This window comes from Candidatus Tumulicola sp. (assembly GCA_035601835.1).
Classification (GTDB): Bacteria; Vulcanimicrobiota; Vulcanimicrobiia; order Eremiobacterales; family Eremiobacteraceae; genus DATNNM01.
The window spans coordinates 1-56,868 of the sequence record DATNNM010000003.1; the positions used below are offsets into that span (position 1 = coordinate 1).

General features: G+C 64.3%; 61 protein-coding genes (1 of these 61 only partly in view). 20 read left to right on the forward strand and 41 right to left on the reverse strand.

The genetic code is table 11. The features are described 5' to 3' along the window. Positions 1 to 79: 79 nt before the first annotated feature. Genes VN934_00380 through VN934_00390 form a run of 3 tightly spaced genes read right to left on the reverse strand, consistent with a single transcriptional unit; the run spans position 80 to position 2,611 of the window. Positions 80 to 769 (reverse strand): hypothetical protein, encoded by a 690-nt coding sequence (locus tag VN934_00380; protein ID HXM17246.1) that lies wholly within the window; start codon positions 767 to 769, stop codon positions 80 to 82. 10 nt (positions 770 to 779) lie between these two features. Next, positions 780 to 1,823 (reverse strand): P-loop NTPase, encoded by a 1,044-nt coding sequence (locus VN934_00385; GenBank protein ID HXM17247.1) that lies wholly within the window; start codon positions 1,821 to 1,823, stop codon positions 780 to 782. A 38-nt stretch (positions 1,824 to 1,861) separates the two neighbouring features. Next, positions 1,862 to 2,611 (reverse strand): NRDE family protein, encoded by a 750-nt coding sequence (locus VN934_00390; protein ID HXM17248.1) that lies wholly within the window; start codon positions 2,609 to 2,611, stop codon positions 1,862 to 1,864. A gap of 98 nt (positions 2,612 to 2,709) precedes the next feature. Here VN934_00390 and VN934_00395 point away from each other — a divergent pair, with 98 nt between their 5' ends. From VN934_00395 to VN934_00420, 6 genes are all read left to right on the forward strand, one after another. Continuing rightward, complete coding sequence (locus tag VN934_00395) at positions 2,710 to 3,957, forward strand: branched-chain amino acid ABC transporter substrate-binding protein (protein ID HXM17249.1); 1,248 nt, start codon at positions 2,710 to 2,712, stop codon at positions 3,955 to 3,957. A 27-nt stretch (positions 3,958 to 3,984) separates the two neighbouring features. Further along, positions 3,985 to 4,905 carry a branched-chain amino acid ABC transporter permease gene (locus tag VN934_00400; GenBank protein HXM17250.1) on the forward strand — a complete coding sequence of 307 codons (921 nt, stop codon included), beginning with the start codon at positions 3,985 to 3,987 and terminating at the stop codon, positions 4,903 to 4,905. 7 nt (positions 4,906 to 4,912) lie between these two features. Next, positions 4,913 to 5,968, forward strand: a complete 1,056-nt coding sequence (locus VN934_00405) for a hypothetical protein (protein ID HXM17251.1) — start codon at positions 4,913 to 4,915, stop codon at positions 5,966 to 5,968. Next, positions 5,965 to 6,729, forward strand: coding sequence for an ABC transporter ATP-binding protein (locus VN934_00410; protein HXM17252.1), 765 nt, complete (start codon positions 5,965 to 5,967; stop codon positions 6,727 to 6,729). Before VN934_00405 ends, VN934_00410 begins: the two co-directional genes overlap by 4 nt. Next, positions 6,726 to 7,445: an ABC transporter ATP-binding protein gene (locus VN934_00415; GenBank protein ID HXM17253.1), complete on the forward strand. Its 720-nt coding sequence runs from the start codon at positions 6,726 to 6,728 to the stop codon at positions 7,443 to 7,445. The genes VN934_00410 and VN934_00415 overlap by 4 nt, the downstream gene beginning before the upstream one ends. Positions 7,446 to 7,507: 62 nt before the next feature. Beyond that, the gene (locus VN934_00420) at positions 7,508 to 8,071 is read left to right on the forward strand and encodes a hypothetical protein (GenBank protein ID HXM17254.1); all 564 of its coding nucleotides are present in this window, start codon (positions 7,508 to 7,510) and stop codon (positions 8,069 to 8,071) included. A gap of 27 nt (positions 8,072 to 8,098) precedes the next feature. On the opposite strand, the gene VN934_00425 is transcribed toward VN934_00420, so the two are convergent. The 7 genes from VN934_00425 to VN934_00455 all read right to left on the reverse strand — a co-directional run bounded on the left by VN934_00425 (position 8,099) and on the right by VN934_00455 (position 16,127). Further along, the gene (locus VN934_00425) at positions 8,099 to 9,154 is read right to left on the reverse strand and encodes a YncE family protein (protein ID HXM17255.1); all 1,056 of its coding nucleotides are present in this window, start codon (positions 9,152 to 9,154) and stop codon (positions 8,099 to 8,101) included. Between the two features lie 69 nt (positions 9,155 to 9,223). Beyond that, entirely contained in the window at positions 9,224 to 9,868 is a 645-nt protein-coding gene (locus VN934_00430; protein ID HXM17256.1) for an O-methyltransferase, read from the reverse strand. Then, positions 9,865 to 10,941, reverse strand: coding sequence for a Gfo/Idh/MocA family oxidoreductase (locus VN934_00435; protein ID HXM17257.1), 1,077 nt, complete (start codon positions 10,939 to 10,941; stop codon positions 9,865 to 9,867). The genes VN934_00430 and VN934_00435 overlap by 4 nt, the downstream gene beginning before the upstream one ends. Before the next feature lie 55 nt (positions 10,942 to 10,996). Then, entirely contained in the window at positions 10,997 to 13,117 is a 2,121-nt protein-coding gene (locus tag VN934_00440) for a 3'-5' exonuclease (GenBank protein HXM17258.1), read from the reverse strand. A gap of 18 nt (positions 13,118 to 13,135) precedes the next feature. Beyond that, the gene (locus tag VN934_00445; GenBank protein HXM17259.1) at positions 13,136 to 14,113 is read right to left on the reverse strand and encodes an NHL repeat-containing protein; all 978 of its coding nucleotides are present in this window, start codon (positions 14,111 to 14,113) and stop codon (positions 13,136 to 13,138) included. After that, entirely contained in the window at positions 14,110 to 15,237 is a 1,128-nt protein-coding gene (locus VN934_00450) for a hypothetical protein (GenBank protein ID HXM17260.1), read from the reverse strand. Before VN934_00450 ends, VN934_00445 begins: the two co-directional genes overlap by 4 nt. After that, entirely contained in the window at positions 15,234 to 16,127 is an 894-nt protein-coding gene (locus tag VN934_00455) for a hypothetical protein (protein HXM17261.1), read from the reverse strand. Before VN934_00455 ends, VN934_00450 begins: the two co-directional genes overlap by 4 nt. 122 nt (positions 16,128 to 16,249) lie before the next feature. Between VN934_00455 and VN934_00460 the strand changes: the two genes are divergently transcribed. After that, the gene (locus VN934_00460; GenBank protein HXM17262.1) at positions 16,250 to 17,200 is read left to right on the forward strand and encodes an SGNH/GDSL hydrolase family protein; all 951 of its coding nucleotides are present in this window, start codon (positions 16,250 to 16,252) and stop codon (positions 17,198 to 17,200) included. Positions 17,201 to 17,252: 52 nt separating this feature from the next. Next, complete coding sequence (locus tag VN934_00465) at positions 17,253 to 17,843, forward strand: hypothetical protein (GenBank protein HXM17263.1); 591 nt, start codon at positions 17,253 to 17,255, stop codon at positions 17,841 to 17,843. A gap of 2 nt (positions 17,844 to 17,845) precedes the next feature. Here the strand turns inward: VN934_00465 and VN934_00470 are convergent, their stop codons facing one another. After that, positions 17,846 to 18,961, reverse strand: coding sequence for a hypothetical protein (locus VN934_00470; protein HXM17264.1), 1,116 nt, complete (start codon positions 18,959 to 18,961; stop codon positions 17,846 to 17,848). On the opposite strand from VN934_00470, the gene polX reads away from it, so the two are divergent. Further along, positions 18,961 to 20,748, forward strand: a complete 1,788-nt coding sequence (polX, locus tag VN934_00475; GenBank protein ID HXM17265.1) for a DNA polymerase/3'-5' exonuclease PolX — start codon at positions 18,961 to 18,963, stop codon at positions 20,746 to 20,748. The two genes, VN934_00470 and polX, sit on opposite strands and share 1 nt — an antisense overlap. 1 nt (position 20,749) lies before the next feature. On the opposite strand, the gene VN934_00480 is transcribed toward polX, so the two are convergent. The 5 genes from VN934_00480 to VN934_00500 form a co-directional block, all read right to left on the reverse strand. Further along, positions 20,750 to 21,550, reverse strand: coding sequence for a PHP domain-containing protein (locus VN934_00480; GenBank protein ID HXM17266.1), 801 nt, complete (start codon positions 21,548 to 21,550; stop codon positions 20,750 to 20,752). Positions 21,551 to 21,647: 97 nt separating this feature from the next. Beyond that, positions 21,648 to 22,388: a polyprenyl diphosphate synthase gene (gene uppS, locus VN934_00485; protein ID HXM17267.1), complete on the reverse strand. Its 741-nt coding sequence runs from the start codon at positions 22,386 to 22,388 to the stop codon at positions 21,648 to 21,650. An 18-nt stretch (positions 22,389 to 22,406) separates the two neighbouring features. Continuing rightward, positions 22,407 to 22,832: a transcriptional regulator gene (locus tag VN934_00490; protein HXM17268.1), complete on the reverse strand. Its 426-nt coding sequence runs from the start codon at positions 22,830 to 22,832 to the stop codon at positions 22,407 to 22,409. Beyond that, on the reverse strand, positions 22,829 to 23,443 hold the full coding sequence (locus VN934_00495) for a hypothetical protein (protein ID HXM17269.1): 615 nt from the start codon (positions 23,441 to 23,443) through the stop codon (positions 22,829 to 22,831). Before VN934_00495 ends, VN934_00490 begins: the two co-directional genes overlap by 4 nt. Before the next feature lie 23 nt (positions 23,444 to 23,466). Further along, entirely contained in the window at positions 23,467 to 24,582 is a 1,116-nt protein-coding gene (locus VN934_00500; protein ID HXM17270.1) for a permease, read from the reverse strand. Between the two features lie 145 nt (positions 24,583 to 24,727). Here VN934_00500 and VN934_00505 point away from each other — a divergent pair, with 145 nt between their 5' ends. From VN934_00505 to VN934_00525, 5 genes are all read left to right on the forward strand, one after another. After that, positions 24,728 to 25,012, forward strand: coding sequence for a metal-sensitive transcriptional regulator (locus VN934_00505; protein HXM17271.1), 285 nt, complete (start codon positions 24,728 to 24,730; stop codon positions 25,010 to 25,012). A gap of 20 nt (positions 25,013 to 25,032) precedes the next feature. Continuing rightward, positions 25,033 to 25,992, forward strand: a complete 960-nt coding sequence (locus tag VN934_00510) for a branched-chain amino acid transaminase (GenBank protein HXM17272.1) — start codon at positions 25,033 to 25,035, stop codon at positions 25,990 to 25,992. A gap of 133 nt (positions 25,993 to 26,125) precedes the next feature. Next, the gene (locus tag VN934_00515) at positions 26,126 to 26,494 is read left to right on the forward strand and encodes a hypothetical protein (protein HXM17273.1); all 369 of its coding nucleotides are present in this window, start codon (positions 26,126 to 26,128) and stop codon (positions 26,492 to 26,494) included. Positions 26,495 to 26,504: 10 nt separating this feature from the next. After that, a complete protein-coding gene (locus VN934_00520; GenBank protein HXM17274.1) occupies positions 26,505 to 26,885 on the forward strand; it encodes a hypothetical protein in 381 nt (126 codons plus the stop codon). A 62-nt stretch (positions 26,886 to 26,947) separates the two neighbouring features. Beyond that, positions 26,948 to 27,898 (forward strand): glutathione S-transferase family protein, encoded by a 951-nt coding sequence (locus VN934_00525; GenBank protein ID HXM17275.1) that lies wholly within the window; start codon positions 26,948 to 26,950, stop codon positions 27,896 to 27,898. On the opposite strand, the gene VN934_00530 is transcribed toward VN934_00525, so the two are convergent. The 5 genes from VN934_00530 to VN934_00550 are packed head-to-tail and all read right to left on the reverse strand — an operon-like array spanning position 27,895 to position 33,439. Beyond that, on the reverse strand, positions 27,895 to 28,848 hold the full coding sequence (locus VN934_00530) for a serine hydrolase (GenBank protein ID HXM17276.1): 954 nt from the start codon (positions 28,846 to 28,848) through the stop codon (positions 27,895 to 27,897). The genes VN934_00525 and VN934_00530 overlap by 4 nt on opposite strands. A 35-nt stretch (positions 28,849 to 28,883) precedes the next feature. Continuing rightward, positions 28,884 to 29,807 carry an ABC transporter permease gene (locus tag VN934_00535; GenBank protein HXM17277.1) on the reverse strand — a complete coding sequence of 308 codons (924 nt, stop codon included), beginning with the start codon at positions 29,805 to 29,807 and terminating at the stop codon, positions 28,884 to 28,886. After that, complete coding sequence (locus VN934_00540; protein HXM17278.1) at positions 29,804 to 30,874, reverse strand: ABC transporter permease; 1,071 nt, start codon at positions 30,872 to 30,874, stop codon at positions 29,804 to 29,806. Before VN934_00540 ends, VN934_00535 begins: the two co-directional genes overlap by 4 nt. Then, a complete protein-coding gene (locus tag VN934_00545; protein ID HXM17279.1) occupies positions 30,867 to 32,402 on the reverse strand; it encodes an ABC transporter ATP-binding protein in 1,536 nt (511 codons plus the stop codon). The genes VN934_00540 and VN934_00545 overlap by 8 nt, the downstream gene beginning before the upstream one ends. After that, positions 32,399 to 33,439: a BMP family ABC transporter substrate-binding protein gene (locus VN934_00550; GenBank protein HXM17280.1), complete on the reverse strand. Its 1,041-nt coding sequence runs from the start codon at positions 33,437 to 33,439 to the stop codon at positions 32,399 to 32,401. Before VN934_00550 ends, VN934_00545 begins: the two co-directional genes overlap by 4 nt. A 95-nt stretch (positions 33,440 to 33,534) precedes the next feature. On the opposite strand from VN934_00550, the gene rocF reads away from it, so the two are divergent. Further along, a complete protein-coding gene (gene rocF, locus VN934_00555; GenBank protein HXM17281.1) occupies positions 33,535 to 34,443 on the forward strand; it encodes an arginase in 909 nt (302 codons plus the stop codon). Positions 34,444 to 34,490: 47 nt separating this feature from the next. Continuing rightward, positions 34,491 to 34,829, forward strand: coding sequence for a hypothetical protein (locus VN934_00560; GenBank protein ID HXM17282.1), 339 nt, complete (start codon positions 34,491 to 34,493; stop codon positions 34,827 to 34,829). Here VN934_00560 and VN934_00565 read toward each other — a convergent pair. The 8 genes from VN934_00565 to VN934_00600 form a co-directional block, all read right to left on the reverse strand. Continuing rightward, on the reverse strand, positions 34,826 to 35,563 hold the full coding sequence (locus tag VN934_00565) for a metal-dependent hydrolase (GenBank protein HXM17283.1): 738 nt from the start codon (positions 35,561 to 35,563) through the stop codon (positions 34,826 to 34,828). The two genes, VN934_00560 and VN934_00565, sit on opposite strands and share 4 nt — an antisense overlap. A gap of 2 nt (positions 35,564 to 35,565) precedes the next feature. Continuing rightward, positions 35,566 to 36,303, reverse strand: a complete 738-nt coding sequence (locus VN934_00570; GenBank protein ID HXM17284.1) for an NAD-dependent deacylase — start codon at positions 36,301 to 36,303, stop codon at positions 35,566 to 35,568. Continuing rightward, positions 36,300 to 37,457, reverse strand: a complete 1,158-nt coding sequence (gene queG / locus VN934_00575) for a tRNA epoxyqueuosine(34) reductase QueG (GenBank protein HXM17285.1) — start codon at positions 37,455 to 37,457, stop codon at positions 36,300 to 36,302. Before queG ends, VN934_00570 begins: the two co-directional genes overlap by 4 nt. Beyond that, positions 37,454 to 38,200, reverse strand: a complete 747-nt coding sequence (locus VN934_00580; protein ID HXM17286.1) for a TonB family protein — start codon at positions 38,198 to 38,200, stop codon at positions 37,454 to 37,456. The genes queG and VN934_00580 overlap by 4 nt, the downstream gene beginning before the upstream one ends. A gap of 160 nt (positions 38,201 to 38,360) precedes the next feature. Continuing rightward, positions 38,361 to 39,605, reverse strand: a complete 1,245-nt coding sequence (locus VN934_00585; protein HXM17287.1) for a hypothetical protein — start codon at positions 39,603 to 39,605, stop codon at positions 38,361 to 38,363. Positions 39,606 to 39,743: 138 nt separating this feature from the next. Beyond that, a complete protein-coding gene (locus VN934_00590) occupies positions 39,744 to 41,054 on the reverse strand; it encodes a Glu/Leu/Phe/Val dehydrogenase (protein HXM17288.1) in 1,311 nt (436 codons plus the stop codon). Between the two features lie 22 nt (positions 41,055 to 41,076). Further along, positions 41,077 to 42,168 carry a redox-regulated ATPase YchF gene (gene ychF, locus VN934_00595; GenBank protein HXM17289.1) on the reverse strand — a complete coding sequence of 364 codons (1,092 nt, stop codon included), beginning with the start codon at positions 42,166 to 42,168 and terminating at the stop codon, positions 41,077 to 41,079. Beyond that, entirely contained in the window at positions 42,168 to 42,986 is an 819-nt protein-coding gene (locus VN934_00600) for a mechanosensitive ion channel domain-containing protein (GenBank protein HXM17290.1), read from the reverse strand. The genes ychF and VN934_00600 overlap by 1 nt, the downstream gene beginning before the upstream one ends. Positions 42,987 to 43,094: 108 nt before the next feature. Between VN934_00600 and VN934_00605 the strand changes: the two genes are divergently transcribed. Then, positions 43,095 to 43,565 carry a bifunctional nuclease family protein gene (locus tag VN934_00605; protein ID HXM17291.1) on the forward strand — a complete coding sequence of 157 codons (471 nt, stop codon included), beginning with the start codon at positions 43,095 to 43,097 and terminating at the stop codon, positions 43,563 to 43,565. A 15-nt stretch (positions 43,566 to 43,580) separates the two neighbouring features. Continuing rightward, a complete protein-coding gene (locus VN934_00610) occupies positions 43,581 to 44,384 on the forward strand; it encodes an S-methyl-5'-thioadenosine phosphorylase (GenBank protein ID HXM17292.1) in 804 nt (267 codons plus the stop codon). On the opposite strand, the gene VN934_00615 is transcribed toward VN934_00610, so the two are convergent. The 4 genes from VN934_00615 to VN934_00630 all read right to left on the reverse strand — a co-directional run bounded on the left by VN934_00615 (position 44,381) and on the right by VN934_00630 (position 49,306). Continuing rightward, the gene (locus VN934_00615; protein HXM17293.1) at positions 44,381 to 45,493 is read right to left on the reverse strand and encodes a hypothetical protein; all 1,113 of its coding nucleotides are present in this window, start codon (positions 45,491 to 45,493) and stop codon (positions 44,381 to 44,383) included. The genes VN934_00610 and VN934_00615 overlap by 4 nt on opposite strands. Before the next feature lie 76 nt (positions 45,494 to 45,569). After that, a complete protein-coding gene (tmk, locus tag VN934_00620) occupies positions 45,570 to 46,259 on the reverse strand; it encodes a dTMP kinase (protein HXM17294.1) in 690 nt (229 codons plus the stop codon). After that, positions 46,196 to 47,794: a R3H domain-containing nucleic acid-binding protein gene (locus VN934_00625; protein HXM17295.1), complete on the reverse strand. Its 1,599-nt coding sequence runs from the start codon at positions 47,792 to 47,794 to the stop codon at positions 46,196 to 46,198. The genes tmk and VN934_00625 overlap by 64 nt, the downstream gene beginning before the upstream one ends. Next, positions 47,795 to 49,306: an aminotransferase class I/II-fold pyridoxal phosphate-dependent enzyme gene (locus VN934_00630; GenBank protein ID HXM17296.1), complete on the reverse strand. Its 1,512-nt coding sequence runs from the start codon at positions 49,304 to 49,306 to the stop codon at positions 47,795 to 47,797. It lies immediately after the preceding gene. 240 nt (positions 49,307 to 49,546) lie between these two features. Here VN934_00630 and VN934_00635 point away from each other — a divergent pair, with 240 nt between their 5' ends. Further along, positions 49,547 to 50,527: an NAD(P)H-quinone oxidoreductase gene (locus VN934_00635; GenBank protein HXM17297.1), complete on the forward strand. Its 981-nt coding sequence runs from the start codon at positions 49,547 to 49,549 to the stop codon at positions 50,525 to 50,527. A 131-nt stretch (positions 50,528 to 50,658) separates the two neighbouring features. Further along, on the forward strand, positions 50,659 to 51,240 hold the full coding sequence (locus tag VN934_00640) for a hypothetical protein (protein HXM17298.1): 582 nt from the start codon (positions 50,659 to 50,661) through the stop codon (positions 51,238 to 51,240). A gap of 64 nt (positions 51,241 to 51,304) precedes the next feature. On the opposite strand, the gene VN934_00645 is transcribed toward VN934_00640, so the two are convergent. From VN934_00645 to VN934_00680, 8 genes are all read right to left on the reverse strand, one after another. Continuing rightward, positions 51,305 to 51,934: an MOSC N-terminal beta barrel domain-containing protein gene (locus tag VN934_00645; GenBank protein HXM17299.1), complete on the reverse strand. Its 630-nt coding sequence runs from the start codon at positions 51,932 to 51,934 to the stop codon at positions 51,305 to 51,307. Between the two features lie 2 nt (positions 51,935 to 51,936). Further along, positions 51,937 to 52,689: a dienelactone hydrolase family protein gene (locus VN934_00650; protein ID HXM17300.1), complete on the reverse strand. Its 753-nt coding sequence runs from the start codon at positions 52,687 to 52,689 to the stop codon at positions 51,937 to 51,939. 5 nt (positions 52,690 to 52,694) lie between these two features. Beyond that, positions 52,695 to 53,225: an HNH endonuclease gene (locus VN934_00655; GenBank protein HXM17301.1), complete on the reverse strand. Its 531-nt coding sequence runs from the start codon at positions 53,223 to 53,225 to the stop codon at positions 52,695 to 52,697. 8 nt (positions 53,226 to 53,233) lie between these two features. Continuing rightward, positions 53,234 to 53,584, reverse strand: a complete 351-nt coding sequence (locus VN934_00660) for a hypothetical protein (GenBank protein HXM17302.1) — start codon at positions 53,582 to 53,584, stop codon at positions 53,234 to 53,236. Positions 53,585 to 53,674: 90 nt separating this feature from the next. After that, the gene (gene pdxT / locus VN934_00665) at positions 53,675 to 54,262 is read right to left on the reverse strand and encodes a pyridoxal 5'-phosphate synthase glutaminase subunit PdxT (protein HXM17303.1); all 588 of its coding nucleotides are present in this window, start codon (positions 54,260 to 54,262) and stop codon (positions 53,675 to 53,677) included. Positions 54,263 to 54,273: 11 nt separating this feature from the next. Further along, entirely contained in the window at positions 54,274 to 55,179 is a 906-nt protein-coding gene (gene pdxS / locus VN934_00670) for a pyridoxal 5'-phosphate synthase lyase subunit PdxS (protein ID HXM17304.1), read from the reverse strand. A 102-nt stretch (positions 55,180 to 55,281) separates the two neighbouring features. Further along, positions 55,282 to 55,836 (reverse strand): hypothetical protein, encoded by a 555-nt coding sequence (locus tag VN934_00675; protein HXM17305.1) that lies wholly within the window; start codon positions 55,834 to 55,836, stop codon positions 55,282 to 55,284. 72 nt (positions 55,837 to 55,908) lie between these two features. After that, on the reverse strand, positions 55,909 to 56,868 hold the 3' portion of the coding sequence (locus VN934_00680) for a type IV pilus twitching motility protein PilT (GenBank protein HXM17306.1). The gene runs 174 nt beyond the window's last position; only the last 960 of its 1,134 coding nucleotides appear in the window; its start codon lies off the right edge, out of view; the stop codon is at positions 55,909 to 55,911.

Consider the following 56,868-nt stretch of genomic DNA (forward strand, 5'->3'; position numbering starts at 1 on the left):
TATAAACCGCCCGCCGCTCCCGGCATGTTCGTGTTCGGCGACCGGAACTTTTACGGCAGCTCGAACATGCGCACGGTTGTTATCGCGATGTAGTGGAGATCAGCGCGATCGTCGTACCCAAAGCATCGGCGGAGAGCGTGACTTGTTTGCGCGCTCCGCCGGCTTTCGTCTCGAAATTGGCTACGCCACCTTCACCTGACGGGATGAACGCCTTGAGGCTCCCCTTCGGCAAGCGTGACGCATAGAATTCTTTCACCTGCTGGAGCGAAGCCGGCGTGTGGTAGTACGCGGCGGTCACCTCGTACAAACCGATCTTCTTCGATACGCCGCCGCCTTGGGCGGGCTCGGCGCCGGGATAGACCGGCAGCGCGATGACCTTCGAGATGCCCGGGCTCACGGAATCGGCGGAGGGCGCAAGCGTGCCGGTCAGATAGATCGTCACGCTGTCGTTGCGCCCCTCCAGATGGACGGTGCGCTTGCGATCGTCGAAGAGCGCGAAGGTGGCTTGTCGTCGCGCGGCGCTCTCAACGGCCTGCGTCTGGCGCGGCAGGTGCTGTTCGTACCATGAATACACGTCGTCGAAAGGCGCGCTCGCGCTGAACACCTCGACGACGTGCGTGCCGGATGCGTCGGTGGGAGCCGGCGGTGGGCTTTGCGCGATCGCCCGCGGATACACCGGCAGGTGCAGCGTGGAACGTTCCGCATTGTCGCCGCCCGCACAGGCGAACAGCGCTAATACAAGAGGCCAGACTAGAGTCCGGCATGCCACAGGCCAAAGCCTAGATGGCAGCGGGTACGCCTCGCTTGAGGGCCGGCAGCACCTTGAGGAAATTCGTGGCGAGGTGCTCGTAGTCGGCGGACTGATACTCTTCGACGCGGCCCTCGTCGCACAACTGGGTGAGGGCGGGATCGATCGGCAGCTGGGCGAGCAACGGCGCACCGCTCTCCACCACCAGCTGAACGCCCTTGCTTTTTCCGAACAGCTCGAAGCGCTTGCCGGTTTCGAGGTCATCGAAATACGCCATGTTCTCAACCAGCCCGATGATCGGGGTCTCCAATTGCTGCACGAGCTTGATCGCCTTGCTCACGATCATCGTCGCCAGCCCTTGGGGCGTGCTCACCAAAACGGTGCCCGAGACCGGAAGCGCTTGCAGCACGGTCAACGGCGCGTCGGACGTGCCGGGCGGCAGATCGATGAGCAAGTAGTCGATCGTACCCCATTCGAGATCGGTATAGAACTGCTTGATCGCGGCAGAGACCATGGGCCCGCGCCAAATCACCGCTTGGTTCTCGTTCTCGAGTATCAGGTTCATGGACATGATGGCGATGCCGGTGCGCGAGACCGGCGGGTGGGGCTTGGAGTCGGCACCCTGATATGGCCGCGCGGTGACTCCGAACAGTTTCGCTTGGCTTGGTCCGGTGATGTCCGCGTCCAAGATGCCGACCGAGTAGCCGCGTCGCTGCAGCGCGATCGCGAGCAGCGCGGTGACGAGCGATTTTCCGACGCCGCCCTTGCCCGACATCACGGCCACGACGTGCTCGATGCCGGGTTTTCGCTGCCGTTCCATCGGCGGCGTCTTGCCGGCCGCGCCCGACTTGCGGCGCGGCGGCGGCACGGTGCCGTCCTTGACGAACTGCTCGAGATCGGCCATGAGGGCCGCGAGATCCAGACTATGCACGGCGGCACCACCGCGGATGCTCTCCCGGGTGGAGACGTGGCAGCCGGCGCACGGCAACCCGTGCGCGCCGAAGACGGCCTCCGAGCCCTTGTACGTGTCGACGACCTCGCGGATCAAGGTATCGGGAGAGAGAGACAGCGGCATAGGCGTAAAGTCTTCGGCGCGGTGCGAATGCGACCTTGTTATGCCGTGAGCAAGGACGTCACGTCCTCAAGCGCGCCTTCGCACGGATGGCCTTCCCCATAATAGTACCTCGTCGCCGCAGGCGACGAGCCGAGCAGCACGATGGCGCTGGAACGCGTGCCGTAGTGCGACGCCGGCAGGTGAACGCACAACCCTCCGTCGCGGCCGCCCGGACCATCCTCGTGATATTGAAGCAGCTCGTAGAGCGCGGGCGCGAGCGCACCGATGCCGATCGTCGCCAGCGGAAATGCGCGCGCCAATTCCAGCGCGCGGCGCGCCTTTTCGTCGCGTTGCGAGTCGAGATCCCAATTCGTGACGGCGTGCACGCCGTCGCTCAGCGGAGCGATCTCGAGTCCCCGCTCGCCACCGTGCGCGGCGAAGCCGCTGCGGCTATCGAGGGCGAGCAGAACGAAGGGATTGTATTCGTGCGCATCGATCTCGCGCAGCCGCGCCAGCGCGTCAGTCACGCCGGCTCGGGCGGCCAAGTCCGTCACGAGTCGTCCGCGGGAGCGCTTTGATGGATCGTGCTTGCCGGCGCCTCGGCGGTTGGTCAAGGCGACCACATAGCCGAGTGAGGAGATCGCAAGCCACGTGCCGCCGGCTTGCTGGTCGAGTCCGCCGACGACGCGCGGATCGCGAGAGAGCAGCTGCGGGCGGGTGGACGGGCGCCGTTCGTCTTCATCGCGGTTGGTGGCCACCACGACCGGATACTCCGGATGAACGTTTTTCCAGACGAGCAGCGTGCACATAGCGCACGCGTTCGCTGCGCTAAAAGGAGCGCCTTGCGCGCTCTCGAACCCGACCTGACTTTCGTTTTCCCGCGTCACCGACAGGAGCACGTATCACGATGCATGGACCATCGCTGACCTCTCGTTTCGCTTCACTTGCCGCAGCCGCGGCAGTAGTTGCGTCGATCGCAGGTTGCTCCGGCGGAGGCGGCGCGGGCGCCGGCGGGAACGTCATCAAGCTCGGCGTCGATCTGCCGCTCTCCGGTGCGGACGCCTCGATCGGCGTGCCTACCCAATACGGCGCCCAGCTTGCGGTCAAGCAAGCCAATGCCAGAAACGCGATCCCGGGATTCACCATTGAGGCAGACGTGCTCGATGACGCCGTGAACGGCGTGCACGATCCTGCGCAGGGCGCGAAGAACATCCAGTCGTTTGCGGCCGATCCGGCGGTCGTCGGTGTCGTGGGACCGTTCAACAGCAACGTGGCGCGGGCGGAGATCCCGCTCTCGAACAGCCTTGGTCTGCCGCTGGTGAGCCCTTCGAACACGAATCCGACGCTCACCAAGGGGCCTGATGCGCTGGGCATGCGCAAAGATCACCCTGATACCATCACCTACTTCCGAGTTTGCACGACTGACGACATCCAAGGTCCGGCGGGAGCGACCTACGAGTACAACGTGCTCAAGGCGCGCAAAGCCTACATCATCGACGACAACGAGACGTATGGCAAGGGCGTCGCCGACCAGTGGGAAGCGCAGTTCCGCAAGCTCGGCGGCGAGGTGCTCGGTCACGATCACATCACGAAGGGTCAGCATGACTTCCACGCGCTGCTGACGCGAGTGGCCGGCACCCATCCTGACATGGTCTTCTTCGGCGGCAATTCATCCACCGGCGGCGGCGAGATCCGCAAGCAGATGCCCGACTCAGGTATGGGCACTTTGTTGTATGCCGGCGCCGACGGCATCAGCGATGATCAATTCCTCAAAGATGCCGGCGTCACGGCGGACAACGTCTACGTCACGGTGGCTTCGGTGAATGCGGCGAAGCTGCCGGCGGCGGCGCAATTCCTCAAGGACTACCAAGCCGAATACAAGCAAGCGGTCGGACCATACTCGGCCAACGCGTACGCGGCGGCCTCTGCGATCATCCACGCCGCAGCCGAGGCGGTCAAGGCCAACGGCGGCACCGCGCCGACACGCGAGCAGGTACGCGCGCAGCTCGCCAAGACGAAGAACTTCCCGAGCGTCATCGGACCGTTCTCGTTCGACGCCAACGGCGACACGACCAATCGCATCATCTCGTTCTACGAAGCGGTCAAAGACAAGTGGGTGTTCGTCACGCAGCAGAACTTCGCGGTCGTGAAGTAGCGGCGCGGCGGACCGTTCGAGGCCCGCGTGGCGATCTTTCTCCAACAACTCATCAACGGAATAGCCCAAGGCGGGATGTACGCGCTCATCGCCTTGGGCTATACGATGGTCTACGGCATCGTCGAGCTGATCAATTTCGCGCACGGCGACGTGTTCACGCTCGGCACGTTCATCTCCATCGCACTCTTGGCGCTCATCGGCGTGGGCTCGCAGGCCGGCATCATCAGCGGCTGGCAGGGCGCCGGCATCGCGCTGCTCGTCATCGTCTTGGCGGCGCTGCTGTGCGGCATCATCGGCGTGCTCATCGAGCGCTTGGCATATCGCCGTTTGCGCAACGCCCCGCGGCTGGCGCCGCTCATCACGGCCATCGGCGTCTCGTTCATCCTTGAAAACGTGATGCAGATCTGGATGGGACCGGCGGAGGTGTCGTTTCCGCAGTTCCTACCGAACACCGCATGGACGTTCGGCCAGGTGCGCATCGACGCACGCGAGCTGCTGGTCGTCGGCGTGAGCGTCGTCATGATGATCCTGCTGCAGCTCTTCATCTATAACACCAAGCTCGGCAAAGCGATGCGCGCCACCGCGCAGGATCGCGACGCCGCGCAGCTCATGGGCATCAACGTCAACTCGACCATCGCCTGGACGTTTTTCATCGGGTCGGCGCTGGCGGGCGTGGCCGGCTTCATCGCGGGGATGTACTTCGGCACCACGGTCTTCACAAACGGTTACCAGGCGGGGTTGAAGGCGTTCACCGCAGCGGTGCTCGGGGGCATCGGCAACATCGGCGGGGCGATGCTGGGCGGTTTCCTCATCGGCATCGTGGAGGCCATGACCGCGCAATACATCTCAGACCAATGGACCAACGTCGCGGTGTTCTCCATCTTGGTCTTGATCTTGGTCTTCAGACCAAGCGGCTTGCTCGGCGAGAACTTGCCGGAGAAGGTGTGACAAGCTGGTGAAGCGCGTCGAGCTGCCGCTCGGGTTCGGCACAGCCTCGCCGATGCAGCTCGCTGCGGCGCTGGCGGGGCTGATCTTGCTCGCGCTTTTCCCGCTGCTGGATCGCAACGCATCGCACGTGTCAGCCGTTGCGGATGCCGGCTACTTCGTGCTCCTGGTGTTCGGACTCAACATCGTGGTCGGCTTCGCGGGCTTGCTGGACCTCGGCTATGCGGCCTTCTTCGCCATCGGCGCCTACACGTACGCGATGGCGGCGTCGACGCAATTCAACCTGCATCTGAATTTCTGGCCGATGATCGTCGTGAGCGCCTGCGTCGCGGCGCTGTTCGGGGTGATCCTCGGCTTCCCGACGCTGCGGCTGCGCGGCGACTACCTCGCCATCGTGACGTTAGGCTTCGGCGAGATCGTGCCGCAAGTGTTCTTGAATCTCGACAAGTACACCAACGGGCCTAACGGCATCTCGAACGTCGATCAGCCCACGATCGGCGCGTTTCATTTCGGTTTCAACCCGACGCCGTACTACTATGTCTACTTCGTCGCGATCCTGGTGTGCGTCGTGCTGCTCAACAACCTGCGGCGCTCTCGCATCGGGCGAGCCTGGATGGCTATCCGTGAGGACGAATTGGCCGCGCGCCACATGGGCATCAACACGACGACGACCAAACTGCTCGCCTTCGCGATGGGCGCGTCGTTCGCGGGGCTGGCCGGCGTGATCTATGCGGCGAAACTGACGTTGATCAGCCCGGACGAATTCAACTTCTCGGTCTCGGTCACCATTCTGGCGGCGATCGTGCTGGGCGGCATGGGCAGCTTGCTCGGCGTTTTTGTGGGCGGCGTGCTGCTCGCACTGCTCAATTTCTTGATCCTGCCGCAGGCGACGAATTGGACGCACGCGCTCGGCGCGCATCTGCATCTGCCGGCGCTGATGAGCCTCGATTTCACGAACTACCGCTACATGATCTACGGCGCGATCTTGGTGCTGGTCATGTTGTTCAGGCCGGAAGGGCTGATCCCGACGGCCTCGCATCGCGCCGAACTGCGTGTCAAGAGATGACGCCCCTCTTGCAGCTCGACAACGTGACGAAGCGGTTTGGCGGTTTGATCGCCGTACACGATCTCAGCCTGCAGGTCGAGCAGGGCGCCATCGTCAGCTTGATCGGGCCGAACGGCGCGGGCAAATCGACCGTGTTCAATCTCATCACCGGGATCTACGCGCCGACTTCCGGGTCGATCGAATTCAATGGCCGGCAGCTCAATGGTCTGCGGCCCGATTTGGTCGCCGCGGCCGGCGCCATGCGCACGTTTCAAAACATCCGCCTCTTCGCATTCATGAGCGTGCTCGAGAACGTGATGGTCGGGCGGCACGTCCGGATGCATGCGACCGCATTCGACGGAGCGCTGAGAACGCCGCGAGCGGTGCGCGAGGAGCAGGCGGTCACCGATCGCGCGATGGAGCTCTTGGAATATGTCGGACTGACTCAGTACGCGTCTGAATGGGCGCGAAACTTGCCGCACGGCATGCAGCGACGCCTGGAGATCGCGCGCGCGTTGGCCGCCGATCCTACACTGCTGCTGTTGGATGAACCCGCAGCGGGGACGAATCCGGCTGAAAAGCAGCAGTTGATGAGCCTGGTGGAGTCGATCCGCGCGCGTGGTGTCACCGTGCTGCTGATCGAGCACGACATGAAACTGGTCATGGGCATCTCCGACTATATCCACGTGCTCGATCATGGGGATAAGATCAGCGAAGGGCGGCCCGAGCAGGTGCGCCACGACCCGCGCGTCATCGAAGCGTACTTGGGGAAGGGCGCATGAGCGCGCAGGTACTGGCGCTGTCGGGCGTCGAGGCGTTTTACGGGCGTATCCCGGCACTGCGCGGCATCAGCTTGACGGTCGGTGAGGGTGAAGTGGTCGCGCTCATCGGCGGCAACGGGGCCGGCAAGACGACGACTCTGCGCACGATCTCCGGCCTGGTGCGAGCGGCGAAGGGGAGCATCCATCTTCGCGACCGCGTCATCACGCACGTCTTGCCGGATCGCATCGTGCGCATGGGAGTCGTGCAGGTACCCGAAGGGCGGCGCATCTTCCCGCGCATGACGGTGCTGGAGAACTTGGAGCTCGGCGCGTTCGTCCGCACCGACAAGGCCGGCGTGCGCAAGGATCTGGACGACGTGTTCGCGCTGTTCCCTCGGCTGGCGGAGCGGCGCGCGCAGAAAGCGGGCACGCTGTCTGGCGGTGAACAGCAAATGCTGGCCATCGGGCGGGCGATGATGGCGAAGCCGAAGCTGCTCCTCTTGGACGAGCCGTCGCTCGGCCTTTCGCCGATCCTCGTCGACACGATCTTCTCGGTGATCGTCGACATCAACAAGGGCGGCGTGCCGATCCTGTTGATCGAGCAGAATGCTCGCAAAGCGCTGCAGGTCGCCTCGCGCGGTTACGTGATGGAAACGGGTACTATCGTCAAGGAAGGCACGGCGTCCGCCCTGCTCGCCGATGACGACGTGCGCAAGGCGTACTTGGGCGAGGATTAAATCTCCGGGGCTAAAGCCCCGGCACTACAACAGTCAGGAATATGGGCTATACTGCAATGTCTATGCTTTTCAGACAGGTTCTCGTAGCGGTCTTGCTGGCCGTGTCCGTGGCAGGCTGTGCCCCCGCTGCTCGAGCGCCTGCGACGCCCGCGCCGGCCGAGAGCCTCGTGGTCGGGGACATTCCGGACACGCAGGCCTTCGTCACGTATAGCTCGCCGAGCGGCTATCAAGTCGACGTCCCCGAGGGTTGGAGCCGCTCTGCGCGTGGCAGCGCGGTCGCTTTCAGCGACAAGTACAACGGCGAGAGGATCGAAGTGCGCGCCGATGCCGCCGCCTCCTCTCCTGCGAGCCAGGCGCGCGCGCTTGACTGGATCCGCAGCATCGCGCAGGCGGTGCGAAATCTGCACGCCCTGCCGCAGACGCTTTCCGGACACCAGGTAGTGCGCGTCGACTTCACGTCCGATTCGAAGCTGAACACCGTCACCGGGCGGAGCATCCGGCTTGACGACCGCGCCTACTTCTTCGTCCGTGGCGACAAACAAGCGATGCTCTTGTTGTGGGCGCCCGTAGGCTCGGATAACGTGGACCAGTGGAAGCGGATCGCCACGAGTTTCGGCTGGCGATAGATGGCGCTGCTGCCTTCGCTCGGAACACTACATTTTGGTTGAACTTGGGGTCGGCGCAGGCGGCGGCAGCGATGGGTTTGGCGAGGGCGACGGCGGCATGAACTTCATCACGTAATCAGCGTTATCGCCGCCGTACGCGACCCACACGTTGTGCGTCTTGGGATCCACGGCGAGGGTGTGCGCGCCGCGCGGAATGGTCACGTCGCCGAGACGGCCGAAACCCACGCTCGTAGTGCCGATGACCGCCAACAGACCAAGGCCGCTGGCGCAATAGAGGCGCTGCAAGCCTGCATCCCAAGCGATTTGATCGACGCGCGGCGGGATGTCGATCGCCTGCAAGACGCTGCCGGTGTTCATGTCGATGACGGCCAGCTTCCCGTTGCTGCCCGCGCTGAACAAGCGGTGCCCGGCTCCGTCGATGGCCAAGCCGCGCGGATCGCTAGCCGGAGCGATCGGCCACATGCCGGAGACCGCGTTGGTCTGAGGATCGATCACCACGACCGAGTTGACCGACGTGACGTTTTGGTACACGCGGTCGGTGACCGGATCGTACTCCAGATACTCCGGCCCTTTTGGGATCTCGATGGCGCCGCGGAGTTTATTGGTGCGTGAATCGATCACCCACACCTCGCCGCTGTCGCTGTGGTCCGCGTACAGCATGTCGTTCTTGGGATCGAAAGTCACTGCGCCGGCGGCGCCGGGCACGCTGATGCGGTCGTTCTCGACGAGATATCTGCGGTGCACCACATCGACGATGCCGTCTTCTGTGCCGACGAAGATCTTGCCGTGCTTGACGTCGAGCGCGACGCCGTGGCCCGCTCCGGTTCGCACGCGTCGCTCGATCTCGCCGGTATCCATGTTCACGACGAGGAGATCGTTGCTGCTGGTGTGAGCGGCGAGCAACCGCCGATACTGGCCGTCCACCGTCATGTAGTCGAAACGGCCGGCCTCGCGGGGAACCGCGATGGCCGGCTGAGCAGAGAGCAATTGGACGTCGGCGACGGCGCGCGGCGCGCCAAGGCCTGCGACGAGCGACGCGACTGTGAGTGCACCCAGCGCGACCAGATGCGAAAGGCGCTGCATGGTGTGGAGACTCCATTCTCCGAGCTCGCTGTCGCTCGCTCGGAACACTACACCCGGTTCTTGTGCGCCCTAGCGTATTTTTGCAGCGACCCCGACGCCGTCGCCCAAGGGCAGGATCGTCGCATTGAAACTCTGATGGCCGAGCAGCAGCTCGTTGAAGCGGCGGATGGCCCGCGTGGCCTCTGCGTCATCGCCGCCCGGTGCTTGCGACGCGCGATGCGACCACAGCAAGTTGTCGACGATGACCAGACCCGAATGCTTCACCAGCGGCACGACTTGTTCCAGGTAATCCGCATACTCTTCCTTGAGAGCGTCGATGAGAATGATGTCGTATAACCTCTTCGGCAGGCGCCCGAGCACGGCCAACGCGGGCTGATTGATGATCTCGATGCGCTCGGCCACGCCTGCTCGCTCGAAAAACGAGCGCGCGACGTCGGTGCGGCGCACATCCGGGTCGATCGTCCAAATGCGCCCGGCCTCCGGCTGCGCGCGCGCCATCCATAGCGTCGAGCAGCCATAAGCGGTGCCGATCTCCAGGATGTTCGAGGCCAGCATGCAGCTGGTCATCACCGACAGGAAGCGTCCGACTTCGCGGTGGATGATCGGCACCTCGTCCCGTTTGCCGAGCGCCTCCAATTCGAGCATGAGCGCATCCGGCTCGCCGTGCAGGCGGCTCAGATACGCGAGGTCGCGGTCGTTCGGATTCTCGCTCATGCCGCTCGCCGTCGCGAGCCGAGCCGCACGACTCGCCCCGATCGCGATGAGGCGCGCGCCGCGTCGAGAACCTCTTGCACGCGAACGCCGTCCTCAAACGTCGGCACTGAAGATGGCCGGCCTTCAAGGCTCTCGAGCATCTCGCTGACGAGGACGTAGAACGGACCCATCAGCCGGTGCTTGTCTGCGAACTCACGCGGATAGCGCGAAGGAGCCGTCACACGCACAGGATCGCGCCCGGCGCGCAAGCCGAATAGCTCCTCGTCGTTGCGGATCGTCAGCGCACCTTTGGAACCGAAGATGCTGATCGAGGAGAACGACGCGCCGGCGGTCGCGCTCACGTCGATCGACGCCAGCGCACCGCCGGACAAAACCAGGCGGAGCGAAAAATTATCATCGGCGTCAACGCTGCCGCGCGGACCCTCGACCCGTTCGCGCTGTCGCACTTTGGTCTGCAGCGTGGCGCTCACTTCGCTGATCTCGCCTCCGAGCCAGCGGCAATAGTCGATGAGGTGCGAGCCGAGCGCACCCAGCACGCCGCCGCCGCTCTTGCTGCGCGACTGCCAGCCGAAGCGCAATATGCTGCTCGCCGCCATCCATGGGGATGCCTCGACGATCGCGATGCGTTGCAGTTGCCCTAGCCAGCCGTCATCCACGAGGTCTTTGGCGCGCCGCCGCACCGGGAGATAGCGGAATTCGTGGTCGAGGAATCCGGAACGCTTCGCGCGGCGGGCGGCCGCGAGCATGTGGCGCGCGTCTCGGACGGAAAGAGCGAAGGGCTTTTCGCACAACACATGCTTGCGCGCGCGCAACGCGGCGATAGTGATCGGCTCGTGCAGGTCCGGCGGCGTGACGATGCTGACGAGGTCGACATCCGGCCGAGCGACGGCCTCACGGTAGTCGTCCGTGAAATGCTCGATGCGATATTCGGCGGCCGCGGCCTTGGCGCGGGCGAGCGTCCCCGAGCATAGCGCGACGACGCGGGTCTCCGGGTGGGCCGCGAACACCGGCAATTGCACGCGACTGCCGAAGCCCATTCCGATGATCGCCACGCGCAGTGGGTTGGGGGTCACTACGATTCTCCGCTGGTTCTTCCGAGCTTCGCTCGGAACGCTACGTTAGGTCGTCCTACAAGAGCGAGAGCTGATCGGGATGGTCTGACGCCGCCATTCTCGCTTCCGGCGGCACGAGGTTGCCGAAACGCGCGACGAAATCGACCACCCGTTTTTGCAGATACTCGCGATCTTCGTCTGCGGCATACTCCTCGGACAGCGCTAGCTCCCCTCCCGTCCGCTGATACACGCGGACTTTGTCGCCGACGGCGAGCCCCCTTTCGGCGAGCGCGTGCGCCAGGCGGCGGTTGCCCGGCGAGCTGAACGTCTTCGGCGTGATCGATTCGCGGCGGCTGAATTCGTCCAGGCTGAGCCGGCCTTGCCGCACCTTGTCGACGACCTGCTTGACGATCTCCGCGACGCGCTCGGGATGCCCGTCCATCAACGCGACGGTGATATCCGTCACGAGCGCGCGCCCAAAGGCTTCATCGCGCGCGGAACGCATCGCCGAGCCGCGCAGCACCACGCTGCCGTTGAGCCTGCGCAGCGCATAGTTCTTCGCCATGAGCGAAAGCATGGCGTCGTAGCGCTCCTCGCAGACCAGCCGCGCTTCATCGCCGAGCCCCAAGTCGACGCTCCCGACGATCGCTTGCGCATCCGCTCCGGCTGGAACCGTGAAAAAAGCGCCATCGGTGTCGGCTTCGATCACGAGACAACCCCGATCGCGCAACCCCTCGACGATCTTCTCCATCACCTCGCGGCCCGCCTCAGTGACGCGCGCCGCCGCGGCGGGGTCGTTGAAATGCAGCCCGTTCGTCCCCAAGAAGCCGAAGAACGAGTTGACGAGGATCTTGAAGGCCTGCTGCAACCCGTCGGCCGCGAGGTACGCGTCGCCGGTCTGGTCCCCTGCCGCCGCGGCGCGGCGCTTGGCTTGCATCCGGAAATCCCGCAGGCCGCGCAGCATCGGGAGAAAGACATCAAGATCGTCGTCCTGCGGCGCGATGTGGCGCGCCAGCATGAGCGACGGATACAAGCTCTCGACGTCGCACTTGACGACGTCGCGGAAGACGCCGGTCTCGAAAGCCGCTGTGAGCGCGCCTTCGATGGGCATGGACGCCCGCGGTCGCGGGATGGAATGATGCGCGCGCAGATACGCGCGCACCATCAACCGCTCGATGCGACCTCCGATGCCCACGAACGCGAGCCCTTGCAACGACTCGGGCACCATTTGCGCCTGATAGAACTCGGACGGGGTGACCATCGCCGAGAGCCGGGCCGTGTCGCGCGCATCGTCGAGGCAGTAAGCCTTGAGCTTGGCTCGTTCGGCCGGATCGGCCCACAGCGCCCGCATGTTGGCGGCGTTGACGAGCGTCCGCGCATCGTCCCCGATGCCGAGCGTGCGGACCACATGCTTCAACTTGTAGTTGGGCAGACGGCGCGCGACGTCCCAACGCATGACGCCGTAGAAGGTGTCGATGATCTGACGCCCCTCGATGCGATAGTACCTCGCGACCATGCCGTTGGGGACGCTGCGGCGCAGGCTCTCGTCCACATACAAGGGCGTGCGTCCGTCTCGCCCGAGGATCAGCGGCACATCGAGGCGCCGCGCGCGCTGCGCCAAGTACCAGAGATCGAAATTGAAGACGTTGTGGCCCTCCACAAGGTCCGGGTCCAACGCGCGCACGATGCGCGCGAACTCTGCGATGAGCGCGCCTTCGTTTTCGAATTCGTCGAGCGCGAGGACCCGCTCGAAGCCGCTGGTGTCGGTCACCGCGATGAGACAGATAGCGCCGTCTTCGCGGTCGGGGTACACGTCGAGCGTCTCGATGTCGAATTGTAGCCGGCGAAGCTGCGAGAATTCCAGCCCTCGATAAAAGGTATCGCCGCTGTGCGTCAAGTGCGCGGTCACCGGATCTTGGTACACTAGGCGCTGATCGCTGGCGAGCGAGTGCGCGAATTCGACAGCCCGTCCGCTGGAATTGACGAGCAGATGGCGCAGCGGGTGGGGCCCGGCGAGCTCGATGCTGTCGTCCATCTGCTTGCGCGCGAGCACCCAAGACTGCAGCGGCGCAACGCTGCGCTCAACGCGTGGCCCGTCGCGCTGGTAGATGACGACGTTGCCTGCAAGATCCGGCTCGACCGCGACGATGCCGGCGCGCGCGCCATGACCGAAGATCAGGGGATCGGTGGAGTTCATCCTTTGGTGAGAGCCATTCTAATGAAACGCGATGCCCTCTGGGAAATTGAAGCCAGTGCTGGGTCCTTTGATCTCAGCCAGTGGAGCGGCGTCGCCGTTCGCCGCCGGCGCGAATATCCCGACGGAGTTCCCGTTATAGTTGGCGACGTAGATGTTGCCGTTGGGCGCGATGGCCACTTGCGTTGGGGTGGACAGGCCGGTGTTCGGGCCTCCGATGTTGAGCGTCGGCGCGGCGTTGCCGGTGGCGTTGAGTGAAAAGACGAGCACCGAGTTTCCGTTCGTATTGGCGACGTACAGCTTGCCGCCGCTGATCGTCAAACCCTCCGGTCCGTTCAGCCCGGTGTTGCTGCCCGCGATCGCGGCCGTCGGTTTGACGTCGCCGGTCGCGTTTGCGGGAAACACTTCGATCGCGTCCGTATCGTGCACGGCGACGTACATCGAGCCGGCGCCGTCAAGCGCGATGCCGCTCGGATAGGCAAAGCCGGTGTTAGCGCCCTTGAGGCTCGCCATCGGAGCGACGTCTCCGTTGGCGCCGGGCGAGAACTCGTCGACCGAATTGGAGAGGTTGCTGACCGCATAGATGTCGCCGCTGGCGTCGGTGACGACCGCGCATGCTTCGGAGAGTCCGGTGCTCGGCCCCGCGATGTTCTGGAGCGGCGCAGCGTCGCCGATCGCCCCGGCGGCATAGACGGTGACGCCGTCCGTGCTGAGGTGCGTGTTACCGACGTACAGCCGCCCCGAGACATCGAGGGAGATGTTGTACGGTTCGCTGAGCTTCGTCGCGTTGCCGAGAAGCAGCTTCACGGGGGCGGCGTCACCGCTCGCATTGCCGGCAAAGACGAGGATCTGATCTGTGGCGCTGTTCGTCACATAAAGCATCGGCTCGCTTGAGCCCGGGGTTCCTGCATTCGTCATCGCACCGCCGCCGCCCGAGCATGCGGTGAGGAATATACATATCAGCCAGATCAACGGCGCCATCTGCGGCCGCTGCATCATGTCGGGCTCGGGCTGGGCGGCGCAGGCGGCGAAGCCATCGGTGCGTCACTCGATTGCGGGATGGGTATAGGCGGTAAGCTCTCGCTGGGAGCCGGGGTCGTCGTTTCGCTCGGCGCCGGCTGGGGCGACGAGAGGAAGAACGTGTTGGTCGGCCCTGGATGCGCGAGCGGGCTCGGGTTGCCACCACCCGAAAAGATGGCGGAGTCGGGCGATGCGAACCTGGTGAGCGTGTTCAATGTGGGCTGCGCGTTCGGCGATGCGGGCGACACACCGGCGACGTAGCGCACGAGCTTCACCGTGTACTGCGCGTTCAGGTCGTAGCCGCCGTGATCGCCGCGCGCGCTTGCGGCGTTGCCGCGGCTGCCGACCGTCAGACTCATGCCCAACAACACCCCGCGCTCTTTGTCCACAAATGCCTGGATCACCGCCGCGCCCGCGCCGCGCAGCGTGGTCGATCCGTAGCCGGATATTTTCGTCGAACCCGAGACGTCGGCGCTGCCGGTCGACGTCACCCCGATGACATTGGGCGGGCCATCGGCGCTCGGCGCGTTGGCCGTATTGGACATGTGCAGCGCGAGAGACGCGAGCGGCAGGTTTACGCTTGCCTCACTGCGCCATGTCATGCTCGGCTCGAGTTTGTCGGGCGCGGCTCCGGCGAGCACTCCGGCAAGCGGCGAGAGGTCGGCGAGACCGCCGTCGACGTTGACCGATCCATCTGAGCGGACGTCGGGACTCGGCGGCGGCGATGCGCTGGGCACGGCTTTTGGGCTCGCGCTTGGAGTCGCCGCCGCGCCCGCCGCGGGGCTCGCTATCGCTACCGCGGTCGCGACCGCGAGCACCGGGTTGCCCGCGCTGCTCAAGCCTTCGACCGTGAAGGCCACGCTTCGTCGCGTCGTTGATTCCAGATTTTTGACGTCGATCGAGCCATCCGGGCGTCTGAACCGCACGGTGAGCTTCGTGTTCTGCTCGATCGTGTACACTTGCTGCTCGCCGATGCCGAAAGATCTTCCGGGCACGAATGCAGTTGCCGTACGCGGAGGCGGCGCCGCGGCGGCTAAAGCTGCGACCGCCAGTGCCAGGACGCCGAATGCGAAAAGCGGCGAGTGGTTTTGCGGACGGCTCACAAGCTATAACTCGGCGTTATGGTGGGCAGCGGGGCCGGTCCCAACCCGGTCGGCACCGCGGTCGGGACCTCGAGCGGCGTCGGCGAAGGCGTGGGAGCGGCGCTCGCAGCGGGAGTGGGCGGAGCGGCGGTGGCCTTCGCGCGTTCGATCGAGCGCAGCACGATGTTGATGGTGGTGGACGAATCGACGTGCGAGCCGCGCGGTCCGTTCGAGACGAGAAAATCGTCGCGCAGCGCCTCGCCGACGAAAAGACGGTCGAGCTGATCGTAGTAGTACGTGCCCGCGATGGTGAGCGACGCTTGCACCGGCTTGAACGGGTCTGCCGACGTATAGTCACCGCTGCCTACCGAAGCGACGGCGAAGGTGGGCAGTCCGTGAAGTTTTCCGGCGGCGGTCGCGGAGCGCTCGTATGCGATGATCATCGGGTAGTCGGTCGCGCGGAGCGATGAGCGCCACGTGGTTCCGCTGGACAGCCTGCGCCTCGCGATGTCGCGCACGCCTTGATTCGCAAGCACGAAGGCCTGGTCGATCAGCGGATCCACGCTGCGCGCGATGAGGACCTCACCGATCGGCGTGATCAGCGCCGAAAGCGTGGTACGGATGATGACGGGCGTGCCCGCGCTTTGCCCCTGAATGTCAAGATCGATCGCGGCATGCGCAACGCCGGCGGAGTCCACGGAGTCGACCCTGATCGTCTCGGTCCCCGCTCCGACGCTAGCGACTGTGGTCTCGCTCTGCGTCGCGGCGTTGGGCGGCACGCGATGCTCTTGCGCTTCGATCGTCAGATCGTATGTCAGCCGGTCGCCTGGCCGCAATGAATGTGCGAGCGCGCACAGGGGCGTGGCAAAAATAGCCGCCGCAAGCAGGAGCGCGGCGACGCTGCGCCTCATGGAGTCCTTCCGTCGATGCGTTTGGCCACGTTGCGATGCAGGTTCGGGGGCGGTTCGGCAAAAGACTTCTGTTTCGCGTCCGCGTTTCTAAAGATGCGCTTCTTTTGGGGGAGAGCACGACAATGAGACTCCTGGTTCTACTGGTCTGCGCAACTGTTGCAGTGATGGCGTTTGCGAGCGGCGGCTGCACGACGAGCTCGAGCCCCGGCTTGATCTTCTTCCATACCACGTACTCGGCCATCGGCGCAAGCGACGCGGTCGGTGTCGGGAGCAGCGTGCCGTGCGGAACGACCGGCTCGCCGGCCATCGTAACGCCTGCGAATTGTCCGGGTGGCAAAGGCTACGTGCCCGATCTCACGGGGCTCTTGACCAATGCGAGTTCGCAGGTCACGCTCGTCGACCTCGGTATCAGCGGAGCGGTGATCGGTCCCGACATCGAGACGGACGTCAACGCCTGCGGCCAAGGCGCGACCGCGAACTTCATCACCCACGAACAGGCTTTGGTGGCGACCAATTCCACACTGGTCACGATTTTTGCCGGCGGCAATGACACCAACGGCATCGTGCGATGCGCCATCGGCATCGTGCAAGGAGGCGGAAATCCAGCGACGTTCATCGCGGGCGAGGTCACGAAGTTCGGCACCGACTACGCTAACCTCATCGCTACGATCAAGGCGCTCGCGCCGAGCGCGCACATCTTCCTCGCCAACCTGCCGAATTTCAAGCTCATACCCGTCGGCCAGGCGCAACCGGCCGGCGTGCAGACGCTGCTCGACCAAGTCTCGCTGGCGATCGATGTGCAAGTCATCAATCCGCTGGCCAACTCACCGTCGGTGACCGGCGTGGTCGACTTGCTGTGCGATCCGCGCTCGTACGCGACGGGGAACTTCTCAGCGGATGGCTTCCATCCGGACGACGCGGGTTATGCCATCTTTGCGCAATCGTACGACGCGCAAGTGCTGTCACTCGGTGCGACGAAGCCCGCCGCGAGCTGTCCTCCCTACTCGACGGCGGACGCGGTGCGCCCCCTGTCGGCTCGTGACGTGGCGGGCTCCCGCTTGCCGCGAATGTAGCGTTCCAAGCGAGCGAAGCGAGCTCGGACGTCCGTGCCGATACTCTAGAGGTATGATCCTGCGCTCGGTGTTGCTCGCCGCGATGCTCCAGTTCGCGTTTTCCGCGTCCGCTCGCGCGGACGACGGGTTCGCGTCATCGTTCGCCCAAGCGGTGCGGACGTCGACGGCGGCATACCGGCTCGTCGTATGGGCGCGAGCGAATCAGTACATGCAGTCCAGCGATTACGTCGCCGGCTTGGGAACGATGTTCATGAGCGGCGACCGCTTCGACCCGAAGGACCTCGCCCATCCGAGCATGTTGGTCTACGATGAGGCGGGGCGGCTCGTGGCATGCGGCTATCAATTCCGGCCTGGCGTTTCAACGCCGCACGATTTCGACTCCGTGCCCGCAAGCGCATGGTATCAGATCCCCTCGCACGTCCACTACAACGTGCGCGTGGACGGCCAGATGCATTTCGGTCAGGCGCCGTGGGAGAGCAGCGACGCGCCTACGTTCGAAAACCTTCGCAAGCGCAACCTCATCCCCGCGAACGGCAGGCTCGAGAATTCGCTCGTCCATCCGGCGACTCGCGCCATTATGGTGTGGGCCTGGCTGCCCAACGACGCCGGCCTCTTCGCCGGGGAGAACAGCCAACTGCCGTAGGGCTAGAGGACTCTTTCCAAACGCGGGTTCGGGCGATATGGGCGGCCGACTTTGTGGCACGCCACGAGCTTGCCGTCGCGCTCGGTCAGCGCGATGTCGGCCGTGAAATCGTACATCCCTTGGAGCAGCGCTGAACCCACCGCATACGCGTCGACCGGGATCTTGCGTTCTTCGAACATGCGGATCTTCTCCACGGTGAACCCGCCGGACACGATGATCTTCACCCACGAATAGCCCGCTTGGTCCAGCGCGCGCCGGACGTTGAGCACCAGCTCCGGGCATACGCCGGTCGGCTTGAACGTGCCCATGCTGTGCCACAGGCTCTTGTCCACCAGCGTCTCGGACGTGTCCAAGCGCACGCCCCACAGACGGCGCCCGAGTTTGGCCGCGACGGCCTTCGACGTCTCCACGCAGTCGTTGTCGAAGTCGACGAGCGCGATGACATTCACCGAAGGATCGATGTACTCGGCGAACTTGGCCGTCGCCAGTACGGTGTCGCCGTCATAAGCGGCGATGAGGCCGTGCGGCACGGTGCCGACACCCTTGCTGCCCCACCATTCCGCTTGTGCATCCGTGCTGACGCCCAGCGCGCCGCTGACATAGGCCGCATAGCCGTCGCCGGTCTGCACGAGATGGTGATCGAAGCGCGCCGGGAAGAACAGCACGTTCTTGCCGTTGGCCGCGGCGACCACGGCACTGGTATTGGTCGCCACCTTGGTGCGCCGCGTCAGCACGCCGAGATAGTCCGTCTCCAGGTGCGCGAAGAGCGCGTAATCTCCCTCGATCGTCAGCACCACCTCGTATGGGGCGATGCGATCGCCGTCGTACAGCGCGCGCACGTCGAGCTTGGACCAGCCTTCTTCCCACGAGCCGTCGGCGCGACGGCTGCCGGCGCACAGCTTCAAGATCGCGATCGCTTCATCGATGCCGCACAGCACCGCGTTCTTCTTGTTGAAGACTTGCATCAACACGCGCGGATGGTGTTTGTCGCGCCCGAGGATCTCGCGCACCCGGTTGAAATACGTGTCGGAGTAATACCCGTCGCGCATCTTCTCGATCGGTAGGTTGAGGATGGCCGGATCGAGGCGCTTGCCTTTGGGCGGAGCTTGCGTCGCCATTGTCGGCGCCGTATTTCGGGCGCTCGTACGGGGATGCCTTGCCGTTCGCAGAAGATGCCGCCATGACCAACGCAGACGTTGCGGCGCGGCTGTCCGAGATCGCCGCGCTCATGGAATTTGACGGCGAGCCTTTCTTCAAGATCAAGGCATACGAGCGCGCCGCGCGCTCGCTCGACGATCTCGAAACGCCGGTCCGCGAGCTTATCAAAGCGGAGAGCCTGCAGGATTTGCCGGGCGTCGGCAAGGCTATCGCCCAAAAGATCATAGACGTCGAAGCCACCGGCACATGCAAGTACTTGGAAGAACTGCGCGCCAAATTCCCGCCGACGATCCTTGAACTGTTACGGGTGCGCGGCGTCGGTACGAAGACCGCTGTGGCCATGTATCACGAGTTGGGCATCACCGGCGTCGAGGACCTCAAGCGCGCCGTCGAGGACGGCTCTATAGAAAAACTCCCGCGATTGGGCCCCAAGTCGATCGAGAATTTGAAGACCGCGCTCGAGCATCTCCCGGCGCGCACCAAGCGCATGCGCCTCGGCGATGCGTGGCCGATCGCGCAGGAGATCATCGCGGCGCTTGCCTCGACGGCTTTCGCCAGGAACGTGGTGGCGGCCGGGAGCCTGCGCCGCATGGAGCCGACGGTCGGCGACCTCGACCTCATCTGCACCAGCGACGATCCTGGTGAAGCGTTGGCGTTCTTCACCAAACTGCCGCTCGTTGAGCGCGTGACCGCGCTCGGCGGCACGAAAGCCACGATTTGGGCCAAAGCGGGCATTTCGGTAGACTTGCGGGTGGTGGAGCACAAGTGCTTCGGCAATCTGCTGCAGCATTTCACCGGCAACAAAGAGCACAACATCAAGCTGCGCGAGTTCGCGCTGCGCAAGGGCTTCAGCGTCAGCGAGTACGGACTTGAAGAAACCAAGAGCGGGAAGTTGCGCACATCCGCAGAGGAGGCGGGCGTGTACGAAATACTCGGACTTGCGTTCATCCCGCCGGAGTTGCGAACCGGATTGGACGAGATCGAACTCGCGCGAAAGGGTGCGCTGCCGGCGTTGGTCGAGCTTGCCGACATCCGGGGCGATCTGCACGACCATACCACATGGAGCGACGGAACGCGCAGCATCGAGGAGATGGCGGCAGCAGCCGCGCAGCGCAAGCGCGAGTATCTATCGATCTCCGACCATTCCGTCGGACGTGCTGTGGCGAACGGCCTCACGATCGAGAGGCTGCGCGAGCAAATGGCGCTGGTGCGCGCCGCGAGTACCAAGCACGGAACGCGCTTGCTGTGCTCATCGGAGGTGGACATACGCGCCGACGGTTCGCTGGATTTTCCCGACGAGGTGCTTGCGGAGCTCGATATCGTCGTGGCGTCCATCCATTCGTCGTTTCGCGCTTCGAAGGAGAAACAGACCGAGCGTTTGCTGCGCGCGATCATCAACCCGTACGTGAACATCATAGGGCACCCCACCGGCGGGCTCATCAACGAGCGCGAAGGCTACGAATTCGACGTGGACACCGTGTTCCGCACCGCCGCGCAGACAGGCACGGCGATGGAGATCAACTCGAACCCCGCGCGTTTGGACTTGAGCGCGCCGCTCGCACGGCGCGCGAAAGAATTGGGCTGCACGCTTGCCATCGACACCGACGCGCACCACGTGGACTCTATGGATTACATGCTGTTCGGCGTCGGCACGGCGCGCAGAGCCGGTCTTACGAAGGCCGACGTGCTGAACGCCCGGCCGCTGAACGACGTGCTGTCTTTCGTAAGACTCAAGAGAACGCGCTGACTTAGTCGCGCAGACGGGCCAAGAGTTGCGAGGGGGCGTCGAATTGCGGGTTCTCGTACGGCCCCTGAAAGTAGCCGTGCCAATCGCTGCCGCACGAGTAGAGCTTGGCTCGCGCCGTCGCCAACGCACGTAGTTCGGCTCGAGTATCCGCATCGTAGCGAAGATACAGCGCTTCGAGTCCATCGAGATCGTCAAGCCAGCGCTGCGCGAGCCCTTCTTCTGCAAGTTCGGCAGGATGGGCGAGCAGCGCCACGCCGCCGGCGGCGCGTACGATCGCGCCCGCTTGCGCCGGCGACGGAAGTTTCGCGTACGCCTCCGGCGGCAAGGCAGCGAAGAACGCGCGGAACGCCGCGTGACACTTCACGCCATCGCCGTCGGCAAAGCCTCGCCGGCACAGGCGCTCGATGAGCACCGGCAAACGAACGGGATGATCGTTGAAGTCGAGCTCCCACGACACCGCTACGCCGCTCTTGGTCAGTGTTTCTATCCAGCGTCGCTGGTTTTGGTCCCATACCCCGCGCGCGTTGGCGTTGGCGAAGGTGAGCTCTTCATCGCTGCTGCGCACGCCTAGTCCCAGCACGTGCACCACCCTGCCGCCGCCATAGGTGGTCAGCTCGATGCCGCCGATGAAACGAACGCCGCGAGCCTGCGCGCGAGCGTTCGCCTCGTCGAAGCCGTCGGTCGTATCGTGATCGGTGAGCGCGGCGATCGTGATGCCTGCGTCTGCGACGGTGTCGATCAGGGCCGAAGGGCTCAGTTCGCCGTCGCTGCAGTGGCTATGGAGATGAAGATCGCACCACACGAGTCGGGTGGCATTCTGATGTGAAGACGGCGCGACCTTCGGTCGCGCCGGTCATATCCGGGGCTAAAGCCCCGGCACTACATTTCGCTACTAAGGGTTAGGAGCCGAAACGGCGCTGACGGCTTTGATATGCCGCAAGCGCGAGCACGAACTGCGCGCGCGTGAATTCCGGCCAGCAGACGTCGGTGACGAACAACTCGGTGTAGGCCATCTGGTAGAGCAAGAAGTTCGAAAGCCGGAACTCGCCGCCGGGCCGGATGAGCAGGTCGGGGTCGGGTATGCCCGACGTGTAGAGATACGAATCGAGCGTGTCGTCGCCGATCGCTTCCGGCGCCAGCACGCCGCTGCGCACATCCTCGGCGAGCGCGCGAGCGGCGTCGCGCAGCTCGGCGCGCGCGCTGTAATTCACCGCGAGATAGAGCGTCGTGCCCGTGTTCGCCGCCGTTCCTTCGATCAGATCCGCCAGCGCTCGGCGCGGGGCAGGCGGGAGTTCCTCCCAACGGCCGATGACGCGAACGCGGACGTTCTCGCGGCGCAGGCCGTCGAGTTCGCGGCGCGCGAACACGCAGCAAAGATCGAAGAGCGCGGAGACTTCGGCCCAGCTTCGCTTCCAGTTCTCTTCCGAGAAACCGTACACGGTCAGCACGGGGATCCCGAACTCCGAGCAAGCTCGGACGGCTTCGCGCAGGCTCGCGATGCCGCGCCGATGGCCCTCGATCGCCGGCAAGCCGTTCTCTCGCGCCCAGCGCCTGTTGCCGTCCATGATGATGGCGACGTGTTTGGGCAAGGCTTCTTCGAGCAGCGCCGGCGCGTCGGGGTTGACTTTTTGCAAAAGCATGTGGTTGCCAGCGCCTTCCTATGTCGTCGCCAGACGCGGCAGCCGGCGCGCGTGCGCGCCCAAGCCCGCGCCGGCCTGCGAGTGCACGTCGCGAATCACGCCCTCGAGTTCGTCGATGTAACCGAGGAAGCGCGTGCGCCCGGCGTGCGTGATGCGGCACACGGTCGTAGGCCGACCGTTTCCGGTCTCCTTCGAGACCGCTACGATGTCCATCTCGGCAAGTGCCGCGAGATGCCGAGCGAGATTGCCGTCCGTGAGGCCGCATGCCTCCTGCAGTTCGGTGAAACTCATGCCTTCGGGATGTGCGATCAAGCACGTGCACACCGCAAGCCGCCCGCGCTCGTGGAAGATGCGCTGCAACCCGGCGTAGGCGTATGGCGCCTCGCGCGTCGCGCTCTTCGGCGGCTTTTTCCCGATTTGATTGTGCGCCCGCTTCGGGCTCATGTTGATTCCTCCAACCCTTCTCTTGCGACGAGCCATCCGATGGCGAACTGACCGAGGCTAAATCCGGCGGGCATCACCCACCAGCGAAGCGGTAGCGACGCGCTCGGCACGAGAAGCAAGAATGCACCGATGATCCCGAACGCTGCAGCGATCGGCATGACCGCTTTGGGCACCATGTTGCGCGACGCGTACAGACCGAGTCCGTAGCACGCGTACCAAACACCCGGCAGCAGCGACGGCACCCCGTGCAGTGCCACTGCCAGACTCAGCACGGCGCCAAGGCCGATCGCCGGCAAAATCGTGATGCTCACCGTCCTGGTCTGTGCGCGCGCGGTGCGCCCCGACTTGCGCGCGTAGCGGAGCGCTAGACTTCCGTAGTAGATGATCAAGGCCAAGGCGAGGCAAGACATCCAGATGACGAGATAGAGCTTGACGTCCGCGTCCGTGCGCGGCGCGGGCACGAGCAGCGCTTGCACGATTCCGCCGGCGATCGCAAAGGCGCCGCTGGCCGCGGCAACGCGACTCGAATAGCCGCGAAAACGCTGAACGCTGGCTAGCCGGTCGCGGACCTCCTCAAGATCGGCGAGCGCGCGTTCGACCTCAACCCGCATATCCTATACTTTGTACCACAAAGTTAGTGGGAATGCAAGGAAGGAGCCCGCTTCGCCCACCAGAGCAGACCCAGCACGCCGGCGCCGAATACGACGTTGAGCGCGGTCGTGTAGTCCAATCCGATGCGCTCGACGTCGACGAGCAGGTTGCCGCCGGGGCGCGGTATCGCGTGCAGGCCTGAGAACGCCACCTCGACGATCAGCCCGGCGCAGACCATCGAGAGGTAGAACACGCCTGCCATCGAGAGCGCGAGTTTCCAGCCGTAGTACTTCCTATAGATGTCGAGCAGCGGCAGCACGATCAGATCGGCGTAGAGGAACGAGACGACGCCGCCGAACGAGCTGCCGCCCTGCCACAGCACGGCCGCCAGCGGCACGTTGCCGATCGAACAGACGAAACTCGCAACCGCGATGAGAGGCCCGACGAGCGCGTTTTCGATGAGCCTCACCGGCTCGGCGGCGTTCACCACGAATACGTGCTGCCAAACGGTCGCCGGCACTGCGACCGCAAGAAAGCCGGCGATGACGAACCCGAGAATGAGATCGGGTTGCAGCATCGACCAATCCATTTGGAAATAGTGCGCGACGTAGCGCCAGCCTTCGGGCGAGCGCAGTTTGTCGAACAGCGTCCGGCCGGGTGCGAGCATGTCTCCGTGCTCGTGCTCATTCGCTTCTTCCGCCGCCTCGGCGTGGCGCCGGCCCTCCTCGACGAGCCGCGCGGGCAACAACAGTTTCGCCAGGATCACGAACACCGCGATGAGCACAAAGCCGCCGAGCCATTCCGCGATGACGAAGGGCCAGCCCATCAGTCGCCACAGCACAAGGCCCAACTCGATCACGAGATTGGTCGATGCGAACATGAAGACCATGGCCGTGGTGAAGTCCGCCCCACGCTTGAACAGCGATTTCGCGGTGGCCGCGGCGGCGTAGCTGCACGAGGAACTCGCCGCGCCTAGGCCGGTGGCAAGCGCGAGTTCCGGAAGGCCGGCGCGTCCCAAGGCTTTGCTCAAGCCGCCCTTGGGGACGTATGCCTGGATCATCGCCGAAGCGAGGAAGCCCAGCATCAGCGACCACAGCACGACCCAGAACATGGCGAACGACGCGAGCAGCCAGTGCCATAGGAACAATAGGAGCGACATTAGGCTAACCTGATACCCCCCACCCGTATATTAGCGCTGGCCATCTGCACGGTCAAGTGCTCTTGCCAATTCAGATATGATGCAAGTATGATGAGGCTGGTTCGAAAGGGGGTACCCCCCTTGCCTAGCTGGAGATCAGCCTCGCATGCGCCATTCGTACTACAAGGACAAAGCCAACATCATCGCGCGGCTGCGCAAAGTCGAGGGTCAAGTGCGCGGCCTTGCTCGCATGGTCGAAGAGGACAGCTACTGCATCGACATCATCACGCAATTGGCCTCGGCCCGTTCGGCATTGGAAAGCTTGGGCCTATTGCTGCTGCAAGACCACATCGAGGGCTGCGTTCGCGACACGCTGAAAGGTGACGATAAGGCAGCCTCGGACAAAGTGCAGGAGCTCATCGCAACCGTGAACCGTTTTGTCAAGACCTAAGCTTGCATAGGAGCACGAGAGTGGAGATCGGATCGATCATCATCTACCGCAGCGGGAAGTTCGTCAAGTACGAGGACGCGAAAGTGGGCATGCTCACGCACGGCCTCAACTACGGCACCGGCTGCTTTGAAGGCATCCGCGGCTACTGGAACGAGGCGCACGGCCAATTGTACTTCTTCCGTTTGGCCGAGCACTACGAACGCCTGACGGCCTCCGCCAAGCTCTTGATGATCGATCTCAAAGACTCGGTCGAGGACATGTGCGCCCACACCACCGAGCTCGTGCGGCGCAACGGATTCCGCGTCAACGTGTACGTTCGGCCGCTCGCGTTCAAGAGCGCCGAAGAGGTCGGCGTGCGCCTGCACAACGTGCCCGACGATTTTTCGATCACGGCCGTGCCCAGCAAGGCGTATTTCGACCCCAACGCGGGTCTGCGAGCGTGCATCTCTTCGTGGCGGCGCGTGGACGACAACGTCGCGCCGGCCCGCGCCAAGCTCACCGGCATCTACGTCAATTCGGCGCTGGCCAAGAGCGAGGCGATCAAGAACGGCTTCGACGAGGCCATCATGTTGAACAGCGAAGGCCATGTCGCGGAGGGCAGCGCCCAGAATATCTTCATCGTGCGCGACGGCGTGGTGATCACCCCGCCCGTGTCGGACGGCATCCTCGAGGGCATCACGCGCCGCTCTCTGCTCGAGGTGTGCCGGACGGAACTCCACCTCCCGACGGCCGAACGCAGCATTGGTCGAAGCGAGCTCTACGTCGCTGATGAGGTCTTTCTGGCCGGCACCGCGGTCGAGGTCACGGGCGTCATCGAAGTCGACCACCGCCCCGTGGGTGAGGGCAAAATCGGCCCGATAACCGCCGCCCTGGGCGGCCTATACCGCTCGATCACCCTTGGCGAGGTGTCGCGCTTCCGGCACTGGCTGACGCCTTCGTATCCGGTTGCGGCGCGCAAGCTTGGAGCGGCCGCTTCCTAGGCGCTTTTCCGGCCCGTAGAAACTCTGTCCCGTTGCTGCATTAGAAGAGGCTGAGTTCCCGGTTCGGATGAGCCCGGCCGGTAACAATGTGCTCTGGGTCACAGTCCTATCTTTTGTGAACCGTCCATTGCACTTGCCGCGACCCGCTACTCGGCTCAACGCGCTGATCTCGCCGCCCCATGCCAAAGAGCGGGTGAGTCACGATCTCGTCATCGCGAACCAGTGGCAGGGTCCCATCGCCAATCAGAATATGGTCGTGCACGCGGGCCATCTGCGTGCCGAACCGACGCGCGGCGTCCTGGTCCTGCAAAGTTTTCCCCGCGATAAGAATCGCCGATCGGGGCGCTACATATTCGCCCCCAAGCGGAGCGGCTCGCTTCGCATCGTCGGTTCCGCCGGATCCAGTATCAACATCAAGTCCGCGTCCGGCCAACAGTATCGATTCTCGCTTCCGGATGCGACGTTGAGCGACGCGAGCGGTCTGGCTGCCACGGCTTCCTAGGCGAATCTTCGTGAACCGTCCGCTGCACCTGCCCCGCCCCGCCCCTCGGCACAACGCGCTGATCTCGCCGCCCCTCGTCAAAGAGCGGGTGAGCGACGACCTCGTCATCGCGAATCGGTGGCAAGGCGTTCTGTCCAATCAAAGCGTCGTCGTGCATGCCGGCCATCTGCGTAACGATCCCACGCGCGGTGTCCTGGTCTTGCTCAGCTTTCCTCGCGATAAGGATCGACGCTCCGGGCGCTACATCTTCGCGCCCAGGCGGAGCGGTTCGCTTCGCATCGTCGGATCCAACGGATCGCATCTGAACATCAAATCTGCGTCGGGTGAGACGTATCGGTTTTCGCTTCCGGATGCGATCTTGAGCGACGTAAGCGGCCTTACCGCCTGGTAAGCAGGGCGCGCCGACGCGTGCCCGAATAACCGCAGCCCTTCGCCGCGATTGGGCAGACCCAGATGAAAGTGATTCCGCAATTCCCCGACGAGCAGTCGGATGACGGCCGTTTCGTCCGGCAGCCCGATACGTTTTGCGATCGGGTTTCGGCGCAGGGTCGCGCCGGAACGTGCCCCGCCGAGGCCGGCCGTTATCATCTGTACGTCTCGTTGGCGTGCCCGTGGGCGCACAGGACGATCATCGTCCGCAAGCTGAAGCGCCTCGAGGATGCGATCGGGATGACGGTCGTCGATCCGATCCGCGACGAACGCGGCTGGGCGTTCCGTGATGGTCCAGGCTACTCTCGCGACCCCCTCAATGGATTTCAGTTCTTGAGCCAGGCCTATGTCGCGACCGACCCCGGCTACCGTGGCCGCGTGACGGTTCCGGTCCTATGGGATACGAAGACCAAACGCATCGTCAGCAATAACGACGATGACATCATGCGCATGTTCGAGACCGAGTTCGACGCGTTCGGCGACGCGTCGCTGGACTTGTATCCGCGCGAGCACCGCACCGAGATCGACGCGCTCAACAAGTTGATCTATGAGACCGTCAACGACGGCGTGTACCGCGCGGGCTTCGCCACGAAGCAAAGCGTCTACGAGGCGGCGGCCCGCCGGGTCTTCGAAACGCTCGACCAGCTCGACGAGCGCCTCGCGCATCGACGCTACCTTTTCGGCCCCTCGCCGCTCGAGACCGACTGGCGCTTGTTCGTGACGCTCGTGCGTTTCGATCCGGTGTACTACGGCCATTTCAAGTGCAACCTGCGCCGCATCGTCGACTTTCCGAATCTTTCAGGCTACCTGCGCGATCTCTATCAGGTCGACGGCGTCGCGCAAACCGTCAATTTCGACCATATCAAGCGCCACTACTACTTCACGCACGACGACATCAATCCGACCCGCATCGTGCCGATCGGACCGCTGCAAGACCTGGACGCCCCGCACGGGCGAGAGCGCCTGAAGCCCTAGATCGACGGTGTTGGGCTGGGCTGGGCCGTTTCGCTCGGCTCGGGCGAAGACTCGAGCAGCGGCGACGGCGACGGGCCGGCTTGAGCGTTATGGGCGGCAACAGACACGGCGCGAAACGTTTCGAACGTCGCCCTCGATGCACGGCGGATGAGCCGCGCGCCGTCGTCGAGGTCGCGCAGATGCGTGGTCAGCACGCAGATGACGTAGGGCGCCCCAGCCAGGTTGACGATGCCGACGTCGTTGAGCGTGTCGTGCAGCGTTCCGGTCTTGTGCGCGATCTCGACGCCATGCGGCAACGCCTTCGGTAAGAACTTATTGTGCCGCTGGCCGTTCAAGATCGCGAGCATGACGTCGGACGCCTGTTCGTTGATCAGCCGGTGCGCGGAGATCATGAAAAAGAGCTGCTTCATGTCGTTGGCGCTCGTGCGCAAAGACCGTATGTCGCCGGCGCTGCGGATGTAGTCGCCGAGGTAGGTCTGCGTGAGTCCGAGACCGGCCATCGTCTGGTTGATGTGGTAGCGCCCGACCAACCGGATCAGCATGTTCGTGGCCGTATTGTCGCTGTTCTCGATCATGATGCGGACGAGGTTGCTGACCGAAAAGCGCGCACCGGCCCGAACGTAGCAAAGGTGGCCGTATCCGCAATCGCGGTCGCCGGGCAAGAGCGTCACTTCGCGATCGAGCGTGAACCGGCGCAGCGTCACCTGACGCATCACTTCGACCATCACGGGAACCTTGATGACGCTTGCGGCGGGAAGATTCCAATCGCCGTTGATGTCGATCTCGGCGCCGCCATGCAGGTCGAGCACCGAAATCGCGACCAGGCCCGGTGTTTGGTTCGCAAAGCGTTTGAGCTGCGGCTCCAATGCGCGCAGGTACGGCCCGGCGTCGATGGCCTGAAGCGAGGCGTCGGGCAGCGAGAGACCGCGAGACGGCAATAGCGCAAGCACGCTGCACGCGCAGATGAGCGCGCACGCAAGCGCGTTTACTGCTCGTAGGGAATGCCGTCGGCGGCGGGCGCGCGTGATTTGCCGATGAAGCCGCCGATCGCCACGATGGTGAGCAGGTACGGGAGCATCTCCAAAAGCTGCGCCGGCACGTCTGCCCGCTGGAGCGCGATCTGCAAACTGCTGAAAAATCCGAAGAATATGCATGCGCCGACGGTTCCGAGCGGGCTCCATTTCCCGAAGATGACGGCCGCGAGCGCAATAAAGCCGCGCCCCGCAACCATGCCGTCCGAGTAGAGATCGACTTCTCCGATGGAGAGGTAGGCGCCCCCCAAGGCGGCGAGGGCTCCTCCGGCGATGGCCGCCCAATACCGGTACGCGAACACGTTGATGCCGGCCGTCGCGGCGGCGCGCGGCTCCTCGCCGACTGCGCGCAAGTGCACGCCGGCACGCGTCCGATACAGAAAGACCTGCATCGCGATGACGAGCACGACCGCCAGCCAGAACAGCGCGTAACGCAGCGGATGTGTGACGAGCGACACGAGATTGTTGCCGCCGCTCGAGTCACCTCCGAGCGACGCGAAGCTCGTGACCTCCGGCGACGCGCCGGGTTGCCCGAACACGGCCGAGAGCAGATACGCGGCGCCGCCGATGGCGAGGATGTTGATCGCCATGCCGACGATGATCTGATCGGCGCGCAGGCGCAGCGCGAACCAGGCCAGCAGCCAGGCGAGCAGCGCGCCCGCCATGACCGCCGCCAGCAGCGCGAGCGGCAGGCTGTGCGTGTAGTATGACGCGAGCACCGCTGCGAACGCGCCGGCGACCATCATGCCCTCGAGCGCGATGTTCACGATGCCCGCATTTTCGGAGATCACGCCGCCGAGGCCGGCGTAGATCAACGGGGTGGCCTTGATCAACGCGATCGCCACGACTGCGGCGATGATGGTCAACGCCACCGTCACGGCGCCGTCGCCTCGCCGGCCGCTTCGGCTCCAGGCGCGAGCGCTGCGGCAGTGCCGCGCAAACGCACCCGCTCGCCCAGCCAATTGGCGGCCACGAACAAGATGACGAGACCCTCGACCACGGAAACCAGGTCTTTGGGCACGCCTGCGAGCGCTTGCATCGAGAGCGCGCCGTTCTGCAGCAAACCGAAGAAGAGCCCTGAGACGATGACCCCGATCGGATTCGAGTTGGCGAGCAGCGCGACCGCGATGGATGTGAAGCCATAGCCCGGCGAGAGCTGTGCGTTGAAGCGATGCACCAATCCCAGCACCTCGGTCGCCCCCGCCAGCCCGGCGAGCGCGCCTGAAAGCGCCATCGCCTTGACGATCGTCCCCGCCACGTTGATGCCCGCGTAGCGCGCCGCCCGTTCCGAACGGCCAACCGCGCGCAATTCGTAGCCCGCGACCGTGCGCCGCAGCCACCAAGCCAGCAGCAACGCCGTGACGATCGCGAGCGGGAGCGCCGCGGTGAGGCGCGTGTCCGCGATCAGCGGAGCAAGTTGCGCGGTGTGCGCGATTTCAGCGGTTTCCGGCGCGGCCTGTACGCCGCGCAGCGGACCCGCGACCAAGTAGTTCGCGCCGAGAAATGCGACGTAGTTGAGCATGATGGTGGTGATGACTTCGCTCGCGCCAAAGCGCGCGCGCAGAATTCCGGCGATGCTCGACCACGCCGCGCCGCCGGCCATGCCCGCCATCAGGCACAGCGGCACTTCGATCGGCTTGGGAAGATGCAACGCTGCTCCGGCAACGGCCGCGCATAGCGCGCCGACGACGAGCTGACCCTCGGCGCCGATGTTGAAAAGGCCGGCCCGGAATGCGATCGCGACACCGAGACCGGCGAAGAGAAGCGGCGTGGCTTGCACGAGCGTCTCTGCGACGCCCTGCGCTGAACCCAGACCGCCCTGCAGTAATGCGCCGTACGCGGCCAACGGGTTCGACCGGAACACGAGCATGATCGCCGCGCCGGCGATGAGCGCCAGCAGCGTCGCGATCGCCGGGCCGAGGATGCGGCGCAGCCATTCACGCACCGGCGGCGACGCCTCCCATCAGCCGCCCAAGCGTGGCATCGTCTGCGCGTTCGGGCGCGATCTCGCCGACGACCGTGCCTTGGCTCATCACGATGATGCGGTCCGAGAGCGCGCGTACCTCGTCGAGGTCGTACGATACCAGCACGATGCTCGCGCCGGCGTCGCGCACCGCGCGCAGCCGCTGATAGATCGCCAAGGCCGCGCCGACGTCCACACCCCGTGTCGGAGCGAAGACGAGCACCACTTTCGCGTCTGCGCTCAGTTCGCGACCGACGATCAGTTTTTGCTGGGTGCCGCCGGAGTAGGCGCGCGCCTCAGCCGATGCGTGAAACGACGCGAGGCGATACTCGCGCGCGATGGCGTTCGCGCGCTCCGCTCCCCCGCGTGCGTCAAGCAAGAAGCCGCGCGCGGTGCGCCGCTGATCACCGAGCAGCACGTTTTCGACGGTGTCGAAGTCAAGGACCAGGCCTTCACGCTGCCGGTCGGCGGGGATGTAGCGGAATCCGGCCGCTCGATGCTGCGCGGGCGTTGCATGGGTCAAGTCGCGTCCGCTCAACTCGACTGCGCCTGAGGTGACGGGTCGCAACCCGTAAAGAGCCTCGATGAGCTCCAGCTGTCCGTTGCCCTCAACCCCGGCGATGCCGACGATCTCTCCCGCTCGCGCGTCGAGCGAGAGACCGCGCACCGCTTCGGCGCCATCGTCGCGACGAGCATGCAGCTCGCGCACGCGCAGCATCGCCGGGCCTGGCTGCGTCGTGCGCGGCTCGCGCGCATCGAGGTCGACCGGTTGCCCCACCATCATCGTCGCAAGCCTCGTCTCGTCCGCGTGCGCCCGGTCCATCGTGCCGACCACCTTGCCGCGGCGCATCACGGTGATGCGATCGGCCAGCGCGAGCACTTCTTTGAGTTTGTGCGCGATGAAGATCACCGCGCGCCCTTCGTCGCGCAGCCGGCGTACCACGTCGAACAGCGCTCCGGCTTCGACCGGTGACAGCGCTGCCGTGGGTTCGTCCAAGATGACGATCGCAGCGTCGCGCTCGAGCACCTTGAGCAACTCGACCTGCTGGCGAGCGCCGACGCCGAGCGCTTCCACCCGCGCTTTGGGGTCGACGCCGAAGCGATAGCGCCCGGCGATCTCAAGCACGGCGCGCTCACCCTCAGCCGCGCGCACGAAGCCCAACGCGGCGGGCTCGCGTCCAAGCAAGACGTTCTCCGCCACGCTGAAGCGCTCGACCAGGAGGAAATGTTGAAACACCATTCCGATGCCGGCGCGCATCGCGTCAGCACAGCCGCCGAACGTCTGCGTCTGGCCGCGCACCTCGATGCTTCCTGCGTCCGGAGCCAAAAGACCGTACAGCACGTTCATGAGCGTGCTCTTGCCCGCGCCGTTCTCGCCGATCAGCGCGTGCACCTCACCAAAGCGAACATCGAAGTCCACGCCTTCGTTGGCGGCGACGGGTCCGAAATGCTTGACGATGCCGCGCGCCGCGAGGGCTGGCGACCCTTCGGGAGCAGCGGGCGGATTCACGGCGTGGTGGGCGGATGGAAGGCTTTGAGCTGATCCGGCGTCGACGGTACCACGAGTTTGCCCGCGACGATCATCTTCTTGAATTTGTCCACTGCGGCCAACGCGGCGGCGGGCACAAGGGCCCTCGTGTATTTCATCGGCGTGAGATCGACGCCGCCTTCCTTGAGGCCGAGCACGATGAGGCCGGCCGGGACCTTCCCTCGACTCACGGACTGAGCGAGCTTGAACACCGCGGTGTCCACGCGCTTGAGCGCGGACGTCAGGATCTTGCCCGGCGCGAGCGCATCTTGATCGGAGTCCACGCCGATGACGTACGTGCCCGGCGGGCGCGTCTTGACCTCATCGATAGCGCCGATGCCGCACTTGCCGGCCGCGGCGTACACCACATCGGCCCCTTGGTCGAACAACACCGTCGCGTACTCTTTGCCGGCCGCGACGTCGTCGAACGAGCCCGTATACTTCACGAGGACCTTGACGTTAGGGTTAGCGCTTTGCACGCCGGCTGAATAGCCCGCTGCAAATTTCTCGATCAGCGGCGAATCGATCCCGCCCAGGAACGCGACCGTGCCTTTTTTGGAGACGAGCGCCGCGAGCACGCCGGCCAGAAACGAACTCTCCTCCTCTTTGAAGGTGATCGAGGTGACGTTCGGCCGGTCCACGACCGAGTCGATGATCGCGAAATGCGTCTTGGGGAAACGCGGCGCCACCGAATTGAGCGAATCGTGCATGAGGAAGCCGACGGCGAAGATCAGCTGGTTCCCTTGCTGGGCCAGCGTTGAAAGGTTGGGCTCGTAATCCGCCGCCGAGCGCGACTGCAGCACGGTGACGTGCGCGTTGAACGTGGTCTGCGCTTCGACCAGCCCTCGGTGTGCGGAATCGTTGAACGACTTGTCCCCGAGGCCGCCGACGTCGGTCACCATCGCGATCTTTGGGCCGGGCGTGCCCCCGGAGTTCGGCCCGCCGTATTCGGCGGGCTTGGAGCACCCCAGCGCGGCAAGAACGCACAATGCTAGCCCGATCGCGGCATGACGTCGCATATCTTCCCCCTTGCGTGTAGCCCCGAATTAAGCGCCCCGCGCGCCCCCGCCTGCATGAATCGCCTGGTGCATCGCGAACGAGACGGCCGGTCCAAATGATACACGTCACCAGCATCGATCTCATCGGCGTTCCGATCGACTATGGCGCCGGGCGCCACGGCGTGCGTCTCGGACCCGATGCCGTGCGCGAAGCGAACCTCCAAAAGAACCTCGAAGCCCTCAAACTGCACGTGCGCGACCAAGGCAACGTCGCGGTGCCGCAATCCGAAGGCGACGAACCCAGCGGACGGGGCCACGCGAACCATCTCGCATCGGTTCGCGCCGCATGCAGCGCGACTGCCGATGCCGTCGAACGCTCGCTGCGCGATGGCGCGTTCCCAGTCGTCCTCGGCGGCGATCATTCGATGGCGATCGGCGTGCTCGCCGGGATCGCCCGCGTCAAGGGGCCGAGCGGCGTGATCTGGATCGACGCGCACGCCGACGTCAACACGCCGGCCACAAGTCCGACCGGCAACATCCACGGCATGTCGATGGCGGTCGCGCTCGGATACGCGGCCGATCTCTTCCCCCCGTCGGTTTTTCCGACGCCCTCGGTCGATGCCGGCAGATGCGCCTTCGTGGGTCTGCGCGATCTCGACGCAGGCGAGCGCGCGTTCCTGCGCGAGCACGGCGTGCTGTGCTTCACGATGACCGACATCGACCGGCTAGGCATGGCGAAGGTCATGGATCAGGCGATCGAACGCGCTGCGCGCGGACCTTCGGGCGCGCATGTCAGTGTCGACATCGACTCGCTCGACCCCGCCCTCGCACCGGGAACGGGCACGCCGGTTCAAGGCGGTCTCACCTACCGCGAGGCGCACCTCGCCATGGAGTTGATCGCCGAGAGCGGCGTCGCGAACTCGCTGGAACTCGCCGAGGTCAATCCGATCCTCGACGAACACAATCAGACGGCGCGGGTCGCCATGGAGCTTATCTGCTCGGCGCTCGGCAAGAGCATACTGTAGCCTGGTAACTCAGGTTCCGCTAAACATCCTAAGGTAGAATGAAGGTTATGACAGACCAATCGAACGCCTCGTACGGGCGGCTCCACGTATGGGGTCTTACCGTCGCCAGCGGCGCCGCGGCTTTGCTCATGGGGCTGCTCGCGCTCCCGCTACATCTGTTGAAGCACGTGCACGAGATGCGCGAACCGATGATGCGCGGGCCCATGGGCACACCCCCTGGGATGGGCTACCCGCCACAAGGTGTGATGGAGCCCCACACGTGGCATGCCGGCGGCGGGATCGGGTTGCTCGTGGTCGGACTCATCCTGCTTGCGGTGTGGGGAGGCATAGCGGGCGCCGTGGTGGCCGCGGTCTACAACGCGCTGTTGCCGAAGAGCAAAGCCTAAACCGCAACCGTCCGTTTGAGCTGACCCGTCAGCGTTTCGCCAGGCCTCAGATCAATGATATTGAGGCCTGCGATGTCTTTGGTCAACTCGCGCAGCCGCTCGGGCGTTCCGGTGAGAATGGGGAACGTGCCGTAATGCATCGGAATGACGTTCTTGACGCCGAGCAGGCGTATCGCGTAGGCGCCTTGCAGCGGATCCATCGTGTAGAAGTCCCCGATAGGCAGCAGCGCGAGATCGGGTTTGTACAGCTCCCCGATGATCTTCATGTCGCCGAACACGCAGGTATCTCCGGCGTGATAGATGCTCACGCCGTTTTCGAATCTCACGACGTACCCGGCCGCTTCGCCGCCGTAGACGATGGTGTCGCCGTCTTGGATGCCGCAGCTGTGCACGGCGTGCGTCATGGTGACCTTCATGCCGTCGTGCTCGAACGTGCCGCCTTTGTTGAATCCCGTGACTCGCTGCGCGCCCTTTTTGCTCAGCCAGGCGCCCGTCTCCAACATGCACAGGCACATCGGATTGTGTTTTTTGATCAAGGTCAAGGCGTCGCCGATGTGGTCCACGTGCCCATGCGTGATAAGCAGCGTGTCGACCTTGGCGGGATTCTTGAGCTTGGGCGGGCACGCCGGGTTCTGTTCGAGCCACGGGTCGATGATGACGTGTTTTCCGGACGGGGTTTTGATCGCGAAGGTCGCGTGACCGCAAAAGGTGAGCTCGAGCGTGCCCAAGTCCATGTCTAGATCCTTTCGACCACTAATGGCAGGAATGTCCCCGACGGCGCCCGGACGCAAACATCGCACAGCCCGGTGGCGGGAGTTTCTTCGGGATTCACCTCCACGATGAAGCCGCCTGCCGACTTGGCCACCTCCGCCAGGCCGGCAGCCGGGTGAACGACTGCGGAGGTGCCGGCGACGATGAGCACGTCGGCGCTTGCGACCGCCTCATATGCCTTCTCGAACACGCCTTCCGGCAGCGCCTCTCCGAACCAGACGATGTCCGGCCGCAGCATGGCGCCGCAGGCGCAGGTGGGAGGAAGCGCGCCTTCGAGCGGTGCCGGCACCCGCGCGTCGCAGCGCACGCAGCGCGCGCGACGAACGTTGCCGTGCAGTTCGATGACGTCGGGCGAACCGGCTCGCTCGTGCAATCCATCCACGTTTTGCGTCACGACAGTGAAGCGGGCGACGCGCTGCGCCATGGCGGCCAGCGCGTAGTGGCCGGGGTTTGGCTCAACGCCTGCCGCGCGCTGCAGGCGCTCGCGGTACCACTCCCACACGAGTCTGGGGTCGCGCGCGAACGCTTGCGGCGTTGCAAGATCCTCCGGGCGATGGTCGCGCCACAGCGCGCGTGGACCGCTGCGAAAGGTCGCGAGTCCGCTTTCAGCGGACACGCCGGCGCCGGTCAGCGCAGCGGCGCGGCGCGCGGCGCGCAGTTTGGCCGCGACGACGTCAGCCAGGGAGTTGAGCTGCGAAGTCACATCGAGTCGAGGGCGAGCTTTGCCTCTTCGCGCACGTGCGCGTCGCATTCGCGTGCGAGCAAGGCTTCAAGCGCGGTTCGCGCGGCGTTGCCGCCGAGCCGGCCGAGCGCCCATGCCGCATGGCCGCGCACGAGCGGCTTACGATCGCCGAGCGCTTCGACGAGCGGCGGCACGGCTTTTTGCTCGCTTGAGTTTCCCAGCGCCACCGCGGCGTTGCGCTGCAGCACGGCCTTGCCGCGCCAAGCCATGGCGGTCGGGCCGAACCATTCCCGGAATTGCGCCTTCGTCATCCGCAGCACGGCCGGCAGATCCATAGCGTTGCCGATGTGGGGCAGCGGCTTGAACGTATCGCTCTTGCGTCCACGCGCGGCCAGCGTTTTCCGCTCGTTCACCGGGCACACCGTCTGGCAATCATCGCAGCCCCACAGCCGGTTCCCGATCGCGGCGCGCAAGTCCCGAGGAATCGAGCCGCGCATCTGCGTGAGGTCGGAGATGCATTTGCGCCCGTCCACGCTGCCATCCGGACCGATCGCTCCGGTCGGGCACAGCGCGATGCATTCGGTGCAACGGCCGCAGTTCGTGCGCAGGGGCTCGTCGGGCGGCAACTCAAGGGTCGTGATCAGCTCGCCGAGCAGCACCCACGAACCGAACTCTTTGGTCAGCACGTTGCCGCTCTTGCCGAACCAGCCGATGCCCGCACGCACGGCGGCCGCCCGATCGACCATCGGCCCGGTGTCCACGCACGCAAGACAGCGCTCGCCTGGGAATTCTCGTTCGATGAAGCGAGCGAGTTGCCGTAAGCGGCCGGTGATGACGCGGTGGTAGTCGTTGCTCCACGCGTAGCTGGATACGGCTCCTCGAAGGCCCGGCTTCTTCGGGTCGTACGGCTCGACGTCGGTCAAGTATGAGGTAGCCGTGCACACGATCGACTTCGCGCCCGGCAGGCTTTGCGAAGGCGTGCAGTTGCGTTCGATGTCTTCATCCGGATAGTGCCAGTTGGCGAGCAGACCTTCTCGCACGCGCCGTTTGAACGTGCGCTCTTCGACGAGAAAGCGATCAGCCGCGCACACGCCTACCAGGTCGAAGCCGAGCTCCTTGGCGCGAGCGGTGACGAATGCTTTGGCTGTCTGTTTGATGCTTGAGCCGGAGCTCACGTGCTCGCGAGGCCGGATGGAAATTCGATGGTGCACTTGCCGTGCACCGGCAATCCGTTCAGGGTGGCCGGCGCGTAGGACGACTTGCGGGCGGCATCGAGTGCGGCCGAGTCAACCGAGGCGTCGCCAGAGGATTCGACGAGCTTGACGCTTTGCACCTGACCGTCAGGCCCGACTTCGACCTCGACGCGGGCGCGCCGGCTGCTGATGCCGCCGCCGCCCGCCGAGGTCGCGAGAACGATGAGGCGCGGTGGATTGTCGTCGCCCCACTGGATCGAACCGGCGAGGCGCGCTTGGTCGGCCCCGCTATCGGATTGGGCGGTTTCTGTCGACTTGTTCTGACCCGGCAACGGAATAACGTTGGTGGCTGCCGGGCTGTCGGGCGCGGCGGTCGGACTGGGCGGCGCGGCCACCTTCAACGAGAGCATGCTGGTGCGCCGAGCCGGGGTGCGAATGCTGTGCCGCGCTCCTGATCCGCCCATCTCCAAATATTTCATGGGCGCGAGTTTGGCGATCGTCCGCTTCACCACGAGCGGTGGCGGCGTCGGCGTCGGGGTCGGAAGCACGAAGGCGAGCTTTCCGCGCGAGAGCGTGACGATGGAGAAGCCTTGTTCGGGCACGTCCGGGGTGCGCCACATCGGCGCGAGTTTCGTCAGCGTCGGACCCATGACGAAGTGGACCGCCATCGAGATGAACAGAAAGACCGCAAAACCGATGATCACCCGGCGTCGAAAACGCGGCATACTGCCGGGTGCTGTTGGTATGAAACCCGCTGCAGATCTGGATGTGGATTGGGGCATCGTGATCGTATCACCCCAGTCTTCCGAACCGGCGGTCGGAACGCGGCTTTTAGGGGATAGTAGGTTCCAGGAGGGCTTGCGAGTCGCCTTTGAGGCGAACGGGCTAGAACTCGGTCGCCTCGCTGTCCCCGCTGTTGAAGAATGAGAAGTCCCAGATGTGCTTGGGGAAGGTGAAATCGGACAGACTGTACGTCAACGCCTCATAGGCGGTCACCTTCTTCGCCAAACCGCCGCCTGTGTGCACGATCGAGTCGGTCGACTCGCGGTCCATCAACCAGTAGCCGTTGACGATCGTGTACGAGACCTCCCACGTGAGGCTTGACGCCAGGCCTTGCGGAAAGATCCCGGCAGAGCGCAGCTTGCGCGGCACGAACGCCTGCGTATCGATCCAAATGTCGCGCAGCCGGTAGTGGCCCGGATCGTGCACCGGGCGCAGCACGAGGTGATACGCGTAACGGGCGGCATATGGCTCGATGCCGGCAAGCGTGACCTCATAATCTTGCGCGAACGCCTCGATTCGGCCCAGCGTGCGGATGTCCGTGGCTTCGGGTTCGGGCGTCGGAAACAGCGACGGCAGGATCTCTCCGGGCGGGCGCAGTCCGAATGAGTACAGCGGCGAGATCTGCGGCACGCCGAACGGCTCCTCGTGGTTTTGGCTGTGCCCCGGATGGAAGCGCAGTCCGAAGATCGTGATGTCGGTGCCGTACGGGTTCTCCGGCTTATTGGTGCTGGCGAACGGAATCGTGTGGGTGGCAACGATATCGTCGCGCGTGCGCACGATCGACTGGAAGGATTCAGCGAAGGGTTTGCTGCCGATCGTCGCCCGGACGTTGACCACGAACGAGATGAAGGGCGGGTAGCGCAACGATTGCAGCAGCACGCGCGTGCGGCGGAGGATCTCTGGGCCGGACATGAACGTTCCGGCTGGCGGCGAAGAGGCGCGCGTCAGATCGAGACTGCCGATAGCGTTTTCGGGCTCGGTGGTGAAACGAGCGATCCGCTCCGTGAGCGCTTTGGGACATGACGCCGGCGCGTTGACGGTGCGCACGTTGAGGACGAGTTCGTACGTGGTCGATGGCTGCAGCGACGGAACTTTCAGTTTGCCCAGCGCGGCGGGCTGGCCGCCCAGATACACCGTCGCCCCGCTGTCGTCGGTTTGGGCGACGGAGTGCGCGAGGTCGTTCGCCTTCAGGCGCAGTCGCTGACCGGTCAGCGAGACGAGCTCGGCGCTTTGGACGATCGCGAAGTTGTTCGCGTCCGTCGCGAGCGTCAGCGAACCCGCATGATACGCGGCATCGGTCGAGCCTTCGTCGGGTGAGATGAGCCGGATACCGGGCTGCGTCGCCACAAATGACGCATCGCAACCGGCCGCGCGCGCGCGGTCCGGCTCGCTGGCCCTGCCTAGGATGAGGGCGAACAGCGCAGCGAGCGCCGCGCCGGCGAGGTATCGGTGGAGAACGACGATGCTTATCCTTGTGCCTGGGCGTTAAGCGTAGATGCCCCGAGTCATGTAGCAGTCGACGACGCGCCTGATCGCCACCATATATGCGGCCTGGCGCAGCGGCACCTTGTAATCCAGCGAGATCTGCCACACTGCGTCGAAATTCTCGCGCATCACGTCGTTGAGCCGCTCGTTGACTTCCTTCTCTTTCCAGTAATAACCCATCTTGTCTTGAACCCACTCGAAGTAGGAGACGGTCACTCCGCCGGCGTTGGCCAGAATGTCGGGAATGATGATCACGCCCGCATCCGACAGGATCTTGTGCGCCTCAGGCGTGGTCGGGCCGTTCGCCCCTTCCGCGATGAGCCGGGCCTTGATCTTCTTGGCGTTCCTCTCGGTGATCTGATTCTCTATCGCGGCCGGCACCAGGATGTCGCAGTCCAGTTCGAGCAGCGCCTCGTTGTTCACGCGCTCGGCTCCCGGAAAGCCCTCCAGGCTGTGCCTTTCGCTCTTCGCGATGTATTCGATAGCGGCGTTCGGTTCGATGCCCTGCGGATTGTGGATGCCGCCGAACTGATCGCTGAGTCCGACGATCTGGGCGCCACGCTCGTGCAGCAGTTTGGCCGAAATCGATCCGACGTTTCCAAAGCCCTGCACCACGACGCGTTGGCCTTTGAGCGCCTTGCCCATCTTCTCGAGCGCGTGGTCGACGCAGATGGTCACGCCGCGGCCGGTGGCTTCGACGCGACCACGCGAGCCGCCGATGCAGAAGGGCTTACCCGTGACCACGCCGGGCGTGTGCGCGCGCAAGTGCATCGAGACCGTGTCCATGATCCATGCCATGGTTTGCGCATTGGTGCCGACATCGGGCGCGGGTACGTCCTTGTCGGGTCCGATGATCTCGATGATCTCGGCTGCGTAGCGACGCGTGAGCCGCTCGAGTTCTCCCAGTGACAGCCGCGAAGGATCGCACGTCACGCCGCCCTTGCCGCCGCCGAAGGGCAGATCCACGACCGCGCACTTCCACGTCATCCAGAACGCCAGCGCCGTGACTTCATCCAGCGACACGTCCGGGTGATAGCGGATGCCGCCTTTGGCCGGGCCGCGCGCGAAATTGTATTGCACTCTGTAGCCCGTGAACACCTCGAACTCGCCGTTGTCGCGCTGGAACGGGATAGAGATGATCACCTGACGCGAAGGGTGCGTGAGGATGCGGCGCACCGTCTTGCCGATGTCCAGGCGGTCGGCCGCTTCGTTGAAGTACGCGATCGCTTCGCCGAAGACCGAGGCTTCGTGCGCATAGCGCTCTTTGGTCTGCAGCGTATCGCTCGGCTGGTTGTCGACCTTGGTTGCCATGGGAGTCTCCGAAATCGCTTTCTTAGACGTTGAAGCGGAAAGTGACGACGTCGCCTTCTTGCATGAGGTAATCGCGCCCCTCGACGCGCAGCAGGCCTGCGTCTTTGACCGCGGCAAGATTGCGCAGCCGGGCCAGATCGTCGAACGAGGCGATCTCCGCGCGTATGAAGCCGCGTTCGAGATCGCTGTGGATCTTGCCGGCGGCCTGCGGCGCTTTCGTGCCTCGTTCGATGGTCCAGGCGCGTGTTTCTTTTTCGCCTGCGGTGAGAAAGGTCATCAGATTGAGGAGCCGGTAGGCGCCGACGATCAGGCGGTCGAGGCCGCTTTGCTCCACTCCCAACTCTTTTGCAAGTGCGCTCGCCTCGTCACGCGGCAGCGCCGCGAGCTCGGCTTCGAGCTTTGCGCAGACGACGATGCATTCGGCCCCCTGGGATTGCGCGAACTTCCGCACTGCTGCGACGCGCTCCGATTCCTTGGTGAGGCCCGATTCATCGACGTTCGCGACGTAGAGAACGGGCTTTGCGGTGAGCAAAGTCAGTTCCTTTGCAAGGGACACCTCGAGCTCGCCGGCAGCCGCGATCCGAGCGGTCGTGCCTTCGTTCAATGCAGCGCTCAGCTTTTCGAGCGCGGCGACCTCCGGGGCGAGCTTAGGATCTGCCTTGGCGCGCGGTCTCGATTTTTCGAGCCGGCGTTCCACCGCTGCGAGGTCGGCGAGCGCGAGTTCGGTGTTGATGATCTCGATATCGTGCAGCGGATCCGGCGAATCTTCGACGTGCGCGACGTTCTCATCTTCGAAGCAGCGAACGACCGTGACGATCGCGTCGACTTCGCGGATGTGCGAAAGAAACGCGTTGCCGAGGCCTTCGCCCTTGGATGCGCCGCGGACAAGCCCGGCGATGTCCACGAACGTGGTGGTGGACGGCACGATCTTCTTGCTGCGAAAGATCTCGGCGAGCACGGCGAGCCGCGCGTCCGGGACCGGCACGATGCCGAGGTTCGGTTCGATCGTGCAGAACGGGTAGTTCGAGGCCGCGACGCTGCTGCTCGTGATGGCATTGAAGAGCGTCGACTTGCCGACGTTGGGCAAGCCGACGATGCCGGCTGCGAGTGACATTACTCGGGCGAGTTGCCCGGCAGCCAGCCGGCGGCTTGCAAACCCGCCGCGAGCCGCTCGCGCACCAAGGCCTCCGCGACGTCGACCCCGGCGCGCGCCGCGTAGAACTCGATCCCGAACGTCGCGCGATCGGCTTGCACGTCTTCGACCATCACGGAGACGCCATCGGCTGAGATGTCAGCGCCGCTCACAGCGCGGCCGACGATCTCGGCGATCTTCGCTCGCATGCTCGCGATGTCGGCCCGCAGCGGGATGCTGATCGTGATGTGCGCGCGCTTCGGCAGACGGCTCGAGTTCACGATATAGAGGATGTTGCCGTTCGGGATCGTGACCGCACGGCCTTGCTCGTCGACGATGACGGTGGTGCGCAGGCTGATGGCCTCGACGGTGCCGGCGATGCTGCTGTTGACCGTCGTGATGACTTGGATGCGGTCGCCCACCTGGAATTGATCTTCCATCAGAAAGGAGAAGCCCGTCAGCAGGTCGCGCACCAGGGTCTGCGCCCCGAAGGCGAGCACCGCGGTGATGACGCCTGCGGACCAGACCGCCGGGACGACGTCGACCGACCAGATGTTGAGCACCAGCAGGAGCAGCGCGACGAGGACGACGGCGCGCAGTATCGATTTGACGAGGTTGGCGTATGTCGCGACGCGCGGGATGTAGCGCGCGACGAAGCGGCGCGCGAAAAAGCGGTCGACGACCGCCACGCCGAGTCGCCACAGCAGAAAGGCCGCAACGATTGCGATCGCTGTTGCGTAGACATGGTTGAGCAGGTCGTGGAACTGGGCGGGCGTGAGGCTCGCGAACGTCACAGACACGGCGCGCGCCTTTCTGCCCCTGTTCCAGACGGTCCTGCGCTGCGTCACATAACGATAGGAACCGCCAATTTTCTGCGCGAAGGCCGAAAGCGATTTCACATGCGGCAAATGAAGGTTGACAAACTCGGCATCGACTTGCTGACGCACGATCCGGTCGTGATCCTGAAGGACCTGGAGGGCAAGCGCTACCTTCCGATCCTCATCGGCCCGTTCGAGGCCACTGCTATCCAGCTCGCGCTCGAAGCACAGCCCGTGCCGCGCCCGCTGTCGCACGACCTGATGAAATCCATCCTCGACGGACTGAACGCGAAATTGACCAAGATCGTCATCCACGACATCAAAGACAGCACGTTCTACGCCAAGCTGGTGGTCGAGGCAGCCGGAGAAGATCAAGAGATCGATGCCCGGCCTTCGGATTGCATCGCGCTCGCTCTGCGCGCGAACGCGCCGATCTACGTCTCGGACAAGATCGTCCTCGAGGAATCGGTGTACGACAAGAAAGCGGAAGAAGAGGAGATGCAGCGCTTCAAAAAATACATCGAGAGCCTCAAGCCCAGCGATTTTCGTTCGGAATCTTAAGCGTCGGGAGATTCGTTGAAGGACTCAGCTGAGATCGGGGTCTTCGGAGGCTCCGGGTTCTACTCGCTGCTCGAAGGCATGCGTGAGGCTAAGATCGAGACGCCTTACGGCTCGCCGAGCGACGCGCTTGCGCTGGGGGAGATCGGCAGCCGCAAGGTCGCCTTCTTGCCGCGGCACGGGAAAGCGCACTCGCTGCCGCCGCACATGATCAACTATCGCGCCAATCTGTGGGCGATGAAATCGCTCGGGGTCACGCGCATCATCGGGCCGACCGCTGCAGGCTCGTTGAAGGCATACGTGAAGCCCGGCGACTTCGTCGTGTCCGATCAGTTGGTGGACAGAACCACCGGACGCAAGGACACGTTCTACGACGGACCTGTCACGACGCACGTATCGTTCGCGCATCCGTACTGCCCGCAGGTGCGGGCGCTCGCCATCGAGACCATCAGGGGTCTCAAGATCCCCGTTCACGAGCGCGGCACGGTCGTGACGATCCAGGGACCACGTTTTTCGACGATTGCGGAGAGCCGCTGGTTTTCTGCAGCGGGCTGGGAAGTGATCAACATGACCCAGTACCCTGAGGCGTACCTGGCGCGCGAGCTGGAGATGTGCTACGCGAACATCTCGCTCATCACCGATTACGACGTCGGGCTGGAAGGGCAGTCCGGCATCGAGCCGGTGACGCACGAAGGCGTGATCGCCGTATTCAAAGCCAACAACGAGCACGTGAAAAAGGTCATCAACACGATGGTCGAGCGCATGCCCAACGAGCGTACCTGCACGTGCGGCTCCGCCCTGACCGGCGCCCGTATCGGCTAGCGAACTCCATCCGCGCGCAGTTGGATCTGCAGCCAGCCCAGGATCGCGCTCGGCGCGACGTTAGTGGTGGAGTTCAATCGTTCGGCTTCGTTGATCGCTGCGATGGCGGAGGCCGGGCGCTCGTGCGCGCGCGCGCCAAGCGCCGCGATGGTCTTCTTGTACTCGGGCGCGCTTTCGCGGTCGAACGCCAATCGCTCGCCGCCGAGTGCGGTCACCATCAGGTCGCGCGCGGTGATGCGCGCCTGGCGCAGGATGTCATCGAGTTGCCCGCGCGCAGCCTCTCGGTCGTCTTTTTCGAGCGGGGGTATCGGCGGCAGCGCCTGCGGCGTTCTCAAGCAGGCCAGAAACCAGTCGCGTGCCGCCTGCCGTAGACCTGCCGCTCCTTCATCGAGCTCTTCGATGGCGTGCCCAAGGCTGCCGAGGGACCGCGCCGCGATCGTCGCGGCACGCGTCTTGTTCTGCCCGTAGTGCCGGACGAGCTGCTCCGCGATGTCCTTTTCACCCAGCAGATCGAAGCGGATGGCGACCGTGCGCGAGCGGATCGTCTCGATGATGCTTTCTGCGCGCTCGGCCGTGATGAGAAACAGTTTGCCCGGATCCGGCTCTTCGAGCTGTTTGAGCAGAACGTTGTAGGCCTCGATTTTTGTCACGTTTTCGAAATCCGGCACGATGGTGATGAGGCGCCCGCCCTCGTAGCTCTTCATCTCCATGAGCGAGATGATGCGCCGGCTGGCCTCGATGCCGAAGTCGCTCGTCTTGCGCTCGGGGGTGCCGGCCAGTGCATCGGCTTCGTGGATGAAATCCTCGTCCACCACGATCAGATCGCCCGACGACCCGGCTATGCCGCGAATGCACGGTCCGCACGTTCCGCAGTAACCGAGAGGAAAGGATGTGGGGCGCTCGCAGTGCAGCGTCCAGGCCAACGCGTTGGCGAACGAGCGCTTGCCAACGCCACGCGGGCCGTGGAACAGGTAGGCGTGAGCGAGACCGCTCGGGCCGATGCGGCGGAAGTAGTCGACGACGTGGCGCTGCCCCGTGAACGGTTTCGGTGGCTCGACTTCGTGCGGCGGTGGCGGTGGCGCGAGTTCTGCGCTTTTCTTCTTCGGCATGTCGCCAGAGTTGGATAGCCGGAGCTAAAGCTCCGGCACTACACCCGAGCTTCGCTCGGGTCGCTACATCAGGGGGTTAGCGGGATTGCCAGCGGGAGAGCACGACTTCGCGCACTTGGGACGCGATCTCGTCCGCCGGAAGCGACCCTTCTAAGACGATGAAACGTCCGCCCTCCGCAACGGCCACTTTGCGATAGCCCTCGGCCACGCGACTGTGGAACTCCGTGCTCTCGCGCTCCATTCGATCGCCGAAGCCGGGACGGATGTGCAGCCGCTCGCGCGACAGTTCGGTGGAGATGTTCAGCAGGAAGGTGACGTCGGGCGCGAGCCCGCGTGCCGCGAACCTCGTGATCCGCATGATCGTGTCCACGGGGATCCCGCGGCCGAATCCTTGATACGCAAGCGTCGCATCCCAGAAGCGATCGCACACGACCAGACGCCCCTCGGCCAGAGCCGGCTCGATCACCTTGTCCACCAATTCTGCGCGGGAGGAGCTCAGCAATAAGGTCTCCGCTTCGGGCGAGATCTGCCCGAGCGGATCGATCAGCAGCTCGCGGAGTTTCTCTCCCAGCGGCGTGCCGCCGGGCTCGCGCGTGAAGATGAACGGAATGGTGGTCTGCGCGAGGTATTCGTGAAGCAGCTTCACCTGGGTGGACTTGCCCGCGCCTTCGATGCCTTCGAAAGTGACGAACAGCCCAGATGTTATTGGAACGACTCCTTGAACAGACGCACGCGGCGATTGGGCTCGGCACCGGTGGAGCGCGATTGCAGCTGATACTTCTCAGCCATTTGGTGCTGCAAGCGGCGTATGTAGGAAGATTGGGGCGAAAGCTCCACCGGGCGGCTGTGCAGCATCACTTGATACACCGCCTCCTCGGCCTCGCGCAGCGCCAATTCCTCGTCGTCCGTGCTGGGCAGCTCGTACAGGTCGCGCAGGCAATTCGTGATCTGCGACGTCGTATTCGTCTTGAGCGCATACACCGGGATGTTCTGCGCGGCGACGTCTTTGAGTTTGCCGTGATCGCGGCGCTCGAGCGCCTTGAGCGTGAGCACCACGTCGGCGTCATCCCACTGGCGCACCACTGCAGCGGACACGCGCAGGTTGGAGACGGCGCGCTCGATCTTCGAGCGGCTCACGCCGTAGGGGAAGATCTTGACGACCTCACCGCCGGACTCGTCGTCGGTGTCGGCTTCCCCGTTCTCGGCGGCCGGCACGCGCTCGTAGAAGGATGACGGGTGTGACGGCTGATTGAAGCGCGGCTGAACCGTCTGCGCTTCGGCTTTCTGCACCACTTCGACGCCACCGCGTTCGGTGCGCACGCGGACCTCCGGTTTGGGCTGGTGGCCGCGCAGCATGGCGTCGACGACTTCCGCGACCGGGGAGTGCAGGGCCAGCCGATTGCGGTCCTGGATCTCGATGACGACGTCAAACGTCGGCGGCGCCTTGCGCTCCAAAACCGTCTTGCGCGTGCCGCGGCGTTTGGCTTCTTCGTCCGACAACGTCACCGCACCGACGCCGCCGATGAGATCGGACAAGGTCGGGTTCATCAAAAGGTTTTCGAGGTCGATGCCGTGCGCGGTCCCGATCAGCTGCACGCCGCGCTCGGCGATCGTGCGCGCCGCCATCGCTTCGGCTTCCGTGCCGATCTCGTCGATGACGATCACTTCCGGCATGTGGTTCTCGACCGCCTCGATCATGACCGCGTGCTGGTTCAGCGGCACATCCACTTGCATGCGCCGCGCATGCCCGATGCCGGCGTGCGGCACGTCGCCGTCGCCCGCGATCTCGTTGCTCGTGTCGACGATCACCACCCGCTTGCGCAGGTCGCCGGAAGAGAGCACGCGCGCGACCTCGCGCAGCATCGTCGTCTTGCCCACGCCGGGTTTGCCGAGCAGCAGTATCGACTTGCCCGAGCGCACGACGTCCAAGATGATGTCGATGGTGCCGTAGACCGCGCGCCCCACGCGGCTCGTCAGCCCGACGATCTTGCCACCGCGGTTGCGCAGGCATGAGATGCGGTGCAACGTCTGCTCGATGCCCGCTCGATTGTCTTTGCCGAACGCTCCGATCCGCCCGACGACGAACGCAAGGTCGTCGGGGTCTACGTGCGCCTGCGAGAGATAGCAGAAGTCATGCGGGAAACGCGCCTCAGGCAACCGTCCGAGGTCCAGGATCACTTCGATCAAATCATGGAGATTCGGGAGACGGACGAGCGCCTGGCGAGTCGCCGGCGGGAAGATGTCGAGGAGCGCGTAGAGTTCCCAGTCACCGCTTGCGTTCGCGGCAAGGTCCTCTTTCAACTAAATCGTCACCTCGGATGGATTTGGCAGCACGCGGATGGTTCGCAGTTTCGGGTCCACCGGTCCCTGGATGTGGACGCCGGCTTTGAGTTCCAACCGTAGGTACTCGATGATGTCGTTTGTGATCCGTTCCCCCGGACACAGAATCGGAATGCCGGGTGGATAAGGCGTCACCACCTCCGCGCATACTGAGCCCGCGCTTTTCTTGAAGGGGACTTCGACGTGGTCGCTCAGGAACGCCTCCCTCGGCGTGACCGCAAGTTCGGGAATCGGCGGCATCTGGTACGATTTCTTCTTCAGGCGATCTTCCAAGACGCCGGTCGGGGAGTAGATGTCGATGGGCCGGTCTTCGCGCGCCATCTCGCTGACCGCGTTGACGAGGCGGTCGATATGATCTTGGGTGGTGCCGATGCTGACGAGCGCCACCACGTTGAAGAGGTCGGCCAGCTCCACCTGGACGTTGTAGCGGTTGCGCAGGATCTGGTCGGCCTCGTAGCCGGTGTAGCCAAGTTTTTTGACCGTGATCACAATGCGGGTCTCATCGTAGCCGGCGATGCCGGGGCGGCCGATTTGGTCCGCGCCCATGCAGTAGATCCCCGCAATGGCGTTCAGCCGTTTTCGCGCCTGACGCGCCAGCGCGAGCGTGCCGCCGAGCAGCGCCTCGCCTTGCGTCGCCATCTGCATGCGGGCGACGTCCAGCGAAGCCAGCAAAACGAGATTGGGACTCGTGCTTTGAAAAATCCTGAGCGTGCTCTTCAGGCGGCCCTGATCGATGCGCGGCCCGCAGACGTGGATCATGGAGGCCTGACTCATGCCCGAGAGCAGCTTGTGCGTCGAGTTGACGCATGCGTCCGCGCCGATGGAGGTGGCCGAGGGCGGCAACTCCGGATGGAAGTGAAGGTGCGGCCCCCACGCCTCATCGACCAAGAACAGCTTATCGTGCTTGTGCGCGATCTCTTTGATCGCGGCAAGCTCCGCCGACGCGCCGTAGTATGTCGGACTCGTGATGAAGACGGCTTTGGCTTCGGGGTGTTCTTGCAGCGCCTTTTCCACCGTCAGCGGCGTGACGCAGTGATCGATGTGCAATTCCTCGTCGACTTCGGGCTGCATGTACACAGGACGAGCAGCGCTCATGATGAGCGCGCTGGTGGCGGACTTGTGGCTGTTGCGGGGCAGCAGGACGGTGTCGCCGGGCCGCAGCGCCGTCATGAGCATCGCTTGATTGCCGGCGGTTGAGCCGTTGACCAGGAAATAGGTGAAGTCGGCGCCCCAGGCGGCTGCGGCAAGCGCGTGCGCTTCCTTGAGGGGACCGGTAGGGTTAGCGAGATCATCGAGATTGCCGACCTGCGTGAGATCGATGGCAAGCACGTTATCGCCGATGAAATCGCGCATGAGCGGATGCATGCCGATGCCCTGCTTGTGGCCGGGCGTGTGGAACGGCGTCGTGCCGCTGGTAACGTAGTCTTGCAGCACGTCGAAATACGGCGTTCGGCGCTGATTGAGTCGAGGCACGGTATTGGACTCCTGTCGCGAAATGTAGGCCTGAGGCTTTAGCCCCGGTTTCACGGCGTGCGAAAGAGCCCGGGGTTTACCAGAATTCCCAGAAGTGCCGGCAAGCGGGGAGCAGCCGGTGGAGTTGCTCAAGACAGGTCGCGCGAGCCATTGATGGATTGTTTTCTTCGCCTGGCTTTACGAACCTGTATGGCTATGTAGTGCCGGGGCTTTAGCCCCGGCAGTGAGAACCGAAACTGGATGAAGGCCCTTCGCATCACCCAACCGGGCGGCCCCGAAGTTCTTGAAGTCGCCGAGGTTCCGACCCCCGCGCCGGGCGCCGGACAGATCTTGGTGCGCGTTCGCGCAGCCGGCCTGAATCGCGCCGACCTTCTGCAGCGCCGAGGGCACTATCCCGCGCCGCCGGGTTGGCCCCAAGACATCCCCGGCATGGAATACGGCGGTGAGATCGCGGCGTTGGGAGCGGGCGTGACGGACTTGCGCGTCGGTCAACGCGTGTTCGGGCTCGCGGGAGGCGGCGCGCAGGCCGAATACCTCGTGGTGCCTGCAGTGCTGGCGCTCCCCACTCCGGACAGCCTGAGCGATATAGAAGGCGGCGCGATTCCCGAGGCGTACATCACGGCGCATGACGCGCTGTACACGCAGGGTTCGCTCCAGCCGGGCGAACGGGTGCTCATCCATGCGGTTGGTTCCGGTGTGGGCATCGCTGCGTTGCAGATCGCGAAGGCCGCCGGTTGCCCCGTCCTCGGTACGTCGCGCTCCGCCGACAAACTCGCGCGCGCCCGAGCTCTCGGTCTGGATGTGCGCATCGACGCCGTGAAGGAATCGTTCGATGTCGCCACCATCCGCGCGACCGACGGCAGAGGGGCCGCTCTCATCATCGATTTCATCGGCGCCGAGTACTTGGAACGCAACCTGAACGCACTCGCCCTCAAAGGTAGGATCGTCTTCGTATCGACGCTTTCAGGCCAGCATGCGTCGTTGCCGATCGGAACCGTGATGGCCAAACGCGCGCGGCTCATCGGCACGATGCTGCGCGGCCGCTCGCTGGATGAAAAAGCAGCCGCTTCGCGTGCGTTCGCGGAACACGTGCTCCCGCTGCTGGCGCGCGCGGCGATCAAGGTGCCGATCGACAAAGTGTTTCCGCTCGAGCAGGCGCCCGAAGCGCATCGCTATATGGAAGAAAACCGCAACTTCGGCAAGGTCGTGTTCACCGTATAGGAACCGCTCGCTCGCCTGCAACGCGCGCCGCATTAAGTCGCGATGAGCGACCTTGTTTCTCAGACTGCTCCCAGCGCTTCGTAAGGTTGCGACGATACACTGGTGACATGAGAAACTCAATCTTAGCCCTTGTGAGCGCGGTACTTGTGGCCACGGTCGGCATTTCGACGGTGCAGCCGGCCAAGGCCGATAACGCTGCGACCACTCGGGCCATCATCCTCGGCGCGGCGGCGCTCGTGGCAGGCGTCGCCGTCAGCGCGAACGTCGCGCACAAACGCCAAGTCGCGAACACGGTGGTCGGCTACCTCCAGGACGGCAGCACGGTGTATCAGGACGGCCACGTGGTCTCTCCGAACGGCCAGAGCTACTATCCGAGCCAATACGGGCAAACGGTCGCGTGCAGCAACCAGACGTGCTACCTCAACGGCGGCAACGGCAACGGGCCTTACTACGGCTACAACGGCAATAACCCTTACGGCAACAATCAATACGGCAACAATCAATACGGCAATAATAATGGGCAACCGCCGTTCGGACTCGCCGGCCAGGGTCCGTACTACGCCAACGGCAACGCCAACGGAAACCAGGGGAACGCCTGCCCCAACAACGGCTATAACAACGGCTACAACAACAACTATAACAATGGCTATAACAACGGCTACGGCAGCCAGAGCGCCGATCGCGGCAAGCGGCATCGCGTAGCCAACCGCTAAACCTTCTTCGCGCACCTCGTCAGGGACGAACCTGTGCCCGGCAGCCTGGTTCGTCCCTTTCGTTTTACGTTTTGCGGAAAGCGTCGCCTTCGGTGACCGCGCCGGGCGTGATCACGCCGCAATACATGCCGAAGTCTTGTCCATGGCGCTCCGTCAAGAAGCGCAGCAAAGCCGGCTCGGCAACGCTTGTGTCGGGATCGAGGGTCGGCAGCACGCAGCGCTCGCACGGCTCGATCGCTTCAAGCACCACGCTGCCCACGATGAAGCGCGAGCCCGGCCACCGCAGTTCCGCGAACGGCTCGAGATCAGCGCCATCGAGCACGATGTTCGGGCGGAAGCGTCGCATGTCGATCTCTTTGCCGTATTCTTCCGAGAGCGCGCGCAGCGTCGGCAGGCAGGTGACGAGCACGTCGCGCGCGTCGTGATTGCTGCCATCGGTCGCTTCGCGCACCGAAAAGCTTCGCCCGAGCTTGGCGCCGAGCGCATCGAAATCGACACCGGGACCCGGGATCGGCAGCATCGCCGGGAGTACCCTGGCGGAGAGCACTTTACCGCGCCGTTGCGATGAGGGCTCCTCGTCGATCAGGGCGTAGCGGCGGTCGTCCACCATTCCGCCTGCCGCAAAGTCGGCCGACGTCACGCGCTCGCCGCGCAGCGACTTGACGGGATAGCGCCAGAGCTGTTCGACTCGCACGGCTAACGCGGCGCGTGGGCGAAGATCAGCAAGAACTTCTCCACGGCGGCCCAGTTCTCGGCCGCGCCCTGTGGATCTTCAGCGCCGTCCAGCGTTGACGAGCCGTGAATGCCTGCCGTTTTCGGGATGAATTGAACGGCCGGACGCACCGCGATCACATCGAGGATCTGCTTCGCATGGGCAATCTCGACCGGGTCTTTCGCCTGCGTGATGAACACCGGGACCTTGAGGTTGCGCGCCGCATTGCGGACGAGGTGCTTGTCGGAGTCGAAGTATTCTCCAGGCGAAAACGCGAGCACCCCGGCGACGGCCGCCCGATGCCTGTCGGTCACGACGAAGACCAGCGCCGCCGAATAGCTGCTGCCCCACAACAACACCGTGCGCGCATGACCCTTCGCCCACCCAAGCGCGGCCTCCATGTCCGGGATGGATTCCAGGTAGCCGGCCTTTCGTCCGAAGCCGGCTGCGGTCTGATTCGTCGAATGGAAATCGTCGCCGCCGGAGCGCAGGTCGACTGCCAGGCAGGCAAATCCGTCATGCTTCAAGCGCGGGGCGATCGACGCGTATTCGGCTTTGTTCGAGCCGGCGCGGTGAAAGAGCACGATGATGGAAGCTTTTGGATCCTTCGCCTGATAGAAATCGGCGAAAACGCGCACGCCGTCGGCGGCCTTGAACGTGACGCCTTGTTTCGCGGCCGCAGCCAGAGGCGCGCCGGCCAGAACAGCGAGCAGCAACAGGGTCAGCGCGCGCGTCACGCGGCTTAAGCCTCGACGCGCTCTTCGATCGAAACGTCGTACAAGAATAGGAACTTGTACCACTCGCCCGGCACGGTGTGGCGTTTGATCTGGATCCATGGGATGTACTTCGGCCGCCGCGGTTTGCGCAGGAGACGCAGGTTCGCATCGTGCGGCGAGCGATTGTTCTTCCGATTATTGCAGGTCAGGCAGGCGCAGACGAGGTTCTCCCACGTTGACGGACCGCCCACGCTCTTCGGCATGACGTGATCGACCGTCATCGGACCTTCACCCTTGCCGCCGCAATATTGGCACCGATAGTCGTCGCGCAAGAGCACGTTCTTCTTGGTCAGGGCCACTTCTTGACGCGGCCTGCGGATGTAGTACAGCATGCGGATGATGGACGGCATGCGCATCGCGAACGTCGCCGAATGCAGGCTGCGCTCGTGCTGATGCAGCACCTCCGCTTTGCCCGCGAAGATGAGCTTCACCGCGCGCTGCAATGAGGTGACATTGAGCGCTTCGTACGTGGCGTTGAGGACGAGTACGTCGGTCATGCTCGAAATCAGCCCGTCTTCATCACGTAGTCGACTTGCAGTTGCGTCAGCATCCCTTCGATGGCGAGCCGCTCGTCTCGCGACAACACCTTGCCGACGGCTGCCAGCAGCGCATTCGCGGCATCGATGGCGACCTTCGCGTCGCCGAGATTCAGCGCGTCCTTGCCGGCCCGCTCGCTTCCCGGATCCGCAGGCAGCGGCGTCGCCAAATGCGCGGCGGCAGCCTCGACCAGGAGCATGAGCATGGTGAAAGACAGCACGTGCACCGAAGGCGGCCCTTCGGTCGCCTTCGCTTGCTCGCCGGAAACCTGCGCCTGAGGGGCAGAACCTTCAGGTCCTGCTGCCTCATTTATCTCCACGCTCATCGCAAGAAACTACCGTCCCCGCTAGACGTTGGGCACACGGGGGGAGGCTGCCCTGCTTGGGTGGGGGGAACGGACTTAAAAGTGCTACCGGCGTGCAGCCGAGACCATCTCCATGAACAGCTTGTGGATACGCACGTCGTCGGTCAATTCAGGATGGAATGACGTGCCGAGCAGGTTGCCCTGGCGCACCATGACGCCCTTGCCGTCGAGGCTCGCGAGAATCTTCGCTTTGCCCCACGCCGATTCGATCCATGGCGCGCGGATGAACACCCCCGGGAACGGTTTGCCGTCCAAACCTTCGACGTCGAGCGCCACTTCCGCGCTTTCGATCTGACGCCCGAAGGCATTGCGCTTCACTTCGATGTCGAGCATGCCCAAGGTCGGCTGTTTGGAGCCGACGATCTTATCCGACATCACGATCATGCCCATGCACGTGCCCCACATCGGCATGCCCTTCGCCACCCGATCGTGTAGAGGCTTGGCGAGACCGAAACGGTCCAGCATGGCGCCCACGGTCGTCGATTCGCCGCCGGGCACGATCAAGCCGTCGACCTTCTTCAGTTCTTGCGGCGTCTTCACGCGCGTGGCGGTGACTTTGCAGCGCTCCAGCGCGAGGAGGTGCTCCTCGACGTCGCCCTGCAGCGCCAGCACTCCGATCGTCGGCGTCGGCATGTTATGCCGCCCTACCATCCCCTGCCGGCGAGCAGTTGCTCTTTCGGGATCTGGCTGATCTCCAAACCGTGCATCGGCGCGCCCAACTCTTTGCTCACTTCGAGCACGACCTTAGGATCGTCGAAGTAGTGGGTCGCCTCCACGATCGCCTTGGCGGTCTTGGCGGGATTCGCGCTCTTGAAGATGCCCGAGCCGACGAAAACGCCCTCGCTGCCGAGTTGCATGCACAGCGCGGCATCGGCGGGTGTCGCGATCCCGCCGGCCACGAACGTCACCACCGGCAAACGGCCATGCTCGGCGACGTCGCGCACGATCTCGACCGGGGCGCCCAGCTCTTTGGCGTTGGCGACGAACTCTTCTTCGGAGAGCGTGGTGAGGCGGCGGATCTCGCTCGTGACCGAGCGCAAGTGCCGGATGGCTTCCACGATGTTGCCCGAGCCGGCCTCGCCCTTGGTGCGGATCATCGCTGCGCCTTCGGCGATGCGCCGCAGCGCCTCGCCGAGATTCCGCGCTCCGCACACGAACGGCACCGTGAAGGGCCGCTTGTCGATATGATACTGTTCGTCTGCCGGCGTGAGCACTTCGCTCTCGTCGATGAAGTCGATGCCTAACGCCTCGAGCACTTGAGCCTCGACGAAATGCCCGATGCGCGTTTTCGCCATGACCGGAATCGTGACCGCATCCATGATGCGCTGGACCACGTCGATCGCTGCCATGCGGGCGACGCCGCCTTCTTTGCGGATATCGGCGGGCACGCGCTCGAGCGCCATGACGGCGACGGCGCCCGCTTCTTGGGCGATGATCGCCTGCTCGGGCGTGGTGACGTCCATGATGACGCCGCCTTTGAGCATCTGCGCAAGGCCGCGCTTGACTTTCTCGGTGCCTTTTTGTTTCGGCGTGGGTGCGGGCGTGGGCATGACGATGGGACCTCCGTCTTTTGAGTTCGTACGAACCACGGTATCAGAAGTACCTAGCTGAGCGTAACCCCGGTGGGGACAATCGAGACGCTTTTGGGGGGTTTAGCCGCCCCCGCCCATCAGCGGGGCGGGCGTTATTTGGATGATCGGGGCGAAGGTGGGTTTCGGCGTGGACGACGCCGTGTTGCGCGGGCTCGGCGGCGCCGGGGATGGGGTCGGCGTGGAGCGGCTCACGACCACTTTCACCGACGGAGTCGCCTGGATGGCCGTGGCCGCTGCGCTTGGCGACGGCGTGATTTTCGGCTGGTCCTGCGGCGTCGGAGTTCCCACGGAAAGGACGCGCGCGGTCGGCGATGGATCGGGCTCCGATGAGCCTTTCGGAAAGATCACTCGGCCCTCGCCGGGGATCTCGACGGCATGCATCGCGCCGCCGGCGCTGCTGCCGGTGGCCAGCACGGTGGGGACGGCGGTCGGCATGACTTCGGTTTGCGCCATGGAGCGCGAGAGCAACGCGACTCCGATGAGCCTCCCGACGCCTACCGACAGCACGAGCGTTAAGGCCGCCGCCACCAGGACGATCGGCCAGAAGAACTTGTTCCGTGTTTGGGCGGGGCGCGTCTGGATCTCCGCGCCTTCTGAGGGTTTTTTGTCCTTCATCGGAGACGCATGTATTCGCGCCGGCAGGGGCTCGACCGTGCCGACCAGGCGTTCGTTTTTCCTCGCGGCGGATTAAAAGGTCGCTGAACCCTGCAGATCCGCGCCGCTCGTGATGTGTCCCTCGATCGCCAAGCGGAATTCTGTGGGACGGTCGGCCTTCGAGTAGGCTTCTTTTTCCGAGACGAGTCCGCTCTGGTAGAGATCGATGAGCGACTGCGTGAAGGTCTGCATGCCTTCCATCCGCCCGAGCGACAAGTAGCCGTACATCTCGCTGAACTTGCCTTCCATGATGAGGCTCTTGATGGTCGGCGTCGCGATAAGGACTTCGATGGCGGGCACTCGTCCGGAGCCGTCCAGGCGCGCGAGCAAGCGCTGCGAGACAATGCCCCGCAGCGACGTCGCCAACTGTACCATGAACATCTTGCGGTTGGCTTCGGGCAGCGCGTCCATGATGCGCTCGAGGGCCTGGGTCGTGTTCTGCGTGTGGAGGGTCGAGAGCACGAGATGGCCCGTCTCCGCGGCGGTGAGCGCGGTGATGATGCTTTCCGGGTCGCGCATTTCGCCGATGAGGATGACATCCGGGTCTTGGCGCAGCGCTTGTTTCAACGCCACCGTGTACGACTCGGTGTCGATGCCGACTTCGCGTTGTGAGATGATCGACATCTTGTCCACGTGGATGTATTCGATCGGGTCTTCGATCGTCACGATGTGTCGGCGCTGCGTCGAGTTGATCAGGTCGATCATCGCGGCAAGCGTGGTGGATTTGCCGGTGCCGGTCGCACCGGTCAGCAAGATGATACCGTCCGGCTGCTGGCACAGTTCTCGAAGCGAAGCCGGCAGACGCAGCTCTTCGAAGCTCGGAATGTCGAGCCGCACGGTTCTGAACGCCGCGCTGATCGTGCCGCGCTGGAAATACGCGTTGACGCGGAAGCGTCCGTGGCCGTGCAGGCCGTACGCGTAGTCGATTTCCTTGGCCTCGAGGAATTCTTGTTGCTGCGGGCGCGTCATGGAAGAGAAAATGAGATTCTCGCA

Coding starts and splice junctions, on each gene's coding strand:
- uppS (HXM17267.1), bottom strand. CDS start 22,388: ATGCTTTTGCAAAAAGTCAACCCCGACGCGCCGGCGCTGCTCGAAGAA.
- VN934_00410 (HXM17252.1), top strand. CDS start 5,965: ATGACGCCCCTCTTGCAGCTCGACAACGTGACGAAGCGGTTTGGCGGT.
- VN934_00390 (HXM17248.1), bottom strand. CDS start 2,611: ATGTGCACGCTGCTCGTCTGGAAAAACGTTCATCCGGAGTATCCGGTC.
- VN934_00615 (HXM17293.1), bottom strand. CDS start 45,493: ATGCCGAAGAAGAAAAGCGCAGAACTCGCGCCACCGCCACCGCCGCAC.
- VN934_00525 (HXM17275.1), top strand. CDS start 26,948: ATGAAAGTGATTCCGCAATTCCCCGACGAGCAGTCGGATGACGGCCGT.
- ychF (HXM17289.1), bottom strand. CDS start 42,168: ATGTCACTCGCAGCCGGCATCGTCGGCTTGCCCAACGTCGGCAAGTCG.
- VN934_00465 (HXM17263.1), top strand. CDS start 17,253: ATGATCCTGCGCTCGGTGTTGCTCGCCGCGATGCTCCAGTTCGCGTTT.
- VN934_00430 (HXM17256.1), bottom strand. CDS start 9,868: ATGAGCGAGAATCCGAACGACCGCGACCTCGCGTATCTGAGCCGCCTG.
- VN934_00505 (HXM17271.1), top strand. CDS start 24,728: ATGCGCCATTCGTACTACAAGGACAAAGCCAACATCATCGCGCGGCTG.
- VN934_00415 (HXM17253.1), top strand. CDS start 6,726: ATGAGCGCGCAGGTACTGGCGCTGTCGGGCGTCGAGGCGTTTTACGGG.
- VN934_00470 (HXM17264.1), bottom strand. CDS start 18,961: ATGGCGACGCAAGCTCCGCCCAAAGGCAAGCGCCTCGATCCGGCCATC.
- pdxT (HXM17303.1), bottom strand. CDS start 54,262: ATGCCGACGCCGACGATCGGAGTGCTGGCGCTGCAGGGCGACGTCGAG.
- VN934_00500 (HXM17270.1), bottom strand. CDS start 24,582: ATGTCGCTCCTATTGTTCCTATGGCACTGGCTGCTCGCGTCGTTCGCC.
- pdxS (HXM17304.1), bottom strand. CDS start 55,179: ATGCCCACGCCCGCACCCACGCCGAAACAAAAAGGCACCGAGAAAGTC.
- rocF (HXM17281.1), top strand. CDS start 33,535: ATGATACACGTCACCAGCATCGATCTCATCGGCGTTCCGATCGACTAT.
- VN934_00455 (HXM17261.1), bottom strand. CDS start 16,127: ATGAGGCGCAGCGTCGCCGCGCTCCTGCTTGCGGCGGCTATTTTTGCC.
- VN934_00605 (HXM17291.1), top strand. CDS start 43,095: ATGAAGGTTGACAAACTCGGCATCGACTTGCTGACGCACGATCCGGTC.
- VN934_00580 (HXM17286.1), bottom strand. CDS start 38,200: ATGCCGCGTTTTCGACGCCGGGTGATCATCGGTTTTGCGGTCTTTCTG.
- VN934_00425 (HXM17255.1), bottom strand. CDS start 9,154: ATGCAGCGCCTTTCGCATCTGGTCGCGCTGGGTGCACTCACAGTCGCG.
- VN934_00635 (HXM17297.1), top strand. CDS start 49,547: ATGAAGGCCCTTCGCATCACCCAACCGGGCGGCCCCGAAGTTCTTGAA.
- VN934_00675 (HXM17305.1), bottom strand. CDS start 55,836: ATGAAGGACAAAAAACCCTCAGAAGGCGCGGAGATCCAGACGCGCCCC.
- VN934_00460 (HXM17262.1), top strand. CDS start 16,250: ATGAGACTCCTGGTTCTACTGGTCTGCGCAACTGTTGCAGTGATGGCG.
- VN934_00495 (HXM17269.1), bottom strand. CDS start 23,443: ATGCGGGTTGAGGTCGAACGCGCGCTCGCCGATCTTGAGGAGGTCCGC.
- VN934_00560 (HXM17282.1), top strand. CDS start 34,491: ATGACAGACCAATCGAACGCCTCGTACGGGCGGCTCCACGTATGGGGT.
- VN934_00395 (HXM17249.1), top strand. CDS start 2,710: ATGCATGGACCATCGCTGACCTCTCGTTTCGCTTCACTTGCCGCAGCC.
- VN934_00440 (HXM17258.1), bottom strand. CDS start 13,117: ATGAACTCCACCGATCCCCTGATCTTCGGTCATGGCGCGCGCGCCGGC.
- VN934_00490 (HXM17268.1), bottom strand. CDS start 22,832: ATGAGCCCGAAGCGGGCGCACAATCAAATCGGGAAAAAGCCGCCGAAG.
- VN934_00445 (HXM17259.1), bottom strand. CDS start 14,113: ATGATGCAGCGGCCGCAGATGGCGCCGTTGATCTGGCTGATATGTATA.
- VN934_00565 (HXM17283.1), bottom strand. CDS start 35,563: ATGGACTTGGGCACGCTCGAGCTCACCTTTTGCGGTCACGCGACCTTC.
- VN934_00385 (HXM17247.1), bottom strand. CDS start 1,823: ATGCCGCTGTCTCTCTCTCCCGATACCTTGATCCGCGAGGTCGTCGAC.
- VN934_00550 (HXM17280.1), bottom strand. CDS start 33,439: ATGCGACGTCATGCCGCGATCGGGCTAGCATTGTGCGTTCTTGCCGCG.
- VN934_00655 (HXM17301.1), bottom strand. CDS start 53,225: ATGACCGACGTACTCGTCCTCAACGCCACGTACGAAGCGCTCAATGTC.
- VN934_00590 (HXM17288.1), bottom strand. CDS start 41,054: ATGGCAACCAAGGTCGACAACCAGCCGAGCGATACGCTGCAGACCAAA.
- VN934_00420 (HXM17254.1), top strand. CDS start 7,508: ATGCTTTTCAGACAGGTTCTCGTAGCGGTCTTGCTGGCCGTGTCCGTG.